General features: G+C 60.1%; 55 protein-coding genes (2 of these 55 running past the window's edge). 26 read left to right on the plus strand and 29 right to left on the minus strand.

From position 1 onward, the window contains the following. The 6 genes from AB4048_RS16105 to AB4048_RS16130 all read left to right on the plus strand — a co-directional run. A protein-coding gene (locus tag AB4048_RS16105) for an amino acid ABC transporter permease/ATP-binding protein (protein ID WP_442202979.1) crosses the window boundary here: on the plus strand, positions 1-717 show its end. 1,062 nt of this gene lie to the left of the window's left edge; the window shows 717 of its 1,779 coding nt (coding positions 1,063-1,779); the start codon falls outside the window, past its left edge; it ends in the stop codon at positions 715-717. An 89-nt stretch (positions 718-806) separates the two neighbouring features. Beyond that, positions 807-1,748, plus strand: coding sequence for an ABC transporter substrate-binding protein (locus tag AB4048_RS16110; protein WP_442202980.1), 942 nt, complete (start codon positions 807-809; stop codon positions 1,746-1,748). Positions 1,749-1,853: 105 nt separating this feature from the next. Then, positions 1,854-2,948: an LLM class flavin-dependent oxidoreductase gene (locus AB4048_RS16115; RefSeq protein WP_442202981.1), complete on the plus strand. Its 1,095-nt coding sequence runs from the start codon at positions 1,854-1,856 to the stop codon at positions 2,946-2,948. After that, positions 2,932-3,888, plus strand: a complete 957-nt coding sequence (locus AB4048_RS16120) for a PLP-dependent cysteine synthase family protein (RefSeq protein ID WP_442202982.1) — start codon at positions 2,932-2,934, stop codon at positions 3,886-3,888. The genes AB4048_RS16115 and AB4048_RS16120 overlap by 17 nt, the downstream gene beginning before the upstream one ends. A gap of 41 nt (positions 3,889-3,929) precedes the next feature. Next, complete coding sequence (locus AB4048_RS16125) at positions 3,930-4,526, plus strand: 2-hydroxychromene-2-carboxylate isomerase (RefSeq protein WP_442202983.1); 597 nt, start codon at positions 3,930-3,932, stop codon at positions 4,524-4,526. A gap of 305 nt (positions 4,527-4,831) precedes the next feature. Beyond that, entirely contained in the window at positions 4,832-6,235 is a 1,404-nt protein-coding gene (locus tag AB4048_RS16130) for an FAD/NAD(P)-binding protein (protein ID WP_442202984.1), read from the plus strand. A gap of 103 nt (positions 6,236-6,338) precedes the next feature. Here the strand turns inward: AB4048_RS16130 and AB4048_RS16135 are convergent, their stop codons facing one another. Continuing rightward, a complete protein-coding gene (locus AB4048_RS16135) occupies positions 6,339-8,222 on the minus strand; it encodes an HAD-IIIC family phosphatase (protein ID WP_442202985.1) in 1,884 nt (627 codons plus the stop codon). 230 nt (positions 8,223-8,452) lie between these two features. Here AB4048_RS16135 and AB4048_RS16140 point away from each other — a divergent pair, with 230 nt between their 5' ends. Next, the gene (locus AB4048_RS16140; RefSeq protein ID WP_442202986.1) at positions 8,453-9,256 is read left to right on the plus strand and encodes an SDR family oxidoreductase; all 804 of its coding nucleotides are present in this window, start codon (positions 8,453-8,455) and stop codon (positions 9,254-9,256) included. Positions 9,257-9,527: 271 nt separating this feature from the next. Here the strand turns inward: AB4048_RS16140 and dhaL are convergent, their stop codons facing one another. The 13 genes from dhaL to oiaX form a co-directional block, all read right to left on the minus strand. Beyond that, positions 9,528-10,169, minus strand: coding sequence for a dihydroxyacetone kinase subunit DhaL (gene dhaL / locus AB4048_RS16145; RefSeq protein WP_442202987.1), 642 nt, complete (start codon positions 10,167-10,169; stop codon positions 9,528-9,530). Positions 10,170-10,175: 6 nt separating this feature from the next. Beyond that, on the minus strand, positions 10,176-11,180 hold the full coding sequence (locus AB4048_RS16150; RefSeq protein ID WP_442202988.1) for a dihydroxyacetone kinase subunit DhaK: 1,005 nt from the start codon (positions 11,178-11,180) through the stop codon (positions 10,176-10,178). Positions 11,181-11,236: 56 nt separating this feature from the next. Continuing rightward, a complete protein-coding gene (gene apnL / locus AB4048_RS16155; protein WP_442202989.1) occupies positions 11,237-13,096 on the minus strand; it encodes a D-apionate lactonase in 1,860 nt (619 codons plus the stop codon). Further along, on the minus strand, positions 13,093-14,127 hold the full coding sequence (locus tag AB4048_RS16160) for a Gfo/Idh/MocA family protein (RefSeq protein WP_442202990.1): 1,035 nt from the start codon (positions 14,125-14,127) through the stop codon (positions 13,093-13,095). Before AB4048_RS16160 ends, apnL begins: the two co-directional genes overlap by 4 nt. A 1-nt stretch (position 14,128) precedes the next feature. Next, the gene (locus AB4048_RS16165; RefSeq protein WP_442202991.1) at positions 14,129-15,193 is read right to left on the minus strand and encodes an ABC transporter permease; all 1,065 of its coding nucleotides are present in this window, start codon (positions 15,191-15,193) and stop codon (positions 14,129-14,131) included. Further along, a complete protein-coding gene (locus AB4048_RS16170) occupies positions 15,190-16,734 on the minus strand; it encodes a sugar ABC transporter ATP-binding protein (RefSeq protein WP_442202992.1) in 1,545 nt (514 codons plus the stop codon). Before AB4048_RS16170 ends, AB4048_RS16165 begins: the two co-directional genes overlap by 4 nt. Positions 16,735-16,736: 2 nt before the next feature. Further along, on the minus strand, positions 16,737-17,381 hold the full coding sequence (locus tag AB4048_RS16175) for a DUF2291 family protein (RefSeq protein WP_442202993.1): 645 nt from the start codon (positions 17,379-17,381) through the stop codon (positions 16,737-16,739). A gap of 75 nt (positions 17,382-17,456) precedes the next feature. Then, positions 17,457-18,398 (minus strand): D-ribose ABC transporter substrate-binding protein, encoded by a 942-nt coding sequence (locus AB4048_RS16180; RefSeq protein ID WP_442202994.1) that lies wholly within the window; start codon positions 18,396-18,398, stop codon positions 17,457-17,459. A gap of 76 nt (positions 18,399-18,474) precedes the next feature. Next, the gene (locus AB4048_RS16185) at positions 18,475-19,302 is read right to left on the minus strand and encodes a phosphogluconate dehydrogenase C-terminal domain-containing protein (RefSeq protein WP_442202995.1); all 828 of its coding nucleotides are present in this window, start codon (positions 19,300-19,302) and stop codon (positions 18,475-18,477) included. 77 nt (positions 19,303-19,379) lie between these two features. Further along, complete coding sequence (gene derI, locus AB4048_RS16190; RefSeq protein WP_442202996.1) at positions 19,380-19,826, minus strand: D-erythrulose-4-phosphate isomerase; 447 nt, start codon at positions 19,824-19,826, stop codon at positions 19,380-19,382. 41 nt (positions 19,827-19,867) lie between these two features. Beyond that, positions 19,868-20,626: a triose-phosphate isomerase gene (locus AB4048_RS16195; RefSeq protein WP_442203045.1), complete on the minus strand. Its 759-nt coding sequence runs from the start codon at positions 20,624-20,626 to the stop codon at positions 19,868-19,870. A 1-nt stretch (position 20,627) separates the two neighbouring features. Next, a complete protein-coding gene (locus tag AB4048_RS16200) occupies positions 20,628-21,962 on the minus strand; it encodes a four-carbon acid sugar kinase family protein (RefSeq protein ID WP_442202997.1) in 1,335 nt (444 codons plus the stop codon). A 4-nt stretch (positions 21,963-21,966) separates the two neighbouring features. Next, complete coding sequence (gene oiaX / locus AB4048_RS16205; protein ID WP_442202998.1) at positions 21,967-23,223, minus strand: 3-oxo-isoapionate-4-phosphate decarboxylase OiaX; 1,257 nt, start codon at positions 23,221-23,223, stop codon at positions 21,967-21,969. Positions 23,224-23,400: 177 nt separating this feature from the next. On the opposite strand from oiaX, the gene AB4048_RS16210 reads away from it, so the two are divergent. Then, positions 23,401-24,105 (plus strand): transcriptional regulator NanR, encoded by a 705-nt coding sequence (locus tag AB4048_RS16210; protein WP_442202999.1) that lies wholly within the window; start codon positions 23,401-23,403, stop codon positions 24,103-24,105. 139 nt (positions 24,106-24,244) lie between these two features. Here AB4048_RS16210 and AB4048_RS16215 read toward each other — a convergent pair whose 3' ends face one another. After that, the gene (locus AB4048_RS16215; protein WP_442203000.1) at positions 24,245-25,036 is read right to left on the minus strand and encodes a phenylalanine 4-monooxygenase; all 792 of its coding nucleotides are present in this window, start codon (positions 25,034-25,036) and stop codon (positions 24,245-24,247) included. Between the two features lie 123 nt (positions 25,037-25,159). Between AB4048_RS16215 and AB4048_RS16220 the strand changes: the two genes are divergently transcribed. Next, complete coding sequence (locus AB4048_RS16220; protein WP_442203001.1) at positions 25,160-25,621, plus strand: Lrp/AsnC family transcriptional regulator; 462 nt, start codon at positions 25,160-25,162, stop codon at positions 25,619-25,621. A 27-nt stretch (positions 25,622-25,648) separates the two neighbouring features. On the opposite strand, the gene AB4048_RS16225 is transcribed toward AB4048_RS16220, so the two are convergent. Next, complete coding sequence (locus AB4048_RS16225; RefSeq protein ID WP_442203002.1) at positions 25,649-26,149, minus strand: Lrp/AsnC family transcriptional regulator; 501 nt, start codon at positions 26,147-26,149, stop codon at positions 25,649-25,651. Between the two features lie 130 nt (positions 26,150-26,279). Between AB4048_RS16225 and hppD the strand changes: the two genes are divergently transcribed. Genes hppD through maiA form a run of 4 tightly spaced genes read left to right on the plus strand, consistent with a single transcriptional unit; the run spans position 26,280 to position 30,481 of the window. Then, positions 26,280-27,389 (plus strand): 4-hydroxyphenylpyruvate dioxygenase, encoded by a 1,110-nt coding sequence (gene hppD / locus AB4048_RS16230; protein ID WP_442203003.1) that lies wholly within the window; start codon positions 26,280-26,282, stop codon positions 27,387-27,389. A gap of 39 nt (positions 27,390-27,428) precedes the next feature. Continuing rightward, positions 27,429-28,790 (plus strand): homogentisate 1,2-dioxygenase, encoded by a 1,362-nt coding sequence (gene hmgA / locus AB4048_RS16235; RefSeq protein ID WP_442203004.1) that lies wholly within the window; start codon positions 27,429-27,431, stop codon positions 28,788-28,790. Positions 28,791-28,826: 36 nt separating this feature from the next. After that, a complete protein-coding gene (locus AB4048_RS16240) occupies positions 28,827-29,852 on the plus strand; it encodes a fumarylacetoacetate hydrolase family protein (RefSeq protein ID WP_442203005.1) in 1,026 nt (341 codons plus the stop codon). After that, positions 29,849-30,481: a maleylacetoacetate isomerase gene (maiA, locus tag AB4048_RS16245; protein WP_442203006.1), complete on the plus strand. Its 633-nt coding sequence runs from the start codon at positions 29,849-29,851 to the stop codon at positions 30,479-30,481. The genes AB4048_RS16240 and maiA overlap by 4 nt, the downstream gene beginning before the upstream one ends. 163 nt (positions 30,482-30,644) lie before the next feature. Here the strand turns inward: maiA and AB4048_RS16250 are convergent, their stop codons facing one another. Next, the gene (locus AB4048_RS16250) at positions 30,645-30,938 is read right to left on the minus strand and encodes a hypothetical protein (protein ID WP_442203007.1); all 294 of its coding nucleotides are present in this window, start codon (positions 30,936-30,938) and stop codon (positions 30,645-30,647) included. A gap of 805 nt (positions 30,939-31,743) precedes the next feature. Between AB4048_RS16250 and AB4048_RS16255 the strand changes: the two genes are divergently transcribed. After that, a complete protein-coding gene (locus AB4048_RS16255; protein ID WP_442203008.1) occupies positions 31,744-33,759 on the plus strand; it encodes an ABC transporter ATP-binding protein/permease in 2,016 nt (671 codons plus the stop codon). A gap of 155 nt (positions 33,760-33,914) precedes the next feature. After that, positions 33,915-34,658: a hypothetical protein gene (locus tag AB4048_RS16260; protein WP_442203009.1), complete on the plus strand. Its 744-nt coding sequence runs from the start codon at positions 33,915-33,917 to the stop codon at positions 34,656-34,658. Positions 34,659-34,698: 40 nt separating this feature from the next. On the opposite strand, the gene AB4048_RS16265 is transcribed toward AB4048_RS16260, so the two are convergent. From AB4048_RS16265 to AB4048_RS16315, 11 genes are all read right to left on the minus strand, one after another. Beyond that, positions 34,699-36,537 carry a hypothetical protein gene (locus AB4048_RS16265; protein WP_442203010.1) on the minus strand — a complete coding sequence of 613 codons (1,839 nt, stop codon included), beginning with the start codon at positions 36,535-36,537 and terminating at the stop codon, positions 34,699-34,701. After that, positions 36,534-36,881, minus strand: a complete 348-nt coding sequence (locus AB4048_RS16270; RefSeq protein ID WP_442203011.1) for a putative quinol monooxygenase — start codon at positions 36,879-36,881, stop codon at positions 36,534-36,536. Before AB4048_RS16270 ends, AB4048_RS16265 begins: the two co-directional genes overlap by 4 nt. Before the next feature lie 16 nt (positions 36,882-36,897). Further along, the gene (locus AB4048_RS16275) at positions 36,898-37,953 is read right to left on the minus strand and encodes a Gfo/Idh/MocA family protein (protein ID WP_442203012.1); all 1,056 of its coding nucleotides are present in this window, start codon (positions 37,951-37,953) and stop codon (positions 36,898-36,900) included. 3 nt (positions 37,954-37,956) lie between these two features. Continuing rightward, positions 37,957-38,802, minus strand: a complete 846-nt coding sequence (locus tag AB4048_RS16280; RefSeq protein ID WP_442203013.1) for a fumarylacetoacetate hydrolase family protein — start codon at positions 38,800-38,802, stop codon at positions 37,957-37,959. Then, a complete protein-coding gene (locus AB4048_RS16285) occupies positions 38,799-39,818 on the minus strand; it encodes a zinc-binding alcohol dehydrogenase family protein (RefSeq protein WP_442203014.1) in 1,020 nt (339 codons plus the stop codon). The genes AB4048_RS16280 and AB4048_RS16285 overlap by 4 nt, the downstream gene beginning before the upstream one ends. 2 nt (positions 39,819-39,820) lie before the next feature. After that, entirely contained in the window at positions 39,821-40,642 is an 822-nt protein-coding gene (locus tag AB4048_RS16290) for an MBL fold metallo-hydrolase (RefSeq protein WP_442203015.1), read from the minus strand. Positions 40,643-40,723: 81 nt separating this feature from the next. Beyond that, positions 40,724-41,743, minus strand: a complete 1,020-nt coding sequence (locus tag AB4048_RS16295; protein WP_442203016.1) for a substrate-binding domain-containing protein — start codon at positions 41,741-41,743, stop codon at positions 40,724-40,726. Between the two features lie 77 nt (positions 41,744-41,820). After that, positions 41,821-42,831, minus strand: coding sequence for an ABC transporter permease (locus AB4048_RS16300; protein ID WP_442203017.1), 1,011 nt, complete (start codon positions 42,829-42,831; stop codon positions 41,821-41,823). A 3-nt stretch (positions 42,832-42,834) separates the two neighbouring features. Beyond that, positions 42,835-44,400 (minus strand): sugar ABC transporter ATP-binding protein, encoded by a 1,566-nt coding sequence (locus AB4048_RS16305; RefSeq protein WP_442203018.1) that lies wholly within the window; start codon positions 44,398-44,400, stop codon positions 42,835-42,837. Continuing rightward, positions 44,378-44,560, minus strand: a complete 183-nt coding sequence (locus tag AB4048_RS16310; protein ID WP_442203019.1) for a hypothetical protein — start codon at positions 44,558-44,560, stop codon at positions 44,378-44,380. Before AB4048_RS16310 ends, AB4048_RS16305 begins: the two co-directional genes overlap by 23 nt. A gap of 4 nt (positions 44,561-44,564) precedes the next feature. Then, the gene (locus tag AB4048_RS16315; protein WP_442203020.1) at positions 44,565-45,500 is read right to left on the minus strand and encodes a ketopantoate reductase family protein; all 936 of its coding nucleotides are present in this window, start codon (positions 45,498-45,500) and stop codon (positions 44,565-44,567) included. Positions 45,501-45,645: 145 nt separating this feature from the next. On the opposite strand from AB4048_RS16315, the gene AB4048_RS16320 reads away from it, so the two are divergent. The 6 genes from AB4048_RS16320 to AB4048_RS16345 all read left to right on the plus strand — a co-directional run bounded on the left by AB4048_RS16320 (position 45,646) and on the right by AB4048_RS16345 (position 51,251). Continuing rightward, positions 45,646-46,368, plus strand: coding sequence for an FCD domain-containing protein (locus AB4048_RS16320; RefSeq protein WP_442203021.1), 723 nt, complete (start codon positions 45,646-45,648; stop codon positions 46,366-46,368). Beyond that, positions 46,365-47,609: a 3-oxo-tetronate kinase gene (otnK, locus tag AB4048_RS16325; RefSeq protein ID WP_442203022.1), complete on the plus strand. Its 1,245-nt coding sequence runs from the start codon at positions 46,365-46,367 to the stop codon at positions 47,607-47,609. The genes AB4048_RS16320 and otnK overlap by 4 nt, the downstream gene beginning before the upstream one ends. Further along, on the plus strand, positions 47,606-48,247 hold the full coding sequence (otnC, locus tag AB4048_RS16330) for a 3-oxo-tetronate 4-phosphate decarboxylase (RefSeq protein ID WP_442203023.1): 642 nt from the start codon (positions 47,606-47,608) through the stop codon (positions 48,245-48,247). Before otnK ends, otnC begins: the two co-directional genes overlap by 4 nt. 332 nt (positions 48,248-48,579) lie before the next feature. Next, on the plus strand, positions 48,580-49,677 hold the full coding sequence (locus AB4048_RS16335; protein ID WP_442203024.1) for a porin: 1,098 nt from the start codon (positions 48,580-48,582) through the stop codon (positions 49,675-49,677). 165 nt (positions 49,678-49,842) lie between these two features. Then, entirely contained in the window at positions 49,843-50,529 is a 687-nt protein-coding gene (locus tag AB4048_RS16340) for a GntR family transcriptional regulator (RefSeq protein ID WP_442203025.1), read from the plus strand. Positions 50,530-50,576: 47 nt separating this feature from the next. Then, positions 50,577-51,251 (plus strand): GntR family transcriptional regulator, encoded by a 675-nt coding sequence (locus tag AB4048_RS16345; RefSeq protein WP_442203026.1) that lies wholly within the window; start codon positions 50,577-50,579, stop codon positions 51,249-51,251. 10 nt (positions 51,252-51,261) lie between these two features. Here AB4048_RS16345 and AB4048_RS16350 read toward each other — a convergent pair whose 3' ends face one another. Then, positions 51,262-53,151, minus strand: coding sequence for a bifunctional sugar phosphate isomerase/epimerase/4-hydroxyphenylpyruvate dioxygenase family protein (locus AB4048_RS16350; RefSeq protein WP_442203027.1), 1,890 nt, complete (start codon positions 53,149-53,151; stop codon positions 51,262-51,264). 248 nt (positions 53,152-53,399) lie between these two features. On the opposite strand from AB4048_RS16350, the gene AB4048_RS16355 reads away from it, so the two are divergent. The 5 genes from AB4048_RS16355 to AB4048_RS16375 form a co-directional block, all read left to right on the plus strand. Next, a complete protein-coding gene (locus tag AB4048_RS16355; protein ID WP_442203028.1) occupies positions 53,400-54,230 on the plus strand; it encodes a transporter substrate-binding domain-containing protein in 831 nt (276 codons plus the stop codon). 101 nt (positions 54,231-54,331) lie between these two features. Next, complete coding sequence (gene aroQ / locus AB4048_RS16360) at positions 54,332-54,784, plus strand: type II 3-dehydroquinate dehydratase (protein WP_442203029.1); 453 nt, start codon at positions 54,332-54,334, stop codon at positions 54,782-54,784. Beyond that, complete coding sequence (locus AB4048_RS16365) at positions 54,781-55,449, plus strand: amino acid ABC transporter permease (protein ID WP_442203030.1); 669 nt, start codon at positions 54,781-54,783, stop codon at positions 55,447-55,449. The genes aroQ and AB4048_RS16365 overlap by 4 nt, the downstream gene beginning before the upstream one ends. Before the next feature lie 11 nt (positions 55,450-55,460). Next, complete coding sequence (locus AB4048_RS16370) at positions 55,461-56,102, plus strand: amino acid ABC transporter permease (protein ID WP_442203031.1); 642 nt, start codon at positions 55,461-55,463, stop codon at positions 56,100-56,102. Between the two features lie 36 nt (positions 56,103-56,138). Next, positions 56,139-56,582, plus strand: partial view of an amino acid ABC transporter ATP-binding protein gene (locus AB4048_RS16375; protein ID WP_442203032.1) — the 5' portion only. The gene runs 318 nt beyond the window's last position; only the first 444 of its 762 coding nucleotides appear in the window; its start codon is at positions 56,139-56,141; its stop codon lies beyond the right edge, outside the window.

Genomic DNA, 56,582 nt, shown 5'->3' on the forward strand with positions numbered 1-56,582 from the left:
GCACTGAAGGTGCTGGACAATGTCGAGCTCAACCTACCGGCGGGCAGCGTCACCGCCATACTCGGCCCCTCAGGTTCCGGCAAGTCGACGCTGCTGCGCACCATCAATCATCTGGAACGGGTCGATAGCGGTTTTATCTCCGTCGACGGCGAATTCGTCGGCTATGCGCAGAAGGGCGACACGCTCTTTGAACTGAAGGAGAAAGATGTTCTGAAACGCCGCGCCGATATCGGCATGGTTTTTCAGAACTTCAATCTCTTCCCGCATCTGACTGTGCTCGAAAATCTCATTGAGGCGCCGATCCAGGTGCGCGGAACAAACCGCGACGAGGCCGTGCGGCTCAGCCAGGAATTGCTGGCGCGCGTCGGGCTTAGCGACAAGATCAACGCTTATCCGCGCCAGCTCTCGGGCGGCCAGCAGCAGCGCGTGGCGATTGCGCGCGCGCTGGCGCTTCGCCCCAAGGTCCTGCTTTTCGACGAGCCGACCTCGGCGCTCGATCCTGAATTGGTCGGCGAGGTTCTCGACGTCATCAAGGATCTGGCGCGCACCGGTACGACGCTGGTGATCGTCACGCACGAGATCGGATTTGCCCGCGAAGTTGCCGATACCGTCGTCTTCATGGAGGGCGGCCACATTCTGGAGATCGGGGCGCCCGCGCTCATTTTCAACGAGGCAAGGCACCCGCGAACACGCGAATTCCTGGCCAAGGTTCTCTAACGACAAGCTTACACGGAAAGCCAGCCGCGATGTGCGGATGGATGGGACTGAATACGACCACAACCAGAGGCTGAAAAGGAGAGAGAATAATGACATTTTACTCTGAAACAAAACTTATGGTGGCAGGCGCGGTGCTCGCGTTGCTAAGCTTCAACGCTGCCCAGGCGGCTGAGAAATTCAACCTTAGCCCCGACACGTCCAACCGGGTGCGCGCCGAAAAGGATGAGACGGCCATCAAGGCGGTCTCGCCGAACTTCAAATTCGTAACGCCCGGCAAGCTCACCGTAGCAGTTAACGCGTGGGATCCGCCGATCGCCACCTATGCCACCGACACGGCGACCGTGGTGGGCGCTGATCCGGATCTTGCTCAGTTGCTGGCCGATTCCTTCGGTCTCGAACTGAACCTCGTCTCCGTCGCATGGGCCGACTGGCCGCTCGGCGTTTCCTCCGGCAAGTATGATGCCGTCATCAGCAACGTGACCGTCACCGAGGAACGCAAGGAGAAGTTCGATTTCTCCACCTATCGCAGGGACGTACTCGGCTTCTACGTCAAGTCCGACAGCAAGATTGCCTCGATCAAGGAACCAAAGGACGTGGCCGGCCTGAAGGTCATCACCGGCGCTGGCACCAATCAGGAAAAGATCATTCTGGAATGGGATCGCCAGAACGTTGCCGCCGGACTGAAGCCGATCGAGGTGCAATATTACGATGACCGCGCGGCGAGCGATCTGGCGTTGCAGTCCGGCCGCGCGGATGTCGAGTTCAATCCGAATGCGACGCAGGCCTACAGTGCTTCGATCAAGGGCAACACCAAGCTCGTCGGCGTCGTTTCCGGCGGCTGGCCGCTGACGGCCGATATCGCCGTAACCACGAAGAAGGGTGCCGGCCTTGCCGATGCGATCACCGTCGCTCTCAATGATCTTATCAAGAGCGGCAAGTATGGTGAGGTTCTGAAGCGCTGGAGCGTCGAGGCAGAGGCCGTCGACCAGGCAAAGACCAACCCGGCCGGTCTGCCGAAGAGCGGCTCGTAGCTGACGTCGACGGGGTCGGCGCGCCACCGTGCCGCCGGCCCGTTTTCCTGCCGAAGTCGGAGACCAATCCGCCCGGCCTCCCGAAATATTGAAGGTGGTGAGACAATGAGCGGCAGACCCGTTGCCATCGGCCATATCGGCTTCCTTACACCCGGCAATTATTCAGCCGATGATCCGCTTTCCGGGCTGGAAAAGACGCTGCGGCTGCTGGCCTATGGCGAGCAGCTCGGCTTCAACAGTGCCTGGGCGCGGCAGCGGCATCTGGAGCCGGGCATCTCGTCGGCGACTGCCTTTCTCGCAGCCGCAACCCAACGAACAAGCCGCATTCAACTCGGCACCGCCGTCATTCCTATCGGCTACGAAAGCCCTTATCGGCTGGCGGAAGACCTTTCGACGGTCGATGTGCTGTCGCGCGGCCGATTGAATGTGGGCTTGAGTGCCGGCCGTCCGCTGCATGCCGATCTGATCGGCCCGCTCGCCTTCGACGGCGATTGGGAGGCGCTCGACTTCTCGCACGAGCGCGTGCTTCGTTTTGCCGACAATCTCCGCGGCACCTTTCTCGGTGACGAGGACACCTTCATCAAGACGCCGTTCGGGCCCCGGCGCCCGCGTCTGCAGCCCTACGCGAAGGGCCTGATCGATCGCATCTGGTATGGCGGCGGCTCGTTGCGTTCCGCCGGATGGGCAGGACGCAACGGCTTCAATCTCTTGATCGGAAACGTTACGACGGGCGAGGGGACTGACGATTTCTTCATCGCGCAATCCCGCCAGCTTGAGACCTATCGTCAAAGCGGCGGGGCGGAGCGGCGGGTGGCACTTGGTCGCGTCATCGTGCCGTTCGACAGCGCCGACGCGACTACCCGTAAACGCTATGCCGAATACGCTGCCGGTCGCCATGAGCGCACGCTCTCGCCGCAAGGCGAGCGCCGCACTCTCTTTGCCCGAGATATCGTCGGCACCTCGGACGATATTCTGGAGCAGCTCTTCGCGGATCCGATTCTTCCTGATGTCAGCGAGTTGCGCCTGGAGCTTCCCTATGAGTTCGAGGACGAGGAGTATCGCCAGATCATCCACGATTTCGTGACCAAGATTGCCCCGGAATTGGGATGGAGCCTGCCGTCCGCGACGTCGTTGGCGGGCTTTCAGCCGAGGTTTCATGGTATTGAAGAGCAGGAGCGCCACAGTGGCCAGAATATATGACAGCCTTTCGGAGCTGATCGGCAACACGCCGCTTCTCGAACTCCATAACTACAGAAGAAACAGGAACCTCAACGCTCGCATCCTCGCCAAGATTGAATATTTCAACCCAGCCGGCAGCATCAAGGACCGCATCGCCTGGGGCATCATCAAGCGCGCCGAGGAGGACGGAAAGATCCGACGCGGCGATCTGCTGGTCGATGTCACGAGCGGCAACACCGGCATCGGGCTCGCGGCGGTTGCCGCCGCCAGGGGCTATCGCACGAAATTCTACCTCAGCGACAATATCAGCCAGGACAAGATCAAACTTCTCAGTCTTTACGGCGCTGAGGTCGTCAAGGTGAAGAACGAGTTCTTCCTCGATCCGGAGGCGCTGGAAAAAATAACGGCCCGCGTCCAACAGGAAAACCCGACTGCCTTTTTCACCGATCAGCTCGCCAACCCGGCAAATCCGCGGACCCATTTCGAAACCACGGGTCCGGAGATCTGGCGCGACACCGATGGCGCGATCGATATATTCGTAGGGGCGGTCGGAACGGGTGGGACGATATCGGGTGCCGGCCGGTTTCTGAAATCGCAGAAGGCCGGTCTCAAGGTGGTGATCGCCGAGCCGGCGGCGGAATCCCTGCCGACCGAGGAAAAACCCTACCCGGACGAGATCGACGGAGTTCATAAGGTCACCGATGTCGCGCCCGAGCAACTGCCGCGAAACTTCGATACGACAATCGCCGATGAGGTGATTGCCCTCAACACCGCCGAGGCACGGAAAACGGCGGAGGCGTTGGTGCGGGAGGAGGGGATATTCGCAGGCACGTCATCGGGTGCGGTACTTTGGGCTGCGACCGCGCTTGCTGGCCGACCGGAGAACGCCGGCAAGGTTATCGTTGCCGTTCTGCCGGATACGGGCGAGCGTTATCTGACGGCGCCGACAGGGCAAACGTGATAGCACCATCGATCGTAACCATCTCAAGGGGATCTTCGTCTGTGACAAAACTGGTAGAATACTTCTTTTCGATCGGTTCGCCCTGGTCGTATATCGGCCTCGACGCCTTTGCCGAACTCGCGGCGAACAATGATGTTGTCATCAAGCCTTACCTGACGACGGTCGTCGAAGAGAACGGCGGTATCTTCTCGCGCAACCGTCCGGAAATTCGCCGCGCCTACTGGACCCGGGATCTCAAACGCTGGGCGCGCGTGCGGGGCAAGGAACTCCTGCTCGACAATCGCCCTGCGCTCAGCGATCCGACGCCGGCGTCGCTCTTCTCGATTGCGGCCTATCTCGACAATCAGGACTGGATCGGCGTCACTCGCGTCCTTCAGCACGCCTTCTGGAGTGAAGGAGAGGACATCGGGAAGCCCGAGGTACGTAGTGCGATCGTCAACGCCGCGGGTTTCGATGGCGCGGCGCTTCTGAGGCGGCAGGCCGACGAAGACGTTCAAAGCAAATGGTCCGCGGACCGCGTCCATGCGCGTGAAAGCGGCGTTTTCGGATTTCCCACTTATGTCTACGACGGCGAGGTTTATTGGGGGCAGGATAATCTGCCTTTCCTCGAGCGCCATCTTCGCGGCGACAGACCGTAGCGCCGGATCAACGACCCCGTCTCGAAATGCAGGGCCGATCGACAACCAAGACGCCTCCAGGACGCTCGGGCCGAAGACAATTCGCGCGGGCGCGATAGCCGCCTAGACGGGGGCGAACGCGGGATCGGCGCAATGTGCGATGTGCCGCCGTTCGTGTCTGCGCCCACAGGCTAGCAACAGTTAGAAAAAAAAGTGCCTTGCCTTCGAGAGGGTATTCTATAACTTTAGTAGGGAATAAAGCTGCCGAGAGAATGATGGCGGGCCGATCGCGATGCGCCTGGCCAACCCAGAAAAGGAGCTGATGCATGACGCTTAACTCCCCTCTTTCTTCCGACCGATCTCGGGCACAGGTGCGAGACGAACTTCCAAAGATCGCAATCGTCGGCCGCGGCTTTACAGGGATTGTGACGGCGATTGCGCTATTGAAAGGGATAACACGGCCCTTTCATTTGGTGATGTTTGATCCGCGGCCGAAGATCGATGTCAGCGAAGGCCTCAGGCATTCGGCAACGACCTTGCTCAACAGCCGCGTTCGGGATCTTTCGGTCGATCCTGCCGTTAAGGAGGATTTCAGACTATGGCTCGAGGGGGAAGATTTCTGGCGCCAGGATCCGGCCGCCGTCGACCTCGACGACGCCTTCGTCCCAGGGGAAGTGTTCAGTGACTACGTGTATCAGCGGTTTTCAGCGGCGCTCAGCGGCCGGACCGACGTGGTCGTGCAAATGTGCCCTCGGGGCGTGACGGCCGTGGATAAGCATCCGTCCGGCGGCATTTCTGTCTTTTTCGGCTCGGAGGAGAACCTGCGGTTCGACGCTGTGTTTCTCGCGACCGGTTTTGGTCTCGGTGAGCGGACCGATGTTACGTCGGCGCCCAGACCCGTTCAGAATGCGATCGTGGCGGGCGGCGGTGTTCGCGCCGTTAACCGCGCTCTCAAGTTGCTGACGGATGGCGAGGCCACTCATGTGACCCTGATCTCCTCATCCCGATTTCTGCCGCAACCGCATACGCGTGCCGCTGCCGGCTCGCGCACGCCCGACGGTCCCTTGCCGGCGACCCTTCTTGGCGCGTTTCGATCGCTTCGTGCCGCGGCCAATCTAGCCGAAGTCGAAGGGACTGGTTGGCAGGGCATCATGAACGGCTTTCGTCTGCGTGCGCATGATTTGTGGCAAGGCCTGAGCCCCGAGGAGCGCAGCCGCTTCAAACGTCATCTCAGGCCGATCTATGAGAGCCACCACCGCAATCGTCTGCCCCCCGAACACCATCAGCGGCTGCACGCAGCGATAAGCGAAGGTGCCATTACCGTGCGAAAGGCCAAGGTGGAACGCATCGCAACGAATGGTGTGCTGATTTCAACGCTCACCGGCTTTGAGGTCCTGCCAGCAGACCTCACGATCGACTGCCGGTTCCGTTCGACTGACATCGACTCCCCGGTCTTGCGCTCAACTATTCTCGCGGGACTCGCAAGACGTGACGAGCTCGATGTCGGCATCGTTGTCGACCGGTCAGGCCGGGCGACCGGCGCTCAGGGCTTTCAAGGGTTGTTCGCCATGGGGCCGCTCGGCCTCGGCAGCTTGCCCGATATCGACATGGTGCCGGTGATCGTCAAGCAAACCTGTGCTGCCGCATCAAGTCTCGATGCATGGCTCGATGCTGTGCCTGAGGAGCGGGCAACGACCCAAAGAAGCAGTACCCGGTCGGCGACCGGATGAACGTTGGAGCACGTGCCGGCGAGCAGGCCATGGGCCTGCCAGCTTCCCGGTACTGACCAATGCTAGCGGTCGAGAACTACCTTAGACTGGCCTCGCCGCCACGTCAGGCGACGAGCGAGTTCTTTTTCTGCTTGAAGAATGTTCTGCGGTAGACGCCGGACAGCGGCGTGAGCTTGATGACGCGCTTCAGATGCGACAGCGCGCCTTTCTTGGTGCCGAAGAGATGGAGGCGGCTCACCATCCGGCCCGAGCGGATCATGTCCACGAGGTTCGTGCCGACCGGTTCCGCCGACTTTCGCTGCTGCGCCACCATTTCGGCACCACGAATTTTCTCGTTGATGTAGTTGGCGATATCGAAGTAACCGATCCGCGTATAGTGGCGGTCGTCGATCAATTTGTCGTAGGCAACCACGTCGTTGATCGAAACGAACCGCCAATTGGCATTCGCCTCGCAAAACGCGGCGCAGGCCTCGTTGTAGAGGGTCAAGAGTTCGTAATTTTCCCGCGATAGCGCCCCGTTGACGTCGCGCGTGTTGGCGCCGAGCAGGAACTTGTGCTTGGCTTCTCCCGCGGAGGCTTCCAGGAAATCCAGCGATCGCTTCAGCAGATCCGCCCGCTGCCGCGCGCTGGCTTCGTACAACTTGGTGCCCTTGAGAAAATCGGCCCAGGGATTGGCGTCCATATAGCTGCCGAGCCCTTCCGGGTGCACGCGCACCACGACGCCGTCGTCGGTCAACAGGTGTGCCCCTTTCATCGCCGCCGACAATGAGACGATCAATATATCGCTGGCGGCGAGCCGTTCATGGAAGGATTCGAAGTCCGCCTTATCCCAGCTCGGGATCTTCTCCAGCGCCTCCGAGGCCTTGACCTTTGCGCCGTCGCCAAGGATGAAGCCGAAATCGTCGTAGCGGGTCATGATGCCGTTCTTGACGCCATTGACATACTCGACGCGGTTCGGGCTGCAGTAGCTGGCGACGGCTGTGAGATCGCAACTGCCGATCAGCAGCAGCCGAGGCGCGTCAGCCGCCGTCGCATCCTCCTCGCTGGCCTGAATTTCCTTCACCCAGTCGATCTTGTCGAAAGTCTTGATCGGGTTCGAGACCGGTCCGACGACCTCGATGCTGGGCTCGCCCAATCGCTCGTAGACATATTGCTCCAGCCCGGCATTCATCATCCGACACGACCAGACGTAGTGCAGTAGCTTGTTAACGCGCTCGGTCTTGCGCTGCATATAGAAGCCGACGAGGCCGTGATTGCCGTAGCGGTCGCTCGCGAAGATGGCCGCCGAAAAGACGTCATGGCGTTGCAGATTCCGCTTGAACTTCGCGACAGCTTCGCTGGTCTCGACCCGAACCTTGGTGAAATTCAACTGATTCGACCGGTTTATGAGTTCGATGATCCGGTCGGCATGTTGATCGACGTCGAACTCTAACCTGACCTTGATGTCGCATTGACGAAGGAAGTCCTCGTTGCTCAGCGCTGTTTGGCTTTGGTCGGAAACCTTCTTCTCTAGTTGCTGGTATTGTTTCAGGCGGGAATGGGCGCGGTCATCCTTGCCGGCAGTCTGCTTCAACTCCAAGAGCACCGGCAGAACGTCCCAGGGATAGGCGACCATCATCGTCGGGAAGCGAAAGCGAATCTCCTCGATATTGATGGAATTGTCGTCGATGAACAGCACGTTCTCCGGCCGCAGATTGGCTTGCTCGACGATGCTGGCGATCGACCCACCCTTGGGGTTCCACGAAATATGCGGGAAGATGAAATAGTCCCAGAGCCCGGCGCCGGCGAGCACCTGCTTGACGGGCTCGAACTCGTTCTTCGAGGCGATCGACGACATAATGCCGCGATCGGCCAAGGTTTTCACGATTTCGATGTTTCGGTCGACGAGCGTGACGCTGCCTTCGGATAAGGTTCCGTTCCAGAACGTGTCGTCCATATCCCATACGACTAGCTTGATTGGCGCAGTCGGGGCAAAATTAGCAAGCATATTTAAGTCTCGGCAACAATCTGGAATTCCCCACTGACTTATGCGTGGGGCTCGTCTCAAACAAGGTTACATGCCACAGCTACCTGACAGATGCCTGAAGCCCGATCAAGAAGCCCTGCTATGTCAAAGGCAGCTTCAGGTGTCTTTACGCCGTTCCTACCGCTACGCATAATCTAGGATGAGGCCAGTCTCGCTGCGCCACCGCCGACAGAATCTCAGGGAAACTGAAAATGATTGAACTAAGCTTGGCGGGTAAAACCGCATTTATCACCGGATCCGGGCAGGGCATAGGCGCGACCATCGCCAAAATCTTCGCAGCCGCGGGTGCCAGCGTCGTCATCGCCGAGCGAAACGAAAGTCACGGAAGTGCCGTTCGTGACGAGATCCTGGCCACGGGAGGCAACGCGGCCCTTCGGGTTGTGGATGTCGGCCACGCCGATCAAATCAGCGACGCCATCGCTGCGACCGTCGCGCGCTCCGGGCGGCTCGATATCATCGTCCACAATGCGGCGTCTTTCGTCGGCGGGCTGGTCGAGGATCTCGACGAGAAGCAACTGGAGGAATCCCTGAGCGTCAACCTGAAGGCCGCTTTCCGCCTCTCGAAGGCCGCCATTCCGCATATGCGCCAACAGGGCGGCGGGCGGCTGCTTTTCACCTCTTCGGTTACGGGGCCGAGGGTTGCGATGCCGGGCACGTCCTACTACGCGGCGGGCAAGAGCGGGCTCAACGGCTTTATTCGCACCGCCGCCATCGAACTGGCGCGCGACGACATCACGGTGAACGGCGTTGAGCCCGGGTTTATCAGGACCCCGGCCATGGACCTTCTTGCCGATGAAGCGGGGCAGAAGATGATGGCGAAGTATGTGCCGATGGGACGGCTCGGGGCACCGCAAGACATTGCCCACGCCATGCTCTTTTTGGCCAGCGATCTCGCGGGCTACATCACCGGTCAGACGATTGTTGTCGATGGTGGCAGCACGCTCCCGGAAAGCCCGATCTTTGCTGAAGAGGACGCGGTCGCGGCAAAGGCCTAGATAGGGCGCGAGCGCTGGCAACAGTTCTCTTTGCCAGTGCTGCGCCCAACAAAAAATGCCTCGCAGAGCGAGGCTAAAGAATGAGCCGCTCCGGGGAAATCAGGGAGCGGCTTTCGTTGCGTAACGGCGTTGCTGCGCGGCTAAAAGGTCAACCTCGGTCATTTCGGTACGGTTGGATCGAAATATTCTCGCTTGTTCTTCGCTGGCGTCGCAATCCCGGCGCACCCGTATTCACCGTGGATTGGATCACCGGGATTTTCGGCTCCGCGGTTCAGCGATGCCGACAGAACCGTTCGATCGCATCGATCATGAGGGTCGTAGAGACAGCACCGGGATCTAGGTGCCCCAAAGCCCGGTATCCCAGACGCGAAGCGCGGCCCTTGGCGGCGATCATGTTGCTCGTTGCTTCGCACCCTAGACGGGCCGCCGCGGCGGCGGCGGCCATGGTTGAAGCGAGGGAGGCACCGTTTCGTCTGGCCGCTTCAGCCGCGTCGGCGGCGGGCTTCCATGCGTCCAGCATCGTCTTTTCGCCGAGCTCGGCCTTGCCGCGAGCCTCTATTCCCTGGGCCATCGCCTTGAAGATATCGACAAAGTCGTCGTCGCTCAGTTCTCGCCTGCCTTTGGCCACTGCGCCGGCGCGCATGAAGGCGGTCGCGTAGAGCGGGCCGGACGAGGCGCCGACGGCGTTTAGAAACGCCTTTGCCGCAGTGTTGAACACCGTCGTTGGTTCCGCGAGCGATGCATCCAGGGCTGCAACCGAGGCGGCGGCTGCCTGGCATCCGGTATCCATGGCGATGCCATGGTCTCCATCTCCGATCGCGCCGTCCAGCTCGCAAAGATAATCGCGGTTCTTCGTCATTTCCTCGGCAATGATTGCAAACAGACGCTGCAGGTCATTGGTGGTTATGGCCATTGGTGGTTACCTATGAAACATCGCGCAATCGCAGGGGTGATCGACCAGTTGCTGTAGCTCCTCGTCTAGGTGCATGATGCTCACCGACGCGCCGGCCATTTCCAGCGACGTGCAGTAGTTACCGACGAGCGAGGTGTGGATGACAAGCCCGGCGTCGTCCAGCCGCGATTTCACGCGGCGCATCATGATGTAGAGTTCCATCAAGGGCGTTGAACCGAGCGAGTTGACGAGCACCGCTACGCGATCGCCGCGACCAGCGTTCATTTCGAGGAGGATTCTGTCCATCAGGTCGTCGGTGACCTCATCGGCTGTCTTAAGCGGACCACGGGCGACGCCGGGTTCGCCGTGGATTCCCATCCCGATCTCCATTTCGCCATCGCCGATCTCGAAATTCGGCCGCAACGTCTGGGGCAGCGAGCAAGGCGATAGCGCGACACCCATGGTGTAGGTTCGCGCATTGGCACGACGCGCGACGCGTTCGACATCGTTGAAGGAATACATGAGATCGCAGGCAGCACCTGCCGCCTTGAAGATGAAGACGTTGCCGGCGACGCCCCGACGTTTGCCGATCTGGTCGGCTGGCGCCGAGGCGACATCGTCCGTCGTCAGGACGGTGCGGACCTCGATGTCGTCCATGGCGAGGATCTCGGCCGCCATGTCGAAGTTCATCACGTCGCCGGCATAGTTGCCGTACATGAACAGCACGCCGGTTCCACCATCCACCGCCTTGGCGCAAGCGACGATCGGATCGGGCGGCGGCGAGGCGAAGACGTTGCCGATCGCCGCTGCATCGGCCAAGCCTTTGCCGACGTAGCCCAGGAAGGTTGGTTCGTGACCGGAGCCGCCGCCGATAACAAGGCCCACCTTGCCCTCGCGGGGGCCGTTGCGCGCGACGATCGCGCGGGGCATGCCGTCTACGGCGTAGAGATGGTCCGGATGGGCCGCGAGCACTCCCTGAAGCATTTCATCTACGGCATCAGCACCGGCATTAATCAGTTTCTTGGTTTTCACGCCAATCCTCCCGTCGTCCTGTACCGATGAATTAGATGCAGACCGCAGCCTTGATATCAATCCGCCAGAGAAAGGACTTTCGTGGCGAATGGCTCGAGCGTGATGGCCTTGTCGGATACCAGCGAGAACGCGCCGAGGTCGACGGCCTTCTCCTCTGGGCCAAGGTTCACCATGCAGAGCTTGGCTCCCGAGTTGGGTTCGGCAAGGAATGCCAGCACGCCGGAGGGAGACGAGGAGCGACACGCTCTCCACGGCGCGCCGGCTAGCGCCGCCAGCGTCCTTACGCTGTTGAAGAGCGGCCGCGTGCTGCCCACCACGCTGGGCTCTCGGCCGCCTGCGACAAGTCCGAACGGCCCTGTCAATGCGGACAACGTCAGGCATTCGAGATCGGCATCCAGCACTTGGATCGCGTAACCGAGCACAAAGGCCTCGGCGAAGCGGCCATTGTGGCGCGGATCACGATTGGCCATGGGAACGCGGCCGCCGGACGGGTTCTCCATCGTGCGGCTGCCGTAGGGGTTTTGCCGCATGGCAATGGTCGACGGCCCGATGCGGTAAGGCTTGTTGCCGTATCTTGCGCGAACCGATCGGGTGATGAAGGGTAGGGCTTCCAGGGTCTGCATGACGCTCAGATCGTCCGCTGCATGGACGATCGGGTTGGTGCAGTGGCTGACGAAGGCCAGTCGCTCGGCGGGGACGGGCTTGCGGTTGAGTTCGGTGAAGTAGCTCAGCATGCCGCCACCGATCCGAACACTTGGGAATGCCGCATGGGCAGCGGCATAAACCTCTTCGAGCGGGGGGCAGTCCGGCCATTTGCTGCCGGGCGGCGTGGATTGCCGATCCACCGACGGCGAAACCATGATCGCATCCGGCCGAAATCCCGCGATCTGCATTTGTCGTGCGATCTCGGCGGTTTCGCTCGCCGGGGCGTGCTTGCAGGGCAGCGCGATCTCCAACGTCGTTCGCCCGGTATGGACGGCAGCAACGGCTGCAAAATGCGTAAGCGCTTCGATCACATCATGGTCGCGACTGGGATCAAGGTGAAAAAGCAGTTCCTGAGGAGCGATATCGGCAAGCAGCTCCTGAGCCGCGAGCGTCGCCTCCGCCTCCTCGGGCGTGACGATCAAGCCGATTGCCGGCATGACGCCGCTGCGGGTGCCGGGCTCGAGTTTTACGGCTCCGGCCGAGGTGCGCACAGGCGATGAGCCGAGTGCGCGGCTGTCGCCTATGATCAACGTGGTCTTCTGCCGGACGGGCTCGTTAGCGGCGATCCGATAAGGCCAGGGCAAGGCGAGGGGGCGCACGTAAGTCTTGTATGACGCGTCCGACCAATTGCGCTGGTCTTCCATCTCGAAGGTGTCACCTTCCATGCGGCATTCCGCCGAAACGCCCGGCTGTACCGTGTGAGTGATGGCTCGCATGTCCTTGAAGGGCTGCCAGGGCTCGATGAGGTCGGGGAACGTCGTTTCCTCGATGCTGCCGTCAACGTGCTCGACGACAACAGAGGTTCCGGCCATACCGACGATCGGGTGCAGGATGCAGAAGCCGCAGCGATTGGTCTCGAAGCCCCTTTCGGCAACGGCTTCCGCTGCGAACTCGAGCCGCTCGCCAGTGCCGCCGATGCGAACGTCGATCAGAAGCCTCTCACTCTGCGGTCCATCGCAGCGGGCCTGGTAGGAGACCTCGAAACAATTATCCCGCTGATCGATCTTCAGGCCGGTGATCGCGGGGCTGTAGGTTCCCCAGTCGCGATCGCGGACAAGATAGGAAATCGCCCTCAGCACTTCGGTGCCGTCGTAACGGATGGTGCGGAGGTTGCCGTTCGCAAGGTCCGCCTCCAGCTTTCCCGCTTTGAGCCGAACGGGGCGCGTTTCGACGTCGTCGGTGCCATAGAGGAGGAAGGGGACAGCCGTCATCGCAACGCCGCTTCGATGTCTACCGTCCGTCCCGTGGCGGCACTCTCGTAGGCTGCCTCGACGAGCGCGAAGGTCTTCAGATTGTCTTCGCCGGAGGTCGAATGCTTGGCGCCCCGCTTCAGTTGGTCCACCCAATGCTGCTGGATTGCGTGGACGCTCTCTTGAACGTTATGCCAGGGCCGCGATGCCCAGGAGAGAAGCTTCGGTGAAACGTCCGCGCTCGTGGATCCCAGCGAATTGGTCACCTCAAGGCGGTAGCCTTGGAAGAGACGAAGAGACCCGTCTGATCCATCCAGTTCGACCAGCGTTTCCGGGAAAGGTTCCGTCGGCAGCTTCGTCGCGTAGCTGACGTCCACGACCGAGGTTACACCGCTTTCATGGTCGAGGAGAATGGTGGCGACATCTTCGCCTTTGATCCGGGGATTGACGCGCTTGGTGCGGGCCGTCACCGCGGACACGTCGCCAAGGATGTAGCGTGCGATGTCGAGCGTGTGGATGCCGAGATCTTCGATGATGAAGCGTTCGCCCTCGGCCAGATACGGCTGGCCGGAAAAGACATCGTAGCCCGACCGGAAGGAAAAGCGGCCCCAGAACGGCGTGCCGATTGCCCCGTCATCCAAAGCCTTTCGCACCGCTTGGATCGGCGCCTGCCAGCGGAAGTTCTCATGTACCATCAGCGGCACGCCTGCATCCCGGCAAGCCTCAACCATTGCTTTCGCGTCGGCCAGGGTCTTCGCGAATGGTTTTTGGCAGATAGCCGGCACCTTGTGCTTGGCCGCAATTTCCACGAGCTCGCGGTGGCTCTGGACGGTGGTGGCGATATCGACGAAGTCGATGCCGCCGTCGGCAAAAAGCTCGGCAGCGTCAGAATAGCGGCGCGCGATGGCGAACTGTTCGCCGACGACCTTCAAGCGCTCTGGGTCGCGGTCGCAGATCGCCACTATGCGGGCGCCTTCGACGTCGTTCCATGCGTGCATTTGGTTAATCGCGAAGAAGCCGCAACCGATCAACGCACCCTTCAATTCCGTCATCTCAACCCGCCTTTGCCATCTGCATGAGGGTAACGCGCTGCTGCAGGCGGCGTTGCGCCTGGTCGACGACGACAGCGATGATGATCACCAGGCCCTTAATGACCATCTGCCAGAAAGACGAGACGCCCATCATCACCAGTCCATCCGAAAGTATGCCGATGACGAAGGCGCCGATGATCGTCCCGCCGATCGTGCCGCGTCCGCCCGACATCGAGGTGCCGCCGAGAACGGCCGCGGCAATGGCGTTCAACTCGAAGCTCTCGCCCGTTGCCGGGTGCGCTGCCATGAGCTCGGAGGAGATGACGACGCCGACGATCGCCGCGCAAAGGCCGGAGAACATGTAGACGAAAATCTTCACGACATCGACCCGGATGCCGGACATGCGCGCGGCGCGTTCATTGCCGCCGACCGCGAAGATATGCCGGCCGATCGGCGTGGATCGCGCGACGTAGGCGGCCAGCAGCGCGAGGAAGATCAGGATCCAGATAGAGACCGGCAGTCCGAAGATGCGTCCCGCACCGAAGAAGTCGAACCCGGTCGTTGCATATTCCGGCCGGCCGACGAGGTTCGGAAAGGTTTGACCGTCCGAGGAAAGAAGCGCCAGGCCGCGCGCGATGTAGAGCGTCCCGAGCGTTGCGATGAAAGGCGCAACGTTGAGTTTGGTGATCAGCAGGCCGTTGATGAGGCCGATCAGGAGCCCGACCGCCAGCGTGATCAGTACGATTTCGAAGAGGTTGAAGTAGATCGTGTAGCCGATCGGCAATTCCACGCCGTAGAGGATCAGGCCGCCGGCCACCATGCCGCACAGCCCGACGATCGATCCGACGGAGAGGTCGATGCCGCCGGTGATGATGACAAAGGTCATGCCCATCGCCAGGAAGGCGTTCAACGCCACATGCTTCGACATCAGGATCATGTTCGCCGTCGAGGTGAAGTTCGGGGCGAAGATCGCGAAGAAGATGATGACGGCGAAGAGCGCGATGAAGGTTCTGAGCTTCATCAGTGTCAGAAGCGCAGATCCGTTCGCACTTTTCGGCGCGTTGGTTGAAGAAGCAGCCGCCGTCATGACGCAAGTTTCCCTTGATGTCCGTGTCCCTTGGCCGAAGCCGCGATGATGGCGTCTTCCGTCGCATCGTCGCGATCGAAGACGGCCACGAGCTGGCCGTTACTCAAAACCGCGATACGATCGGAGAGCGCCATGACCTCTTCGAGGTCGGAAGTCGAAAATAGAATGGCAAGCCCGCTTGCCGCTAGCCGGCGCATGGTGCGGAACACATCCGCCTTGGCGCCGACATCGATACCGCGGCTCGGTTCGTCCATCAGAAGAACCTTCGGATTGGTCATGAGCGCCTTGCCGATAACGACTTTCTGCTGGTTGCCGCCGGACATGGAGGTGACCTCGAAGTCCGGGTTCGGGGCCTTGATCGACAGATCCTGGATCGCATCGCGAATGGCGTTCTTTTCCGCAGTGCTGTCGATATGAAAGAGGCGGGTGAAACGGCCGAGGCTCGCCAGCGTCAGGTTCGACGCGATCGAGAGCACCTGAACCAGTCCCTCCCGCTGACGGTCTTCCGGTATCAATGCAAGGCCGCGTCGGATGCGCCTTGTCGTGTCGCGGGCGCGCACCTCCTCGCCGTCGATAAAGATCTTGCCGGTCGAGTGCCCGTGGCGCCCGATGACGCATTCGAAGAACTCGCTGCGCCCGGCTCCCATCAGACCATATATGCCGAGAATTTCACCCGCCTTGACCGCCAGCGAGACGTCGTCCACGGCAAGTCCGCCTGTTGGTCGAGGCAGGCTGATATTTTCGGCGCGAAATACCTCACGGCCGACGGTATGGCCCACCGACTTTGCGAAATCCTTGGCGTCGGAGCCGATCATCGAACGCACGATCCAGCGCATGTCGATGTCGCGCACCATCGCGTGACCGGTAATCTGGCCGTCACGCAGCACGGTGATGTAGTCGCCAATGCGCATGAGTTCTTCAAGGCGGTGCGAGATATAGACGATCGCAACGCCCTGCGCCTTCAGTTCGGCGATGACCTTGAAGAGGATGTCGACCTCGGCAGCCGAAAGCGCCGAAGTCGGTTCGTCCATGATCAGGATGCGCGCATTCAACGACATCGCCTTGGCGATCTCGACGAGCTGCTGCTGGCCGATCGGCAGATCCTCGACCATCGTTTCGGCGTCAATGCCGGCGTCCAGTCGTTTCAGGAGTTCGTTGGCTTTCTCGACCTGCGCTTTGTGATCGATCCCGAGCAGACCGCGCTTGATTTCGCGGGTGGCGAAAATGTTCTCCGCCACGGACATGTTCGCGAAGAGATTGAGTTCCTGAAAGATCATGCCGATGCCGTGTGCCTGCGCATTGGCCGGACTGTCGAAGAAGACCGGTTCCCCGTCCAGGATGATGCGGCCGACGGTCGGCCGTTCGACGCCTGCGATGATCTTCATCAGGGTCGATTTTCCAGCGCCATTCTCGCCTACGAGGACGTTGACCGCGCCGCGGTGCAGCTCAAGATTGGCGCGCTTGACCGCGACGATACCAGAGTAAACCTTCGACACCTCCTCGAGGCGCAGGATGATGTCGTTCGCTTGTGGCGCGCTCATCGTCAGCCTCCCACCGTCAATTCGGAAGGGGTCACGAGCGGAAGCTGCCCGCCTGAGGGCAATGGAAAGGCGCCCGTCACGGTGACTGTCTTGCCGACCAGGCCGTCGCGCGGGATCGCCGACAGGAAGGCGGCATCGGCCTTCTCGTTGAAAGCCTTGCCGAACTGGGCCCACTCGATCTGGTTTTTGAACTCATTGAAATTGACGAAATCGAGCGTATCGCGCAACGCCGTTCCGCGCAGGGCAGGGCCGATCTGCACCTTGGCGTCGGCTTTGCCATCGCCGTCGGCGTCGATATCCAGCGTTGCCGCGCGCGAGGCCGTGTCCGCCGCTACCACCTTGCCGGTGAACTTCACGGCATAGGTCCAGGGTGCGCTGCTTTGCTTGCCTGGATTGCCGTATTTTTCTCCCGCCTGGTCGGGGCTCGACGCGGCAAGTTGCGCGACATCCTTGAGCCCGCCTGCGCGCTTCTGGAAATAGGGTACCACCTGCGGCTGCCAGATCGCCTCGACCTTTGCATTCGGGTCGAAGGCGCTCTTGGTCGCTGCCGCCGCTTTTTCCTCCGCTGTCGGAGTCTTGATGATTTTGCAACCGGGCAAAGCCGCCGCCACCAAAGCGGCAAGCAGGGCGCCCTTCATCCTCGACATGCACCAAACCTCGACATCATACGAAACGAACTGCGGAGGGCGCCGTCGGGCGCCCTCCGCAAGCGAAGTCTGCCATCAGTTCTTCAGCGCGAAGGTCTCGAGCTTGCCAGCGTTGTCGGCGTTGATGAGAACGCAGTCCATCAACTGCTTCTCTTCCTTCGGAGTCGTCTTGTTCTTGATGTAGGCGTCGGCCTGCTCGACGGCCAACTGTGCCTGCGCGTAGGCGGGCTGCAGAACGGTCGCCTTGATGCCGCTAGCCTTGATGGAATCGCGCACGTCGTTGGAGCCGTCGAAGCCGACCACGATCACGTCCTTGCGGCCGGCGGCCTGAAGCGCTGCGATTGCGCCCATCGCCATCGTGTCGTTGCCGGAGATGACGCCCTTGATGTCCGGATTTGCCTGGAGGATCGTCTCCATCTTGGAATAGGCTTCCGTCTGGCTCCAGTTCGCCGACTGCTTGGCGACCGACTTCAGGTCCGGATAGTCGTCGATGACGTCATGGTAGCCTTGCGAGCGGATGCCGGCATTGGTGTCGGATTCCTTGCCCACGAGTTCCACGTAGTTACCTTTTTCGCCCATCAGCTTGACGAACTCCTGGGCGCCAAGCTGTGCACCCTGGTAGTTGTTTGAAACGATCTGAGCGACGGCGACGCCGGTTGCGTTGATTTCGCGGTCGATCAGAAATGCCGGGATGCCGGCATCCTTGGCCTTCTTGACGGCTGCGACCGATGCGTCGGCGCCGGCATTGTCGAGGATAATGGCTTTTGCGCCGCGACCGATCGCCGTGTCGACCATCTGCGACTGCTTGTTGGCGTCGTCGTCATGGGTCATGACGAGAGCTTCGTAACCGAGTTCCTTCGCCTTGGCTTCGGCGCCAACGGCTTCAGCCTTGAAGAAGGGGTTGTCGTGGGCCGGAGTGATGATGGCAATCAGGTCGGCGGAATAGGCCGGGATGGCCGTTCCGAGCGCCAGTGCGCCGGCAAAAGCCGCAAGCGTCAATCTACGTGTCAGTTTCATTTATTCCTCCCGAGTGTGAATGAAGCCCCGTCTCCCTTGGGGCGATTGAGGGGAGTGCCATGCCTCCCCGGCAGGATCAGGTGATGCGCCGGATGCTCTCGGCGATCTCCTGGGGTTCGAATACCTTCTTCCAGTCGTCGCGCATCAGCGCGGGAATGCCGAATTCGATTGCCTTGTTGCAGGCATCCGAGAACACACCGTCGACTTCCTTGAAGATCACCGCGCCGAGCACGTTCATATGACCGAGCAGGAAGTCACGGGCAGCTTCGGCCGGCACGCCACGGGCAACGCATTCGTCCATGGCCTGGCGCATGACGACGAGAAGCGAGGCGCAAACGGTTTCCGACAGGCCCGGCTCCAGCATTGCCATCTGATCGACGGTGACGCGGTGCGACCGCATGACGGGAGCCCAGATCACCTTGGCGATCTCCTCGCCCAGCGCGTAGGCGCTCTCGGGGCCTTGCATCAGCGCGGACACGATGTGCTGTTTGGCGAACAGGCCACCGAAGTGGTCTTTCTTCGCCTGCATGTCGGTCTCGTCGTTGAAGATCGGCGGATGGCAGGGATGGGTCACGAAATAGGTGAGATCGTCCCGCTTCGGCAGGTGGTCTGCAAACGGTGCGGCGGCATCGAGCGCGATGACCATGGTGCCCGGCTTGAGCTTGTCGACGATGCTGGCGGCAACCTTGCCGATGGCGGTATCAGGTACCGCGAGGATCACCACGTCGGCGCTATCGAGCGCGGCATCCGCCGGCACGCAGTCGAAACCGAGATCGTTCTTCAGGCGCGCCTTGCCGGCGTCGCTGACTTCGACATGGTGGACGTCGAAGCGCGAGCCTTTCAGATTCTTGGCAAGCCGGTAACCCATTTTTCCGCCGGCGCCGAAGAGTGCAATTGTCGTCATGTTCCTCACCTTTTCAATTCCAGAATAGGAGCACAAACTGGTATGATGAGTCAATCACCATATCACTTTGCAGACTGTTATGAGGCGTGTTTTGCCGCGTCCAGGCGATCGATCGCCTGGACGTTGCCGGCCGACGGGCCCTGCGGGTCAAAATCGGATGCAAGCCACACGTCCACGATCGATTTCGCCAGCTCCGGTCCGATGACACGCGAACCCATTGTGATGATCTGGGCGTTGTTCGACTTGGCGGCGCGCTCGGCCGAATAGGTGTCGTGGGTGTGGGCGGCGCGAATGCCGGGCACCTTGTTGGCGGAAATGCAGACGCCGATGCCGGTCCCGCAGATGAGAATGCCGCGCTCGTGCTCGCCGTCGATGATCGTCTGGGCCAGAGTTTGCGCCAGATCGGCATAGAAGCCCGATTGACTGAGGTCATGGACTTCGAGATCTGCCTTTCCGGCAAGGTGGGCGGCAATGACATCAAGCAGCGGCTTGCCGGCGCTATCTGCTCCAATCGCGATTTTCATGGCATTTCCTCTCAAGCGCTCAGGGTGCGAAACTGTCACCGTTAGATCGCCGCGCAGACGCGGCCGAGAATGTCGAGATACCCGTCGGCCGCCCATGCGGAGCGGCCGATGAACAGCCCGTCGATATGTTCCTGGGAGATTAGTTCCTCACAGTTTTGCGGGTTGACGCTGCCGCCGTAGAGGACAGGCACGGCGCGTCCGAGCATGGCGCTTGCCACCTCCGCAATCCTGCCGTGGCGCTCTGAGGCGTAGTCGGCCCTTGCCGGAATGCCGTTGACGCCGATCGCCCAAACGGGCTCGTAGGCAAACAGGATGGTGGCTTCCAAGGCAATTCCGTCAAGCCGCGCCAGCGCACCCTCGACCTGCTGCCTCAGAACGGCGTCAGCCTGACCGGCCCGGCGCTGCTGGAGGGTTTCGCCGATGCAGATCAGGGGAACGAGGCCGTGACGAACGGCGGCGGCGACCTTGAGGCCGACCGTTTCATTCGTTTCGCCAAAATGTTCACGCCGCTCGGAATGCCCAAGTTCGACGATATCGAGATTGCAGTCCTTCAGCATTAGCGGTGAAACTTCGCCGGTCCAGGCTCCCGCATCGTCCCAATGCATATTCTGTGCGCCGACCTTGACCGAGCTTGCGGCAAGGGTCTGCTTGACCTCGCGAACGGCGGTGAAGGGCGGGATGACAAAGCGCTGGACGCGGGCGTCGCGTTCGTCGTCGACCGCTGCCAGACGCCGCGCGAAGGCGAGCGCCTCGTCGAGCGTCTTGTTCATCTTGAAACTGGTGCCGACCCAAAAGACCATCTCAGCCCCGCCTTCCGTCACGGATCTGGGAGAAATAGCCATCAGTCCCCACCTGCCCGCCCTTGAGAGCGATCTGCAGTCCATTGGTCGGCGGATAGCTGCCATGGGCGATGCAGAGCGGCGAGCCGGGGGTCTGGGGAAGCGGCAGCAGTGTGGTCAGCGCGTCGATGCGCAGTTCTTTGAGGGCGTGGCTCGATGTATCGCCGCCGGCGATCACCGCGCGCGAAAGGCCTTCGCTCTCCACAAGCCGGCGCAAGATCCGGCCGAGCGCCCGCCCGAGTTCGTGGCGTGCACCGGGGATCTGGTCGATGTACGCACCGCGGTTCGCCGAGGGGCCAAGTGCCGTATGCAGGATGACGCTCTTGCCTGTCCTCAGCTTTTCGACGCCCGCAGTCACTGCAAGCTCCAACGTGCGGTTACCATCTTCCGACACAAGCGCGACAGGATCGAGAGCGATCTCCTCGAAACCATCGGTAAGGGCGGTGCGGATCTGCCGTTCGGTGGTCGGCGAGACGCTACCGGAGACGACGGCGAGCCGCTCCACTGCTCCGACCTCGGGAAAGTGGACGCCCTCCGTCAGTACGCCCTCGGACTGCAAGGCCGCGAGCAGCGCGTATTCGATGCCCGAGGAGCCGACAACGAAGGGCCCGATCTTCAGGGTATGCCGCAGAAGCTGGCGGCCGGCGGCTTGCTGGGTTGCGTGCGAGTCCACATCGACGAGCAGAATGCCGCTCTCGCCTTCGATCAATTCATCGAGGCGCCGATCGACATCGGCCGCACCGAGCATCGCCAGATCGGCAACTGCAACGGGGATTTCCGTCTGCTTTCCGAGATGAAGCGCAAGATCCGCCTCGTCCATCGGCGTGACCGGATGCCGGCTCATGACCGGATGCCGGTCGATGCGGTAGACGCGGCCTTGATAGGCCGCAAATAGATGGCCGAAAGCGGTGTAGCGCTTTAGCTGCGGCGCCCCGACGATGACCGGCACCTGAGGCTGGCCGAACACCGTCTTTCCGATCTCGATCGCCTTTCCGATGCTGCCGATGGCAGGGCTGGAATCGAAGGTCGAGCAGACCTTGTAATGACAGATCGCAGCGCCGAGCGATTTCATCCATTCGAACGCCGGCGTCAGATGTTGCGCCATCCAGTCAGGGCTCTCGCTGCGGCTCGTTCCGGCGATGCCGATTGCGCGGCAGTGCTTGAAGCGTTCGCGCATTTCGCTCGAGGGAATGCCGAGGAAAAGCACGGTCGGGACTCCGTTCGACGCGAGCGCCTCCATCACGTCGGTGGAGCCCGTGAAATCATCGCCGTAATAGCTGACGAGAAGGTTTTCCATGCCGTCACGCCACCTTGCCGTCACTGAATTTGGCAATCGAGGCAGCAAGCTCCGGATGGGTCCTGGCATACTCATCGAGTGGTATATCGGCGACTGCGGCCTGCCATGCCTGCTGCACGGCGCGAACGCCGGCTGCCGGTCCTTGCGGATGGCTGACGATGCCGCCGCCGCAGAGATAGAGGAGGTCCGCCGTCCGTCCCGTCCGCTGGTAGGTTTCCGGCGCCTGGCCGCCCCATTGGCCGGACCCGGCTACGGGAAGCGGGCAATCGGACGGGTCGAAAAGCGGCGTCGTTAACGCCTTGAAGGATGAAACGAAGCTTTCGTCGGGCTCCCAGTATTTGACCCTGATGCCGTTGATCTGGAACTGGTCGACGCCGAGCAGCCGCCAGAACTGCTGGTAGACCTTGAAATCCATCCCAGCGCCGGGGTGGCGCGTCAGCACATCCCAGCCGTTGCGATGGGCATGCAGCACGAGGCTTGAGCGCTTCCTGAGAAAGCTCATGCCGCCGAAGCCGATGGAATTGATATTGATGACGGCGCAGTTGCCGCCGGCCTTGGCGACGATGTCGTGATTTCGCATCATCTCGTCAGGATCGGCATGGGAGATGCCGAAGGCGTACATTACCTTTTTGCCGGTCTTCTGCTCATGATCGAGGATGCGCGGCATGATCGCCGCGACACGCTCCTTGAGCGGCGAATAGGCGGGGCTCATCAGTTTCTCGTCGTCCTTGATGAAGTCCACCCCGGACGCGATCAGTTCGCCGACGAGTTCCGCCGTCTCGTGCGGGCGCAGGCCGAGTGCCGGCTTGACAATCGTGCCGATGATCGGGCGTCCCATGACGCCAGTGAGGCGTTTGGAGCCGGCAATTCCGAACTGCGGTCCCGGATAAGCGCGCCCGAATTCGTCCGGCAGCTTCATATCGACGACGCGGATACCGGTCATGCCCTTGATCGAATAGACGCCGCCGATCGCGATGGTCATGAGCGCAGCGAGATCGGTACCTATAGCGTCGAGGGGGAAGGCGATATCGACATCGGCGCGGGCAAGCCGCGTGCTGGGGCGCGCTTCCGGCCAAGTCGGCTGGCTTGCATCGTCGAGCGGTCGAATGGCAACGACGCGTGCCGCGACGCGCGACTTCAGTTCCTCCGTCTCTCCCGGAACCTGCACGAAGGTGCCCGTCGACTGGTCGCTGGCGATCTTATCGGCCATCGCCTCGACACTTCCTGGCGTCTCGATGCGGTATGTTACTGTGATCGTCATGGAACGGCGGATGCTCCTCACGCCATGTCAGTTTGCCATGGCGTCACCTTGTGATCTGGTATAATGAGTATTCCAATTTCTGCAAGATGAAATTTCAGGCACGCCGTCTTTCAACCGCGCTTTGCCGGCGAACGCGCGAAATGCTAGGGGAGAAGAGATTTGAGCCAGCGAGCCGCCATGACCCAACCAGCAGAGCAAATTGTCCGTCGGAAATTGTCTGACGAAGTCTTTGACCGCCTCGAACGAATGATCACGTCGGGGGAACTGAAGCCCGGGGATGAAATGCCTTCCGAGCGCGTGCTGATGGAGCGGTTCGGCGTCGGCCGGCCAGCGATCAGAGAAGCGATGCAATCGCTAGCTGGCATGGGCTTAGTCAACATTTCCCACGGTGAACGCGCCAAGGTCTTGAAACTGACCGCCCAGTCTATCTTTCGCCAAGTGGATCTTACGGCGAAGATCATGCTCTCCCAATCCGCCGATTCCCTGGAGCATCTGAAGAGCGCCCGGATCTTCTTCGAGCGCGGCATGGCGCGCGAGGCGGCACAGCGCGCCACAACGAGCGATATCGATGATCTGCGGGCAATCATCGAGCAACAGCGCCAATCCCTCGGACAGTCGGAAGAATTCATTGCGGCGGATATGGAGTTCCATACGCGGATTGCGCAAATATCCGGCAATCCTATCTTCGCTGCGGTGAGCGAAGCGATGCTCGCCTGGCTAAAAGCCTATCACACCGAAATGTTGATCTGGACCGGCAAGGAAAACTTCACGCTGGTCGAGCACGAGGAGATCGTCGACCGTTTGGCTGCCAACGATCCAGACGGCTCGGAAATGGCGATCCTCAAGCATCTCGAACGGTCGAGGGCGCTCTACACGAAATAGGCAATGCCTGGGTGAAAGCGACCTTCAATCAACAGACTAGCGCGTCAAGCTCACGCCGTACTTCAGGCCGCAGCAATTTCAGCCCGGGCCGATAGGATCGCAATTGAGGCCTGAGCTGCTTCCTTGCCCTTGGTCGGATTCACGAAGCTTTGGCTTCGAAAGTCGGGGCGAAATCACCAAGGGATTTCGCCTTGAGTATGGTGCCCTCGATATCTTGCGTCACGATCGCTTCGAGATCGGCGAAGCTGTCGATGACATAGTAGATCGGCTGGAGGATATCGATTCGATACGGCGTCCTGAGCACGCTCAGCAGATCGAACGGCCGAAATTCGCACGCCTTGCCTTCCATTGCCGCCTTCGCTTCGCTTGGCGATGAGACGATCCCTGCGCCGAAGCAGCGTCGGCCTTGCGGCGTATTGATAAGGCCGAATTCGACGGTGAACCAGAAGATGCGGAACAGATGCCATGAATAGCCCTTGCCGAGGCGGACGGCGGTTTCACCGAAGTGCCGTACGAAATTGGCATAGCTCTGGTTGGTCAGCAGCGGGCAGTGGCCGAAAACCTCGTGGAACAGATCCGGCTCCTCGATATAGTCGATATGCTCGCGACGGCGCAGAAAGGTCGCGAGCGGGAATTTGCCTTGCGACAGAAGTTCATAAAAGCGCGAGGGCGGAATGAGCGCCGGCACGCCTTCGACGCCGAAGCCGGTGGTCTCGTTCAGCCGTCTGTTCACATCGAGAAGCTGAGGCACCTTGTCCGGCCGGAGCCCCAGTATTTTGACGCCGTCCAGATATTCGCGGCAAGCGGTATCGGCGAGCAGCTTCATCTGACGCCGGTAGAGTTCGCCCCATATCGCATCTTCATCCGGGGTGTAGTCATATAAACCATCGGGGCCAGGCAGTTTGGCGGTGTAGCTGCTTTCCTTGGTCACAGGCTGATCCTCCCAGACACTGCTTTCGTGCTGCCATTATGATCCGAGTTTGAAGGTTTTTCTTTTCATTCATGCTGATTATCGGCATGGTGTTGGCAAATCCTCCCGAATATGGCGCAGAAAATGAAAGAATCTGGGAATCTTCGCCGCAAACTTCTTCAACTCATCCAGGCCGACGGCAGCCTTTCGCTGGCGGACCTGGCTGAAAAGGCCGGCATGTCGCAGAGTTCGGCCTGGCGCAAAATCCAGGAACTGGAAGCCGACGGCATCATCCGCAAGCGTGTGACATTGCTCGATCCTGGAAAACTCGATCTCAAGCTCTGCGTCATCGCGCATGTGACGCTGGAGGATCACCACGAAGAGGCGGTCGCGTCGTTCGCTTCGGTGGTGCTGGAGCGGCCGGAGATCATGGAGTGCTACGCCTTGTCCGGCGCCTTCGACTACATGCTGAAGATCCGGGCGAGGGACGTTGAACACTACGAAGCCTTCATGACCCGCTACCTCATGCGCAATCCGCATGTGCGCACTGTCGTTTCGAGCTTTGTGCTGCGCGAGCTTAAATTCTCGACCGAGTTGCCGCTCTGACGCTTATCGCCAAAGGAGGCAGCGAAATCATCGCGGGCCGTCGCCATGCCAGCCACCCGGTATCAGCACGGGAAAACCCTCGAATGTCTTCAGCGTGTCGAGGACGATCGACGTCTTCACATGCTGCACCGACTCGTGGGGCAACAGAACGTCGTTGACGAATTTAGAGAGGTCGGCGAGCCCGCGGGTCGCGACCGTCAGGTGATAATCCATTTCGCCGGTCAGCGCATAGGCTTCGAGAACTTCCGGCAGTCCGTTGATCAGTTGGGAAAATCTGCGGGCATTGTCTCTGTTGTGGGTCGCCAGCGTCACGGAAATGACCACCAGCATATCCAGACCTAGCTTTTGCCGATCGAGGTGGGCCTGGTAGCTGCGAATATATCCCTCGGATTCCAATCTCGTCCGCCGGCGCGAGCATTGCGAGGGTGAAAGCGCGATCCGCTCCCCGATCTCGTTGTTCGTCAACCTACCGTCCTTTTGAAGTTCCTGGAGGAGACGCAAATCCAGCTTGTCGAGTTGCTCATCCATTGCGCTAGATCTCCAAAATGCTCACGAACCGTGCATAGAATGTTCTTCCGCCATGAAGAATGCAAGAACTTTGCACGCGTTTTGGGTCACACTTTGCACAGTCGAAGTCCAATCTTCTGAGGAGGAGAAAATGGGTCCTTTCCCACATGATGCAGCGCCGTCGGAGATCTCCGCCGACAATCCGGCCGGCACCGACGGCTTCGAATTCGTTGAGTTCGCTCATCCAGAGCCTGAGAAGCTACGTGAGCTCTTCACACGCATGGGCTACGTCGCGGTCGGCAGGCACAAGACGAAAGACATCACCATCTGGCGCCAGGGCGACATCAACTATGTCCTGAACGCCGAACCCGGCAGTCATGCCGCGCGTTTCGTCGCAGCTCACGGCCCCTGTGCCCCGTCGATGGCATGGCGCGTCGTCGACGCCAGGCACGCCTTCGATCATGCGGTGTCGAAAGGTGCTATTCCCTATGAAGGGGACGACAAGGCTCTCGACGTCCCGGCGATCGTCGGCATTGGCGGCTCGCTGCTCTATTTCGTCGAGACCTATGGTGCAAAGGGATCGGCTTACGATGCCGAGTTCGATTGGCTCGGCGAGCGCGACCCGCACCCCAAGACGATCGGTTTCTTCTATCTCGATCATCTCACGCACAACGTCTTTCGCGGTAACATGGACAAGTGGTGGAATTTCTACCGCAATCTATTCAATTTCAAGCAGATCCACTACTTCGATATCGATGGGCGTATCACCGGTCTGGTGAGCCGCGCCATCACGTCGCCCTGTGGCAAAATCCGCATTCCGCTGAATGAATCGAAGGACGATACGAGCCAGATCGAGGAATATCTGAAGAAGTACAGGGGCGAGGGCATCCAGCACATCGCCGTTGGAACCGAGGATATATACGAAGCGACCGACAGGCTTGCCGACAACGGCCTGCGCTTCATGCCGGGTCCTCCGGAGACCTATTACGACATGTCCTATGAACGTGTGAACGGCCATAGTGAACCTGTCGAGCACATGAAGAAGCACGGCATCCTGATCGACGGCGAAGGTGTGGTGAACGGCGGCATGACGAAAATCCTGCTGCAGATTTTCTCCAAAACCGTCATCGGGCCGATCTTCTTCGAATTCATCCAGCGCAAGGGCGACGAGGGCTTCGGCGAAGGCAATTTCCGTGCTCTTTTCGAGTCGATCGAGGCCGATCAGATCAAGCGTGGTGTCATCGGTGCTGCAGCGGAGTAATCTCTCGGCGGCGTAGAGTCTTCGGGGAGGAGTTGAGCAATGGACCAGACATCAATCCAGGCTTCCGACGCGGAAGCCTCGACGGCAGATAAGCTGAAATATATGCCGGGCTTCGGCAATGACTTCGAAACGGAGTCGCTTCCCGGCGCCTTGCCGCAGGGCCAGAACAGTCCCCAGAAATGCAACTACGGTCTTTATGCGGAGCAGCTTTCCGGCTCGCCATTCACCGCTCCCCGCGGCACGAACGAAAGGTCCTGGCTTTATCGCATTCGCCCGAGCGTGCGTCACACCCGCCGCTTCTCCAACGCTTCCTATCCGCTTTGGAAAACCGCGCCCTGCCTGGACGAGCATTCGCTGCCTCTGGGCCAGCTTCGCTGGGATCCGATCCCCGCACCCACCGAGAAGCTGACGTTCCTCGAGGGCGTGCGCACCATCACGACAGCCGGCGACGCCGCAACTCAGGTGGGCATGTCAGCACATGCCTACGTCTTCAATGAGGACATGGTGGATGATTACTTCTTCAACGCCGATGGTGAGCTGCTGATCGTGCCGCAGCTCGGTGCCGTCAGAGTGTTCACCGAAATGGGCGCTATGGACGTCGAGCCCCTGGAGATATGCCTCATCCCCCGCGGCATGATGTTCAAGGTTCTCGGCAATGGCGAGGAGACGGTCTGGCGTGGATATATATGCGAGAACTACGGCGCGAAATTCACGCTGCCGGACCGCGGACCCATCGGCGCGAACTGCTTGGCAAACCCGCGCGACTTCAAGACACCCGTCGCCGCTTTCGAGGACAAGGAAAAGCCTTGCCGCGTCCATGTGAAGTGGTGCGGAAAATTCTATGTCACGGAAATCGGCCACTCGCCCCTTGATGTGGTCGCCTGGCACGGCAACTACGCCCCCTTCAAATACGACTTGCGGACGTTTTCCCCGGTCGGGGCGATCCGCTTCGATCATCCCGATCCGTCGATTTTTTCGGTGCTGACCGCCCCGACCGAAGATGCGGGCACGGCGAACGTCGATTTCGTGATCTTTCCGCCGCGCTGGCTGGTCGCCGAGCACACTTTCCGTCCGCCTTGGTACCACCGCAACATCATGAGCGAGTTCATGGGCCTGATCCATGGCCAGTATGACGCCAAGGAGGAGGGCTTCGTGCCGGGCGGCATGAGCCTGCACAACATGATGCTTCCCCACGGCCCGGACGCGCTCGCCTTCGAAAAAGCGTCCAATTCCGAGCTGAAACCGGTGAAGCTCGATCACACCATGGCCTTCATGTTCGAAACCCGGTACCCGCAGCAATTGACGAAGTACGCAGCCGAGCTTGAAACGCTGCAGGAAAACTACCTGGAGTGCTGGGACGGCCTGGAACGCAAGTTCGACGGAACCCCGGGTATCAAATGAAGATCGGCTAGGCATCCTCTGGCACTGGAATGGAACATGAAGCTTGCGACGTTAAAAGACTCCACGAGAGACGGCCGGCTCGTTGTCGTTTCTCGCGACCTTACTCGGTGCTCCGAAGTCGGTCACGTCGCCCGCACGTTGCAGGCGGCTCTCGATGACTGGGAGCACGTGGCTCCGAGACTGGCGCAGATTGCTGAAGGCATCGAAACAGGAGCCCAGCCGACGATCAGGTTTCACGAACACGACGCCACATCGCCTTTGCCGCGCGCCTACCAATGGGCCGACGGTTCGGCCTATCTCAACCATGTCGAACTGGTGCGCAAGGCGCGGGGCGCGGAGATGCCGGCGAGCTTCTGGACTGATCCGCTAATGTATCAAGGCGGTTCGGACGGGTTCCTTGCGCCACGAGACCCGATCTTGGTGGCGGACGAGGCTTATGGGATCGACATGGAGGGCGAGGTCGCCGTCATCGTCGGCGACGTTGCCATGGGTTCGAGCCCGGAGGCTGCGCGCGAAGCCATCCGTCTGGTGATGCTCGTCAACGACGTGTCGCTGCGAGGGCTGATACCGAACGAACTGGCAAAGGGATTCGGCTTCTTCCAATCCAAGCCGGCATCGGCATTTTCTCCGGTCGCGGTGGCGCCGGACGAACTCGGAGCGTATTGGGAAGGCGGCAAGGTGCATCTCCCGTTGCTTGTTAGCTTGAACGGCAAGGCATTCGGCAAGGCGAACGCCGGCATCGACATGACGTTTAATTTTGGCCAGCTGATCGCCCATGCCGCCAAAACCCGCAATCTGGTGGCCGGAACGATTATCGGCTCGGGAACGGTTTCCAACAAGCTGGCCGGCGAAGCGGGAAGGCCGGTCGAAGACGGAGGGGACGGTTACTCATGCATCGCCGAGATGCGTATGATCGAGACCATCGAAACTGGATCGCCGAAAACGCCATTCATGAAGTTCGGGGACCAGGTCCGCATCGAGATGAAGGATCATGCCGGCCATTCGATCTTCGGGGCGATCGAGCAGACGGTCGAACGGTATAGAGGAACCAAGCCGCAATGACCGAGGTCGTTCTTTACGACTACTGGCGATCGTCCGCGAGCTATCGCGTTCGTATCGCACTCAACATGCTGGGAACCGACTATAGAACAGTGATGATCGATTTGCTGGAGGGAGCGCATGGGAAGCCGGAATATCTGGCGCTCAACCCGCAGGGGCTTGTTCCGGCATTGGTGATCGACGGGAGAACTCTGACACAGTCGCTGGCAATCATCGAGTATCTGGCCGAGGCTCGGCCGGAATGCGGATTGCTGCCACTGGATATTGCCGATCGCCAGAGAGTGCGCGCGTTCGCATACGCGGTCGCCATGGACATCCATCCGATATGCAACATGCATGTCGTGGCGCATCTCATGACCGTGACGGACCAGCCTGACGCCCGCGAGGAATGGATGAAGCATTTCATCACGGACGGACTTCGCAAACTGGAAGCGATGATCGGCGAAGTCGATGGAGAGTTCAGCTTTGGGGATACGCCGACGATGGCGGACCTCTGTCTCGTTCCGCAGGTCTACAACGCCCGCCGCTGGGGAGTTGATATGACCGATTTCAAGCGCATCGTCGATATCGACGGCAAATGCGCCAAGCTGCCAGCCTTCCAGGCTGCCCATCCTGACCGTGTAAGACCTTGACCGAAGACCAAAACCGCGACGATAGCCAAAGCCGCGCGCCCGGCGTGATAATAATCACGTACAGGCTGCGGCCCTGCTGGCGTCGACCACTGCTCCCACAAAGCCGCGCTGCTCTACGGCGAAGAGTTTGCGCGCATGAGCGCAATTCGCCGAGAATCGCAGATCATTGTTTGACGAGCGTGATCACGCGGGGAGCGGGCGGAGTGTCAAGCCAATCGACCCAATCTTTCAGATCTTCTCTGCTCGTGAAGAAATGCCAACTTCTTTCCCCGTGTTCATCGGTCGTCAGCATGTCCTCGAGGGGAACGAGTTCCTGCGGCGATTTCACTTCGACGCCGTCGTATAGAACCAAGTAGACGCCATCCGTTACCTCAGCGAGAATTTCTCCAGTGCAATAGCGATCACCGTCGCTATCGGTGAAGAACATTCCGGCGAGGCTAGTAAAGTTCTTGGTCATTGGGCGGCTCCTTCACTTCGGTCTATGAACGAACATTCAACCGAGTCTCGCTGCAAAGCAAGGACCCGTCAGTCGCAGGCGGGGATAACCCGAACAGCCTTCCTGGCGGCCCATCTGGGATAGGAGGCGTAATCCCGAGCAAATCGTCGTGGCGAAATTCCCGCACGCGTTCGCGGGCCAGTACATTCAGCCCCCGGGGCGTCGGGTGGCCTGACGCGGATGGGTAGCGCTCGAGAGGCCACCATCAGTGCGGTGATTCGAAGATCTCGCAACGTTTCAGGCGGCATTGGCCGTCTTTGGCCGGAACCCAGTCGTCCTCTGTGACGTAGCCTGGACCGCAAAGGCCCTGCCAGCTCACGTAACGATCGTATAGGGTGCCTGCGCCTCCCGTGCTCGGATGGGTCACGAGAATGGCGCCCTGCTGACTTATGATGCTGCGTATCGCGGCGCATGTGCGACCAGTCGAACTGACGCGATAAATTGCGCCCGCAGGCGACGCTGCCACCAAGAGCAACGACGTCGCTCCAGACGCGAGAAGCAGCAGGGATGCAATACGATTCATCTGAGAGTTCCGTCACCGTCTGAAAAGCTATTTGGCGGACGGCACACGCTTTTCAAGCCTGGCGAAGATGGCCGATCACCGGCGGCGCGCAAAACAGAAGGCCACTTCGCAGCACCCCCGTGCCGTTTGCGCCGTCAACGACCCGACGGATTAAATCCTCATTTTCTCGACGGCCGAGCGCCCGATAGCAATTTTCGATGTCGGCAACATGAAACCTTTTGATTCCGAAGCCGTTGTCGCGACATGTCTGACATTAAATTTAATCCGAAACCGGTCGACAGTAACAAACCGAGCGATGTCGAGAAATCGCGTCAGGAGGATGCATCGACCGTCGAGGTCGAAGGCATGGTCGTGCCGCCGCCGGATGTCATCGAGCCCGATCCGGAGCTGACGCCCGAGGAGGTGGAGCAGGCACGAAAGAAATATCTGCTAAAGCGTTTCTGGATCAGCGCGCGCGCTTACTGGAGCCGCGGCGGCGATAGGCTCGCCTGGCCATGCTCGATCGGGCTATTGGCCCTGATCTGCATCAACGTTGGCTTCCAGTATGGGATCAATCTCTGGAACCGCGCTATTTTCGATGCGATCGAGCAACACAATGCGCGCACCGTCTATTTCCTGAGCGCTGTATTCCTGCCGCTCGTGCTCGGAAGTGTGATCCTTGTCGCGGCACAAGTCTCGGTTCGAATGGCGATCCAGCGCCGCTGGCGTTCCTGGCTCTCCACGGCAGTCATCGCGCGCTGGCTCGCAAACGGCCGTTACTATCAATTGAACCTCATCGATGGCGACCACAAGAATCCCGAAGCCCGCATCGCGGAAGATTTGCGGATTGCCACCGAGTCACCTGTTGATTTCATCGCTGGCGTCGTTTCCGCATTTCTGGCGGCCTCCACCTTCATCGTGGTCCTATGGACGATCGGCGGCGCCCTCACTCTAACGGTCGCGGGTTCGACCATCACCGTTCCCGGCTTCCTCGTCGTCACCGCAGTGGTCTATTCCGCGATCACGTCAGGCTCGATGACGCTCATCGGCCGGTACTTCGTCCAGGTCTCCGAGGCGAAGAACCAGGCGGAAGCCGAATTCCGGTACACCCTGACGCACGTCAGGGAAAACGGCGAGAGCATCGCCTTGCTCGGCGGCGAGGAGGAGGAGCGCAACGACCTCGACAAGACCTTCGCGAACGTGATCGGGCAATGGGCGCTTCTCGCCGGCCAACACATGCGCACCGCGCTGATATCGCAGGGGTCTAGCCTGATTGCGCCTGTTGTTCCAATTTTGCTCTGCGCTCCGAAATTTCTCGAAGGCAGCATGACCCTCGGACAGATAATGCAGGCGGCCTCCGCCTTCGCCATCGTGCAGGGCGCGTTTGGATGGCTGGTCGACAACTATCCCCGTCTCGCCGATTGGAACGCCTGTGCACGCCGGATCGCTTCGCTGATGATGTCGCTCGACGGGCTCGAGCGTGCGGAACAGAGCGACGCCCTTGGGCGCATCAAGCGCGGCGAAACGGAAGGCGACGCTATGCTCAGCCTGGATAACCTCTCCGTTTCGCTCGACGACGGCACCGCCGTGGTCAAGGAAACTCAGGTTGTCATCGAACCTGGCGAACGGGTGCTGGTGGCCGGCGCATCCGGTTCCGGCAAGAGTACGCTGGTGCGGGCCATCGCAGGTCTGTGGCCTTGGGGCGGCGGCAGCGTCAATTTCCACGCCGACAGGCGACTGTTCATGTTGCCGCAACGACCATATATCCCTTCCGGGACGCTCCGCCGTGCGGTCGCCTATCCCGGCGCAGCAGACAGTTGGACACTGGATGAGATCGGCGCTGCCCTCGACAAGGTGGGGCTCGGTCACCTGAACGATAAGGTTGAGGAAGACGCGCCATGGGACCAGACCTTGTCGGGTGGCGAAAAGCAACGCCTCGCGTTTGGGCGTCTCCTTCTCCACAATCCCGATATCGTCGTGCTGGATGAAGCAACGTCAGCACTCGATGAGAAGAGCCAGGACAAGATGATGGAGACAGTCATCCAGGAATTGCCGAAGGTCACTATCGTTAGCGTGGCGCATCGTGCTGAACTGGAGGCGTTCCATAGCCGCAAGATCACATTGGAGCGGCGGGAGGGCGGCGCAAAGCTTGTCAGTGATATCGACCTTATCCAGCGCAAGAGAAAACGGAACTTGGTTTCACGCCTTTTGGAACAGAGGCGCTCCCGACCGGGCAGCAGCAGGACACCCAGCAAAACGCCGCCCCGGACTAACAATTGAACCCCTGTGGTCGGCTACCGACGGGCGACCATGCATAGGAGGGAAACTTGGGTGATTTGCGCTTGCCGGGAAAGGGCACTGGTCATCCTGTCGCGCGAGAGAAGTCTCTCTACATAGTGAGGTAGCCAGGAACCAGACGCTATTAGGAGAAGGGCATGCTGACGCGACGGGCGGTGATGATAGGGATGGCTTTCTCTATGAGTGCCCGACCATCGCGTGCCAAGCGTAGGGAGGCAATCACCTTCCTTCAAATACCCCCTCTTCGTGTTGTCTCGCCTTCCATCATTCGGGCCGATGGTGGCGTCACCTACAGCGAGCCTACCAGGCGGCAAGTTGCCCGAACGCGAGAAATCCTGGAATCGATGCCACGAGGGCCCCGCCCGGTTGATATCGCCCAGGCGTTCGTTGATCGCTACTATAGGCAGGATCCCTCAGCTATCACCCAATTGCCGCCGCCCGGACCTCGCAATCCACTCATATCTGAGTTTCTGAAAATTACCGGCGCCGCCGCCAATGATATTGTTCCATGGTGCGCCGCTTTTGCGAACTTCTGCATTGTTCGAAGCGGTCTTGCCGGCAGCGCGAGTGCCTCCTCCCAGTCGTTTCTTTCGCCCCCGTTTCAACAGCGAACCGTCCCCAGAGAGGGCGATCTCGCCGTCTTTACCTGCTTTGATCTGGCGGGACGAAGCATTGGCCTGGGACATGTCGGCTTTTTCAAGGAGCCGGTGGATGAAAACCACATTCGCATCGTCGGCGGCAATCAGTCAGCCGATGGACACTCGAGCATAATCTGTGAATCCACAGCGACGACGACGAGCAATCGCGTGAAGCGACGGACGCCGGCCGGCGCGGCGATAGAGGCCACAATGAGATTGAGCGCATACGTACGGATCGATTGATGCCGCTCTCATCCATGGCGACCGGCGCGAGCATCAGGAACTATGCAGTCAAAAGGACTGAACGGTAGGGAGCGATCGTAACCCTGCCCGGCTCAAGGTTCAGCGGTTCCATGGCCCCGTCGGTTCCGACGATCGACGCGTCCTTAAATATCGGCGGAATAGAGATCTCAACCGCCTTGTCGGAAAGGTTCGCAAGAAGGGCACGGATCCCTCCCTCGCTGCGATATGCCACAACCGAGACATTGCTACCAGTGCATTTGGCCTCAAGCCGTTCACAGCCTGCGGCCGCGGAACTCACCGATTGTATCGCGGCCAGCGGTCGCGATCGTCCGGTCTCTGAAACAAGGCCAAACGATCCGTATGGCGATGCAAGCGTCAAATGCTCGACGGGCTGGCCGGCAGTGCCGGCCAAGATGCTCACCGCGAACGCTGCGCCGAAGAGGGCGCTGTGGCGCGGGTCGTCTTGCGCGCCGGGTATGCGCTGCCGATTGGGATTGGCGGAGGTGGCGCGTCCGTAGGGATTGTGCCGCACGCCGATGGTGCAGGGTCCGAGCCAGATCGGCTTGCCGGGACACAGCGCCGCAGCGCTTTCCAGCACGACCGGATAGACACTGAGCGTCTCGATCACCGAGGTGTCATCGGCCGCGTGTCCGATCGCCGAAACGCCGAAGAAGATGAAATCGTAATCGGCCGTCGGGGGATTGCGATTGAACTCCGTGAAATTCGATGGCGAGCCAGCGCCAATCGGCCCGTCGTAACCCGCGTCTCGTAAAGCACGAACAAGTTCACCGATCGGGCGTTGTCCAGCGGGAAGGCTCCCGCTCGGCCTGGTCTTGAAATCGCGCCTTGGCGAGACGAGCAAAGCGCTCGGCTCGATACCGGCATGGCTGATCAGCCGGAGAGCCTTTGCGGACTCCGCCGAAGGATCGACCGCATCCATCACGAGCTCGACCGCCAACGAGGTCCCGTCGGCCGCCATCCGCCGCGCCGCGGCCAAGCGCTCAGGGCCTTCGGACAGGTCCTGCCTGACGACGAGCGTTTGCATCAAGCCACGGGGCAGGGGAGCGTTCGCGCTTCGAACCGTCTCGTCGCAAAACAGTGCCATCGCCGGCATCCGTCCGATGGGCTCACCGATAGCCAACGTCGCGTCCACCGCTTTCAGAGCCTTTGCGACGTGTTCTCCGCCGTGCAGATTTAGCGAGACGCGCTGCACGTCGCTGCTTCCTTTCTTCACCCAGTAGGGCCGTGGCTTCGAAAGCGGCCTGACATAAGTCTTGAACGATGCGTCGGTCCAGTTTCGCTGATCCTCCATTTCAAACGCGTCGCCTTCCATGTCGATCGCACACCAAAGGCCAGGTGCCGCCTCATGTGTCAGACCGCCGATGTCGAAGGCGGGTTGGTCGGCGCTGATCAGTTTCGGAAAGCGTGTGGTTTCGGATTGTCCGTCGGTATGACGTATTGTGAGATGCGCGCCAGCGGCGTCAGCCGGATGAAGGACGACAAAGCCAATTCTGTTGGTGTGAAAATCGGTTAGCGCCAATGCCGCAGCCTCGAGTACCAAGCCTCCCTCGGCCTTACCCGTGATACCCATTCTGTAGCTGAGGCTATTGGCCTCGTTGCCGCAGATCGCCGCGTATGAGACCCGGAAGCTGTCGCTGTCCTCGACGATTTCGAGGTCGCTGATTTCAGCCTTGAACGTCCCCCACGCCATGTCGCGGACAAGGTAGTTGATCGCCCGAACCACCTCGATCCCGAAATAGCGGATATCGCGAAGGTTTCCGTCTTCCAGCACTGCGCTCAGCGGACCAGCCTTGAGAAGATGGCGGTGGGGGGCAGGCTCATCTGTCCCGAAGGTATCCACCGAACTGGCTAGGATCATATTCGAGCATCCATTTTGGCATGCTGGGCGATCTCATACTGAACCACCGTTTTCTTCCTCACCATGGTCCGGGTTGTTTCGTCGAAAATCTTGAAATGCTCGGATTCAAGGTGGACATCAAAGGCCGCGCGATCGGTGTAGATTTCATAGAGCAACACACGGTCTATCGCCCCCGCCGCGCTCGGGGTGAGCACGTCAAACCGCAGGCAGTGCGCCTCCAATCGAACCGACGTGGCTGCATTTTCAGTGACTTGCCGCAGGAATTCCGGAAAGACATCGTTCTCAAGCTCGAACTCGACGGTGATGACGAAAGGTCTCGCGGTGACGGTTTTTCCAGTGCTCACACAGTTTCCCCCGATGTCAGTTGGGCCGAAAGGGCATGTAGACCATAGGTTGAACGGCTTGTGCCTCCGTCGCCGCCCGATAGGCGGCTTCGACCAGCGCATAGGTCTTCAGATTGTCGATCCCGCTTGTTTCGGCAGGCAGGCCATTCTGAATGCAATGCAGAAAATGCCGGCACGCCGCATAAGCGCCCTCCTGGCTGACATGCCAGGGATGGGCCGTCCATGACAGCAAAGGCGCGCCGACGGATTCCTTGTGCGAGCTTCCCTGGCTTGTCAGCGTCAGCGTGCAATCGGGGTCCATGATTATCGAGCCCTGGGGGCCTTCGATCTCCAGAAGCGTTTCCGGGAAAGGATCATGTGCGCGGTGAGCTTCGTATGTGCATTCAATCACACTGACCCCGCCGGAGGCATGCCGCGCAAGCATCGTGGCCGTATCCTCGGCCTTCGGTCTGGTCCCCCGCCGCTGAGTCTCGCACGAGATGCGTATGATGTCGCCGAGCAGATACCGGGCAAGATCGAGCATGTGAACGCCGACATCGGCAATGACCAGGCGGTCTTCCTCGGCGAAATAGGGTTGGGCCTGGTAAACGTCGAAGTCCGTTCGAAAGCGGATCCGTCCCCAATCGGGTTTTCCGATCGCGCCGCTGTCGATGATCTCGCGAACGCGTCGCATCGGTGCCTGGAAGCGGAAATTCTCGTGGACGGCGAGCCAGACGCCCGCCTCTTCGGCAGCGCGCACGATCGCTACGCAATCCTCCCAGCTCGGCGCGAAGGGCTTCTGGACGATGGTCGCTATTTTCCGCGCGATGGCGGCCTCTGCAAGTGCACGATGAGAGTCTTGCCGGGTCACGATGTCGACCACGTCAAGACCCGCTTCCCGCAGGAAGACGGAGGCGTCCGTGTAGTGCGGGACACCGAAGTCTTTGCCGGCTGCCGCGGCCTTGGCTCCATCAAGGTCGCAGACCGCGGCGAGCACAGCCCCTTTCGCTCTCAAGTCACGCCATGAATTGAGATGGTTCTGGGCGTAGAAGCCGCAACCGAGCACTCCGATCCTGATCTCGCGCGCGCCCATGTGTCACCCTGCGACAATGGGCGTTCTGAGCACGCCGATACCATCCGCCTCGATCTCCACCACGTCTCCCGCCTGCATGAAGATCGGGGGTTTCTGGAAGATACCGACGCCGGCGGGCGTGCCGGTCGTTACGATGTCGCCAGGTTCGAGCGGCATGAAATTTGACAGGAACGAAATCAGCAAGGGCAGCGAAAACAACCAGTCGGACGTGTTTCCGTCTTGCAGCGTGCGGCCATTGAGCCGCGTTTGAAGTCGCACGTTGTCTGGCTTTGACATCGCGTCGGCGGTCAGAATGCAAGGCCCAATTGGCGCAAACCCGGCAAGGTTCTTTCCGAGCGTGATCTGGTTGTCCTTGAATTGGACGTCACGAGCCGAAATATCGTTGAGGAGCGTGTAGCCGAAAATTGCTTCCATCACCTCGCTCTCCTTGGCCCTGTAGAGGCGCCTGCCGATGACGGCTGAGAACTCGACCTCATAGTCCATCTGCTCGGTGCGGGACGATTTCTCAACGGGAGCGTCATGGCCGGTCACAGAACTTGGCAGCTTTGCGAAGAAGAACGGCTCCGTCGGCATTTTCGCGTTCGGGTTCTCCAATGCGTGCCCCTTGTAGTTTATGCCGGAGCAGAGGACCTTGCCCGGCCGTATGGGCGCTTCCAGTTTGATCTCTTCCAGCGAATAACGTGGTGCCGCCGCGTGACCTGCCCTTACGCGTTGAAGCGCGGCGGCACCGCCTTCGACGATCTGGAGAACGCTGTCGGCGAGCCCCGCTTCCGTCAAAGACACTACCTGGTCGCCCTCAAGGACGCCGGCGTGGCGGGAGCCGTGGCGGGAAAAGGTTACGAGTTTCATGAAGCCTCCGGTATGAAGACGGCCTTGTGAATGGCCATGGGGTCTTTCGCGAGCCGGTCAAACACGATTGGTGCCTCGCGTAGCGCGAACCGGCTGGCGATTTTGGGATAGTGAATTTTGCCGGATGCCAGCAGCTCGAGTGCTTCGGGAAAGCAGTCGACGGACGCGCGGGAACCGTGAAGCGTGATCTCCTTGCGGGTCAAGTCCAGGCCGGGAAGCGTCACTCCGGTTCCCTGTTTGACCAGCCCCAGAATGACGATGCGACCGCCGGAGGCGACCAGTTCTGTCGTCTGCTCCATCACGGCGGCCACGCCCGTCGCTTCCATGACGACAGGCATGCCTTCGTTGTCGGTAACCTCGAGCACCCGTTCTTTAAGTCCGGGTCCGCCTTCGACGGGAATCGCTCCGAGATCACGGGCGATCGCCAGTCGCTCGGCGGAGAGATCGGATGCATAGACCTTTGCTCCGCGAGATCTGGCGACCTCGACGATCGCAAGGCCGATGGGTCCAGCACCGAGCACGAGAACGATGTCATCGGCGGCCACTTCTCCACGGCGACATCCCTGCACGCCGATGGCGACCGGTTCGGCAAACGAGGCCTCGAAATCGCTGAGATTGTCCGGAACCGCTACGAGGTTCGTCGCTGGGACGGCCACAAAATCGGCGAACCCGCCGTCGCGGTGGACGCCGACGATCGTGAGGTTGGCGCAGCAGTTGCGCTTGCCGATCCTGCACGGATAGCACTTGCCGCAGCCGATGAAGGGATCGACGACCACTCGGGTACCGATTGCCGGACCCATTGTGTTCGCGCCATAGCCGGCAACCGTCCCCGCAATTTCATGGCAGCCGATCCGCGGATAGCTGACATAGGGGTTCTTGCCTGTGTAGATATAGAGATCTCCCGCGCAAAGCCCCGCGGCCTTGACCGCGATCAGAGCCTCTCCGGGCTTGGGCTCCGGCCGGGGAGGGTCGGTCATCCGGAGCTGGAATGCGGCGTCGAAAAGAGCAGCTTGCATGGTCAGGCCGCCTTCTTCGGGGTGACAACCCGACCCTCGGCATCGAACTCGACCCAGTCGCCTGCCTTGAGCAGATAGGCGTCGGCAATCTTCTCGCCCCGATCCCGGGCCTCCTTGTGGTGACGCATGTATTCCGCAACGTCCGCATCGCCGTCCAACGTGATGTAATGGCAGGGGAAAACCGTGTCGAGGCCGAGCCACTGCGTGGCCAGCACACCCTCGTAGGGGCTCATTTCGCCGGTCAGCATTTCGCCGGGCATGGGGTTGAGGTGCAGCACCTCCTGGGGATTTGCGATGCCGATGCAGCCGATGTTGGGCCGGTAGAGCTCCGCCTGCAGCTTGAGATCGCTGAAGATCGCGGTATCGCCGTAGTGGTAAAAGCGCGCGTTGTCGTCGGCATAAACGATGAAGGCCATCGGCACGCCGGAAATGAAGCTGCCGTCTTTCAGGCGGATCTGCGACCAGTGATGGCATTCGAGCGGCTGGATTTCGACGCCCGCCACCTTGACGCGGATGCCCCACGTCGTGGCGCGGATCTGCGATGCCGGGATGCCGCGATCCATCAGCCAGGCCTTAACCTCTCCGCCACAGACGACCGGGCATCCATATTTTGCGGCGATCTTGTCAGTGTCGCCGAGATGATCGAAGGCCGCGTGACTGACGACGACCAGATCCACCCTGTCGAAATCGGTCGACTTCGACGCCGCGCCTGGGTTTTGGTCAAGAAACGGATCGCAGAGGATACGCAGCCCGCTGCGGGTCAGGATCTCGTAGGCCGCCACTCCGTGAAATCGGATACGTGTGTATTCTGAAGCGTCTGTCATGGTTTTTCTCACCAAAACGCGAGGCGATTTGAAAGGGAGCGGGAAGGGCAAGCGGCGTATGCGCTCTTGCCCTTCCTGACGTCACTTGACGTTCAGCGCCGAGAGCACCTTTTCCACGTTGTCTTTCGTCACCAGAAGGACGCCTGTGTCGACGGTATCCGGTATCGGACGACCGCCCTGCGCAGCGGCAAGACCGGCCGACTTCAGCGTATTTGTGTTGAAGTCGTGGAGAAGCTTGACGGCATAGTAAATGAACAGCTCGCGGTTCTGAACCACGATCCCGTCAACCCAACCGTCCTTGGCCGTCTTGAAGAAATCAGGCGTCTGCTCCATCGCAGTGACCTTGATGTCTCCCGGATTCTTGCCTGCTTCACGAAGGGCGGTCACGATGCCCGCGCCGGACTCGGAATCAAATCCGGCAATGCCGGCGATATCCGGATGCGCTGCAAGCAATGCCGCGGTGACCTGCGCGGCCTTTTGCGCGTCGCCGTTATCGTCTTCGTTGGCAACGATCTGGAATTTATCGCCGCCGTTCGCCTTCACATAAGCCTGGAAGCCGGCGACCGCTTCGCGCATGTTGCCGGCGTTGATGATCGACATCATTCCGATTTTGCCGCCCTTGGGCAGCAGTTCCATGAGCTTCTTCGCCTGGGAAACGCCAACCTGCGTCCAGTTGGTGCCGATGTAGGCAAGACGTCCGGAATCCGGCAGATCGCCGTCGTCGACGACGGTCGGTACGCCTTGTTCGATGCAGCGCTTGACGGGCTCGGTCAGCGAGGGATCCCACCCGCCGACAACCGAAACACCGCTCGGCTTCTGAGCGCAAACCTGGTCGACAGCCGCGATGAACCCCGGCACGTCAAAATCGGTCGGACCGGCGACCACGACCTTGACGCCCAGTTCGTCGGCAATCCGTTTCATGCCCACATAGTCGTACTGGACGAAGAGCGGCAGGTTCGCTTTGTTGGAAATCCAGTAATAGGTGTATTTGGCGTCGGCCGGGCCGAAGCTGGATTCCTGCGCGGCGGCCTCACCCGCAAAGACGAACGCGGAAGCAGCCACTGCCATCCCCGCAAGGAATGATTTTGTAATGGTTTTCATTAGGTCTTCCTCCTCATTGGTTGCGGACGCGCCCAGCCTCCTGACCTGCGGTTCCGCTCCTCCTCCTTAAACGTGCATCAGTGCCGGCCCGCGCTCTTGAAGCGGTCCAGCGATACCGCAAACAAAAGCACGAAGCCGACCACCAACCCCTGCCAAAATACGCCTATCGCGTTGATAATCATCGCGTTTTCGATGAGAGCGATAAACAGTACCCCAAGGATCCCTCCGAGAATGGTGCCTTCTCCTCCCTTGAGACTCGCGCCGCCAAGCACGGTCGCCGTGATCACCTTGAGCTCGATACCGACGCCTGCGTTCACCACGGCGCTGTTGAGACGAGCCGCGCCCAGTACGCCGGCAAGCCCGGCAAGCCCGCCCATGATCACGAACGCAATCAACGTCAAATGATCGACACGGATACCGGAAAGCTGAGCAGCACGCGCATTGCCGCCGACGAAATAGAACTGACGGAAGAACCGCGTCCGCCCTATGAGCCAAGCCCCGACGACGACGACCGCCAGCATTGCCCAGAATGGCGACTGAACGCGGAAAAACGGATCGGCAGCCCGACCATATGCGGCGAATGCATCGGAAATCGGCGTAACGCCGGTACCGGCCGTGACGTAGGTGAGGCTTCTGTAAATTGTCAGCGTGCCGAGGGTCGCGATCAGCGCGTTGATGCCGATCCGTGTGACGATAAGGCCGTTGATCAGGCCCGCTACGAGACCAACCAGGATGCCGACGAGAAGAGCGATTTCTGCCGGCCAGCTCCACCAACCCGCGACGACGCCCGCCCAAACGCCTGATAGCGCCAGGGTTGATCCGCAGGAAAGATCGAAACTTCCGGCAATCATCAGCAGCATCATGCCGCAGACCAGGATGCCGACTGGTGCAAGGTTGAGCAGAACCGCTCGAATGTTGGCGGCCGTCGCGAAATTGTTGGGATAGGCAATCGTCATCGCTACCGCGAGAAGCAGGACCAGCATGAAGAGCGTAAGTTCCCGCGAGTCCGCCAGCTTGCGGACAATTCTCAGGATGGCGGATTCTCTGTGTTGCGGTGTCTCGGTAATCATTTCATGCACCTGCGCCATTCTTCAAATCTCCGCCATTGCCGCGTCGCGACGGGCCTCGGCTACCGAGGCGGTATATTTCGTCGCAAGGCGCAGAACCTGTTCTTCGGTCGCACCGTCCCCTGGCAGCTCACCGACGGTGTTGCCTTCGGCCATCACGATGATGCGATCCGCCAGGGCCAATACCTCCGGCAGATCCGACGAGACCACGATGAGCGCCACGCCTTTGTCGGCCAAACCTCGCAGCAGCCTGTAGATTTCGGCGCGCGCACCAACGTCGACGCCACGCGTCGGCTCATCGACGATCAAGACACGCGGCTCGACCGCGAGCCACTTCGCCAACAACACCTTTTGTTGATTGCCGCCCGAGAGATTGCCGACCAGCTGAGACACGCCCGGGGTGACGATGCGCAGTTCATCGACGAAGCGTTGGGCCATGGCGCTGGCTTTAGCCTCCGAAAAGCGGAGGCCGTCGGAGACCTTGTCGAGGATGGTCACCGCGATATTGGCGGTGATGTTCATCGGCAGGAACAGGCCAGCAAGTTTGCGATCCTCCGGTACCATGCCTATGCCCGCGGCCTTCGCATCCCACGGTCCGGCCGGGTTGACCAATTTGCCGCCGATGCGGATTTCACCGGAGCGGCGTCGCCGCGCCCCGAATATCGCCTCGCAAAACTCGCTGCGTCCCGAACCGATCAGGCCGGCGAGACAGACGATTTCGCCTGCCCGGACCTGAAGCGAAGCCGATTTGACCAGAGGCGGCGCGCTGACGTTCCGCGCATCGAGGACCAGATCGCCGGGAACGCGATGCGAGATTTCGCGATCCAGGTGCACATCCCTTCCGACCATCATGCGGATGAGTTCGTCGGGCGAAGTGTCCGCGACGGCGCGCGTTCCGACGAGCTTGCCGTCTTTAAGCACGGTCACCGTATGGCAAAGCGTGTAGATTTCCGCGAGCCGGTGGGACACATAGATGACCGATACGCCGTTCGAGGCGAGCCGACGCACGACACCGAACATTTTCTCGGTCTCGGTGAGTGTCAGCGCAGCAGTCGGCTCGTCGAGGATGAGTATCCTCAGGTCACGCGACAGAGCCTTGGCGATCTCGACGATTTGGGCCTGCGCCGTCGACAGGCTGGCAACCTTCTGCGCCGGATCGAGCGCCACGCCGAGCTCCGCTATAAGCTTTGCGGCCCGTACTCGCATCGCTCGGACGTTGACCTGTCCGAGCCAACCGGTGGGTTGGCGTCCAGCAAAGATATTCTCGGCAATCGAAAGGTGAGGGACCAGCGAGCCCTCCTGGTAGACGATCCCAATGCCGCGCTCGCCGGCCGACTTTTCGTCGAGGTCGGCAATTTCAACTCCGTCGATCGCCAGTATGCCTTCGCTTGGCGGGTAGACGCCGGCAACGATCTTGCCGAGCGTTGACTTGCCCGCCCCGTTTTCGCCGAGCAAAGCGCGGATTTCGCCCGGTTCGACGGTCATGGATACTGCGTCTAGAGCGCGAACTCCGGGAAACATCTTCGATAGGTTTGTGACCTGCAAGCGCGGAGCCATTGCCATTTCCTCAAATTGCCGTTGCTCCGCCATCGATCAGGAATGGCGTACCTGTTGCCTCGAGCGCCTTTGCTCCACGATTGACAACTGCCGTCTTCTGACCCTCACGCGGGAACCCCTCGGCAATTGCCAAGCCGATCCCGCTCGCGCGCCGGGTGACCAATGCAGTCTTTTCCGCAAGGCAGCCGGACATTGGATTATGCCTTTGCTGCGAGATATTTGGATTGCAAAGCTTCCACGAGCCAAACCATTGCCTGGTTGTACGGCGTCGCGACGCCGACTTCCTTGCCGGCTTCGACGATTGCCCCGTTGATGACCTCTATCTCAGTCTGACGCCTGGCTTCGACATCCTGCAACATCGAGGCCTTGCCACCGATCGCCTTCTCGAGAAGGCTTGTGATCGCCGACCAGCGCTCGTCGTAGTCAAGTGCAATTCCCTTTGCCTTCGCGACATCGGCGACCTCGCGGAGAATTGCGGCCATGAGTTTGGTGGCACTTTCATGCGCAACAAGCTCGTGCGAAAGGAAGCCGAGGAGGCCGGAGGTGGGCAGCGTGCAGCAATTCAGCGCGAGCTTCTTCCAGACCTCGTTCAGGATGTGATCCGACAGCGTTGTTTCAAGGCCTGCGGCCCGCAGGGTGTCGGCGATCGTTTCCAATCGTTTTGTCGGCTTGCCCGAAAGTTCGCCGACGAATGTCATGCCGACGCCCGGATGTTTCACGCGACCAGGACCAAGCAGGGTTCCCCCGTGGTAGGTCAGCCCGACGACTACCTTGTCTTCGCCGACGATGCGAGCAATCCGGGGCGCGTTTCCCCAACCGTTCTGAAGGCTGAGGATCGCAGTATCGGCTGCTATCATCGGCTTCGCGGCCCGAATAGCCGCCTCGGTGTGATAGCACTTCACGAAATTGACGATGAGGTCGACGGGACCGACAGAGGAGGGGTCGTCGCTGGCTGCCACCTTGATCACGGGCTGCGAGCCGTCCTTTTCCTCGATCGTCAGGCCGTTCTCGTTAATGGCCGAGATCGCGGCGGTCGAGACATCGATCAGGGTGACGTCGTTGCCGGCGCGGGCGAGGTATCCGCCAAAGATCCCGCCCATGGCTCCGCCGCCGCCGAGAATAGCGATACGCATGCAGTCTCCTCCCGAAATTCTTTTTATCGGCGCGGGCCTCCCGAACCCTGCCGGATCGGCCTGAAGAAGGAACTTGCGCTACGCCGATTTACGGTTAAACTTACAGTCTGCATTATAGTTGTCAAGCATGATGGTATGATAGGTTATGATTCAACCGATAAATATTGAACGGAAGAAGTTGTTCGAGCAGGTGGCGGCGCACATTGAGGCCCAAATCGTCGATGGCCACCTCAAGCCCGGCGATCTATTGCCGCCGGAAAGGGACCTGCAGATTGCCTTCGGCGTCGGCCGTCCGGCCATACGAGAGGCTCTGATCACGCTTCAGAAAGCCGGCCTCGTCGAGATTGCGAACGGCGCGCGCGCACGGGTGCAAAGGGCGACCGCCAGCCATATCTTCAGCGGAATGGCACCCGCGGTGCGACAGATGCTGTCCACTCCGGAAGGGCAGCGGGAATTTCAAGGTGCTCGACTGTTCTTCGAATGCGGATTGGCTCGCAACGCCGCGCGCAATGCAACGCCGGAAGAGATTTCCGGGCTGAAAGCCGCCCTCGACAAGAACGAGGCGGCCATTGGAGATACGCCGGCATTTATCGCGACTGATATCGCCTTCCATCTCGAGCTCGCCAAGATCGGGCACAACTCGATATTCCTTGCTCTGCACGACCAGATTTCGGAATGGCTGCGCGAGCAGCGCGTCGTGACATTGGCGGCAAACAACCAGGAGCAAATTGCCTACGCTGCCCACAAGGCGATCTACGAGGCAATTGCGAAACGCGATCCAGATGGAGCCGAGGGCGCAATGCTCGCGCATATGCAGCAGCTCTCCCAAACCTTCTGGCGTCAGGTGTCGCATGAAGGTGTCGCATGAAGATCGGCGTGATCGCCGACGATTTTACGGGGGCGAGTGATGTAGCCAACTCGCTTTCGAAAGCCGGCGCTCGCACGGTCCAGTATATTGGAATTCCGCCCACCGAGATGTCGCATCCGTTCGATGCTGCGGTCATTTCGCTGAAGACGAGGTCTGCTCCCGTCGAGGAGGCAGTATCTCATTCGCTCGCGGCGTGCCGCTGGCTGGTCGCAAACGGCGCGGAGCAGATTGTTTTCAAGTATTGCTCGACCTTCGACTCTACCCCGGAGGGCAATATTGGACCGGTCGCCGGTGCCCTGATGTCGATGCTGGACGTCGGCTCGACCCTCGTATGTCCCGCGTTTCCGGCCAACGGGCGAACGGTCTACAACGGCCACCTCTTCGTCAATGATCGCCTGCTCAATGAATCCGGAATGGAGAAGCATCCGCTAACGCCGATGATCGATCCGGACATCCGCCGCTGGCTTCAACGCCAGACTGACGTTCGAGTGGGACACATCAGCCTAGCTGAGGTTCGTAAAGACGCGAGCGAGGCATTGACGGCGGCACGGGGACGCGGCGAACAACTCATCGTCGCGGATGCGATAGAGGAGGGTGATCTCGCGCTGCTCGGTGCGGCCATGAAGGGATGGAGGCTCGTCACCGGGGGCTCGGCGATCGCAAAGCCTTTGCCAGCCAATTTCGGCATCCGACCTCGTGAAGAGGAAATCCGCTTTGCGGGCAGCCACGGACCGGCTGTCGTGCTTTCGGGTAGTTGTTCGGCCGCGACGCGCCAGCAGATTTCGCACTACAAGCAGTCCCATCCCGCACTTCGGATCGAGGCCGCCGACCTCGTTGATCGCGAAGCTACCCTTGAGCGCGTGGTGCACTTCATCGAAACAAACCTTGGGGCTGCGCCGCTCGTCTACTCCTCGAGCGATCCGTCCACTGTCGCGCAAGCTCAAACAATGTACGGCCGCGACCGGTTGGCCGCTTCCTTCGATGCTTTCTTTGCCGAACTGGCACGCAAGTCCATTGCGCTCGGCGCTCGGCGGCTTGTCGCGGCAGGTGGCGAGACGTCGGGCGCTGTCGCAGCAGCGTTGGGACGCGTGGCATTCGAGATCGGACCGGAAATCGCGATTGGAGTACCTGCACTGATTGCTGGGGGCGGGGATCGCCCACGAATTGCGCTGGCGCTCAAGTCAGGCAACTTTGGCCAGGATGATTTCTTTCAACGTGCATTGGAAATATTGGGCCAATGAATTCCAGTGAACTCAAACTGCGCGAAGAAATGTGCCGTTGGGGGGCGTCGCTCTTTCAGCGCGGACTGAGCGCCGGCTCGTCCGGCAATCTATCAGCGCGCCTGGATGACGGTTTCCTCGTCACGCCGACGAACGCCTGTCTCGGCTTTCTCGATCCCGCGCATTTGAGCAAACTCGACCCGGCGGGCAACCTTGTCTCCGGCGACCCGCCGACGAAGGAGTCTCCTCTGCATTTGGCCTTCTATGCGGCCCGCGATGGGGCCGGTGGCGTGGTCCATCTCCACTCCAGCCATGCGACGGCGCTTTCGTGCCTGGATGCGTCCGATATACATAACTGCGTGCCGGCGCTCACACCCTACATGGTGATGCGCGTCGGGGAGGTCGCTCTAGTTCCATATGTCAGGCCGGGGTCATCGGCGATCTCCGAGCATATCCGTGCCCTTGCTCCCAGGCACTCCGCGCTACTGCTCGCGAATCACGGTCCCGTCGTATCGGCAGCGACCTTCCGCGATGCCGTATTCGCCGCCGAAGAGCTGGAGGAGGCGGCGAAACTTGTCCTGCTGACGAGAGGACTGGCTGCAAGAAGGCTAACTTCATCAGAGATAGATGAGCTGAGAACCGCCTTTTCGTTGCGCTGACCACCAGCTGCCGAAACGCAGGTCATAAGGCGCGCCAACCGAGCGAGATCGCCTGCTGAATGATTTCGAGCGTTCTGCGAGGTCCGACGTTCGATGTGGACCAAATGGCCCGCATTCGGGGCGTTCGTCCCCGCCGATCGTGACAATTGTACAACGCCTTTTCTCCATTCTTTGCGCGAACTGTCACGGATGTGTCGTCTTTTACTAAATCATCATATTACGTTCGTAGCGTCCATGAGGGGACGGAGGCCATCGATTCACGCGCCCAGACGCAGGGATGATCTGCGTGGATGTCCGGTCGTTGCGAGCCTTTTTGCGAATGGGGGGTGACCATGATCTTCAAGAGTTTTCTCATCGTTTCCGCTGCGGTGCTCACCGCAACGTCCGGTGCGCGCGCCGCGGACGCCATTGTCGCCGCCGAGCCGGAACCTCTGGAATACGTCCGCATCTGTGACGCGTACGGCGACAGCTATTTCTTCATCCCGGGCACTGAGACCTGTCTGAGGATTGGCGGCAAGGTCCGCACAGAGGCTTATTGGCATGATGCCGAAAACCCCGACGCTAACGATGGCACATTCTGGCATACCCGCGCCGAGGTCGGTCTCGACACTGCGACCGAGACCGAATTCGGCGCGTTGAAGACCAATACGGTCATCCGGTGGGACTGGCAGGAAGGCGAAAACACGTCGTCAAAGCTGCTATGGGCCAACATCAGTCTCGGTGGCTTCGTTGTCGGCAAGCTCGACTCCCAATACACGAGCTACCTGGGCTATACGACCAGCGCCATCAACGACGAGGTCATTTATGAAGGTCCCAAGGAACTCAACCAGCTGACCTACAAATACGAGGGCAACGGCTTTACGGCCCTCATTTCGCTGGAAGACTCCAATTCCTCGTCTGACAGCTTTGACTATGACGGTGCCTGGCAGAAGGCGGAGCAGGATCACTACGCCCCGGATGTCGTGGTCGCCGGCGGTTACAAGGGAGATATCTGGCAGTTCCGGATCGCCGGCGGCTACGATTCGATCGTCGAGCAAGGTGCCGTCAAGGCACGTGTCGATGCCGATTTCGGCGCCTTCAGCGCGTTCCTGATGGGCGGCTGGAACACCGATGGCGACAAGCTCAACAAGTATGCCGGCTCGAACCAAGACGTATCGGCTTGCACCGACCCCGAAGGTACGGTCCATGGCGCCGATTGCGGCTGGGGCGACTGGGCGGTTTGGACCGGCTTCAGCTACGAGTTCTCCCCGATGCTCAAGACGAACACCCTATTCGCCTATACCGACAGCAAGATGCTGCAAGCGACGGCCAATCTTACCTGGAGCCCGGTCAAGCACCTGCTGATCATGCCGGAAATAACGTACATGAAGTGGGACGTCGCGGACACTGACCAGTGGGTCGGGGCGCTTCGTTTCGAGCGGAAGTTCTAAGCGATAATTTCGTGTCACCCGTAGAGGTTTAGGCTCTCTTTCAAACTCGAAAGAGAGCCTTTTTTGTCTGGAAGCCTCCGCAACGTGTGGCTTCGAGATGCAAACATTGAATCGCGGTAGGTTTCAGCGTTATATATGATGAAATGGGAAATATCGGAGATAAGCTTGCCGCGCGATAATCCTGACGAATCCGTCGCCGAAAACAGCTATCGGCAGATCCGGAGTGATATCATATTCGGGCGACTTTCGCCGGGCCAAAAACTCAGATTGGAAAATCTGAAGGGAACCTACGCCACCAGCATCAGCACGCTCAGGGAAATCCTCAGTCGTTTGACCTCTGAGGGCCTTGTGGTGGCGGAGGACCGGCGGGGCTTTGAGGTAACGCAGGTTTCGACTGCGGATCTAAAAGAGATCGCCGCGCTGCGGCTACTGCTTGAAGGGCATGCGCTCGAGCAGTCGTTCGAGCAAGCTGACCTGGAGTGGGAGGCGAGGCTTGTGTCCGCTCACTATAAACTGGCGCGCATGGAAGCGGTCATGGCTTCGGGCGACACCAGCAAGGCGGAAGACTGGAAGCGCTATGACTGGGAGTTTCACCAGGCTTTGATTTCCGCCTGCGGATCGCGCCTGCTAATGGAGGCGCATTCAGCCGTTTTCGACAAATATTTGCGATACCAGATGGTTGCGCTTTCCTATCGTGGAGCTGTTGCCGAGCAAGAGCATCGAGAGCTTCTTCAAGCTGCTCTGCAACGCGACAGTAAAACCGCGAAAACCATCTTGTACCGTCACATTCAGGGAGGGGTCGAGCATGCGCTTGCCAGAGGGCCGTTATCAAACCGTCCCCTCCAGACGTAATGGCATCCCGACTACTTTCTTCAGGCTTGCGCAACGCAGAGGATTTCATGCTCAAAATCGTTGGTGAACACTCCGAGACCGTGAGCGATATCGTTTTCCGACAAATTCGTCAGGATATCATTTCCGGAGCATTGGCACCCGGCACGAGGATCAAGCTCGAGCAGGCCAAGGAGCGCTATTCGATCAGCGTTTCGTCGTTGCGCGAGATACTCAGCCGCCTTACCACCGAGAACCTGGTGCGTGCGGAGGGGCAACGCGGCTTCGAGGTCAGCCCCGCGTCCCAAAAGGAACTCGAGGAACTCGCCGACCTTCGCGTCGTCCTGGAGACCCATGCCATTGGCCTGTCGTTCGCCGCTGGCAATCTTGAATGGGAAGGGCGCATCGTCGCCGCGCATCACAAACTCGCCGCAGCGGAAAAGAAGCTGCTGGCCGGTGACACGTCGCGCACCGTCGATTGGGTTCGTTATGACTGGGAATTTCATCAAGCGATCGTCTCGGCCTGCAACTCCTCATCACTGATGGCTGCACTCTCGTCGGTGTTCGACAGGTTTTTGCGCTATCACATGCTGGCCCAGAGCTTTCGCGGCAAGGCCGTCGTCGATGATCACAAGCTGCTGTTCGACCTAGCCTTGAAACGCGACGTCGAGGGGGCCCGAGCCGTCATTCGCAAACACATAAGGAGCGGTGTCGAGCACGTGCTGAAAAGCGGACGCGTTTCCTGAGCGTTGGCTATCAGACGGCATCCTTGGGGATGCCCTCCGGCCGCATCTGCTTCTTTAGCGCCGCGATGCGGAAAATGGCGTTCGGCGCGCCGTAGCCGCGATAGCCGCGGCGCTCGACAATCTCAAAGAAGAAGCCTTCGCCAAAGGTACCGCTATAGAGCTGGAAAAATTCGCCATGCTCGTCGCGATCATAAAGAATATTCTCTCGCTTCAGGCGTTCGGTAAGTTCCGGATCAAGACCGAAGCGGGCTTCGACATCGTCGTAGTAGTTGGGCGAGATATGAAGTGGCTTGAAGCCTCGCTCGCGTAGCGATGCCGCGGTGGCGAAAATATCGCCCGTCGAGAAGGCCATGTGCTGGATGCCCGAACCGAATTGCTCGGCGATGAAGTGACCCGCCAGAGTGCGCCGGTTTTCGGCGCCGTTCATGGTCATGCGCAGCGTACCGGTTTCACTTTCGACGACCTGGCTGCGGACGATGCCGCTCGGATCGATGATATCGACCATGGGCGTCTTCCTGGTCTCGAAGATCGACGTGTAGAAAAGAAGCCAAGTGAGCATCTCGTCATAGGGAACGGTCTGCGCAATGTGGTCGATGCTCAGCAGGCCGGCGCCTGCGGCAACGTCTTCTTCCGCAGCGGGCTCGAAGTCTATCTCCGAGAAGTGCCCGAGCTGGCTCTTGTCGTCGATAAGGTAGATAAGGCCGCCGCCGACGCCGCGAATGGTGGGAAACTCCAGTTCGCCGCTCGCCACGGCTTGGCGGAAGGGTTCCGCGCCGAGCGCCAGCGCACGGGCGTAGGCATCGTTGGCATCCTCGACGGTCAGTGCCAATGCGTAGGCGGAGGTGCCATGGACCGCATAGGAGGCATTGGCGAAACCTGCGGTGTCGACGTTGACGAGGATGCGGATGCTGCCCTGTTCGAAAAGGGTCACCTCCTTGGAGCGATGGACGGCCGTCTTGCGGAAGCCGAGGGCATGCAGGACAGCAATCAACTTGCCTGCATCGTCCTCGTCCGCTGCGAATTCGACGAACCCCACCCCTTTGACTTTGGCCCGGTTCGGCATGGAAACGCCGATAGACGTCTTGACGGTGCGGCGAACCTGGTCGGCCAAATAGATCAGTGAGCGATGACCATCCGCGGCGATCGCTCGCGCCGAGCCGCCCCTGAACTGGTCGTTGAAGATTTCCAGCGAGAAGTAACCTTCATAACCCGTTGACGCGACGGCTTCCGTAAACGCGGTTACCGGCAGATCGCCTTCACCCGGCATATTACGGAAATGGCGGCTCCAATAAAGCAGGTCCATGTTGATCAGCGGCGCATCCGCCAGTTGGACGATGAAGATTTTTTCCTTGGGTATCGAGCGGATGGAATTGATGTCGATCTTTCGCGACAGCGAATGAAAGCTGTCGAGGATAAGCCCGACATTGGGATGATCCGCCCGGCGAACAACTTCCCAGGCGTCGCGATGATCATTGACATATCGCCCCCAGGCAAGCGCCTCATAGCCAATCTTGAGCCCCCGTTTGGCCGCACGCTCACCCAGTTCATGAAAATCGGCCGCGGCGCGATCGATACCGCCGAGAGCTGCCTGCGACACGTTCGAGCAGACAAGCACCATGTCCGTCCCGAGTTCCTGCATGACGTCGAACTTGCGCTCGGCCCGGTCGAACGTCCTCTTCCGAAGCCCATCCGGCATGCCCTCGAAATCACGAAAGGGCTGAAAGAGGGTGATTTCCAGACCGAGGTCGCGCGCCATTCTGCCGACATCGGCGGGGCTTCCGTCAAAAGCCAGGAAGTCGTTCTCAAAAATCTCCACGCCGTCAAAACCCGCCCGCGCAATCGCTTCGAGTTTCTCCGGCAGTTCGCCGCTCAGCGTTACCGTCGCAATCGAGGTCTTCATGTTCCAAGGCCCTTTCCATCAGCGGGACCAGAGCCATCCACCGGCAGGTTTGCTTGGGGTGAAAAAGCTCCTCACGGCATTATGTCAAATATCAGCGATATTTCAATTCAATTGAGCAAACAGAAAATCTCATATGTTTTGTAATAGCTATGTTGATTTTCAGTCAACCCTGTGACAATGATCTGCGGGTACAGTCGGGAGAGGTTGGCTGTTGAGGTCGGGAGCAACCTCAAAAGGAGGAGGAACCAATGTTGAAGTCGATGCTGACGCGCCGAAACGCGATACTTAGTGCTGCCGTCCTGATGGCGGCCGTAGGGATCGCAAGGCCTGCCGCCGCCATTACGCCGGAAGAAATCAAGTCCAAGGGAAAGCTTGTTGTCGGCATTCAGGGAGACAACCCGCCCTGGGGATTCGTCACCAGCGCCGGCAAGCAGGACGGTCTCGATGCGGACATCGCGACGCTCTATGCCAAGGAGCTCGGCGTGCCGGTGGAATTCGTGCCGCTCGAAGTCAACAATCGTATTCCCGCCCTGACGACTGGGCGCGTCGACGTCCTCTTCGCGACGATGGCGATGCTGCCGGAACGCGCCAAGGCCGTCCAATTCAGCCAGCCCTATGTCGCCAATGCCATCGTGTTGATCGCGCCTAAATCCATGCCGATCAAGACGAACGCCGACATGGCCAATCTTACCATCGGCGTTGCCAAGGGCGGCGCGCAGGATACGCAGGTCACGAAGAACGCGCCTGAGAGCGCGACCATCAGGCGCTTCGACGGTGACGCCCCGAGCGTTCAGGCGTTGGTATCCGGCCAGGTGCAGGCGCTTGGCGGCAACATTTTCTATATGGACCGCGTCGAAAAGGCACGTCCGGGCGAGTTCGAAAACAAGCTTGAATTCCAGAAGCTCTACAACGGCGCGTGCACGCGCCTGGGCGAGAAGGAAATCAACGCCTCGATCAACACGTTCATCGACAAGATCAAGGCCAACGGCGAGCTAAAGGCAATCTACGACAAGTGGATGAAAGTGCCGGTGCCGGAATTCCCCGCGAGCCTCGACGGCATTTCTTTCAGCGTCAACTGAGCATTTCATCGATCTGAGACAACCAGGCAGGCGGCCATGAGGATGGCCGCCGGTGCTTCCCGCATGCACAATACTCTGCTCACTTTTCAAGGAGCGCGTTAATGACGAAGAAAATATTTGTGCTCAACGGGCCGAACCTGAACCTGCTCGGCCAGCGAGAGCCCGCAATCTATGGAACGACGACGCTCGCCGACATCAAGGAAATGTGCGCCGCAAAGGCCAAGGCTGTGGGGTTCGAAATCGATTTCCGCCAGACAAATTTCGAAGGTGAACTGGTAGAAAGCGTACATCAGGCGCGCAATGAGGCCTGCGGCATCATCATTAATCCTGCCGGCTACACCTTCACGTCTATCGCTTTGCTCGATGCGCTCAAAACCTTTGATCCGCCGAAGATCGAGCTGCACATCTCAAACGTCCACGCTCGGGAAAGCATCTATCACAATTCGCTGGTCTCACGCGTCGCGACGGCAATCATGATCGGTTTCGGAGCCAGCGGGTACGAGCTGGCAATCCAGGCGATGGCCGATATGGTCGGGCGTGAGGATCGGCGATGAATTACACGCTGGACTTCACCCCCGTCATCGACGGCCTGCCAAGTCTTCTTCTTGGCTGCCTCGGCACTTTCTTGCTTGCCATCTGCGGCATGCTGCTGGCAGTTGTCATCGGTATCGGCGGCGTGGCGTTGCGCGACTCTCGCTTCAAGCCGGTGCGCTGGCTGGTGATCGGCTTTGTCGAACTCATCCGCAACACACCGTTCCTGGTGCAGATTTTCTTCCTCTATTTTGCCCTGCCCCTGGCCGGTATCCGGCTCGATCCGACCCCGACGGCGATTATTGCTCTCGGCATCAACGGCGGGGCTTATGCCATCGAGATCATCCGCGGCGGCGTACAGTCGATCGCGAAGGGCCAGATGGAGGCGGGCCTGGCGCTTGGCCTGCATAAGGCGCAGGTTTTCCGTCTGATCATATTGAAGCCGGCTCTCAGGGCAATCTATCCGTCGCTGACCAGTCAATTCGTCCTCTTGACGCTTTCGACAAGCATCGCCTCGGCCATCTCCGCCTATGAGCTGACGTCGGTGTCTCAGCGCATCGAATCCGAGAGCTTCAGAAGCTTTGAGGTCTATTTGACCGTCACGTTCTTCTATCTCGTGATTTCGTGGCTGATGATGCGCATCTTCGCGCTCTTTTCCGCGCGTTACTTCACCTATCCAGTCAAGTAGGGGACGATTCCATGGGCAGCGAAGAATTCGTATTCCTTCTGATAGGCCTGAAATGGACCGTTTTCCTATCGGCGGTCGGCTTCGTTTGCGGATGCATATCCGGGCTTGGCGTGGCACTGGCGCGCACCTGCGGGCTCTCGCTCCTGGAACGCGTCACGGCGGGTTATATCGCCGTGTTTCAGGGCACGCCGCTGCTTATGCAGCTTTTCGTGGTCTACTACGGCCTGGCGCTTATCGGCTTGAAGCTCGACGCCTGGATTGCGGTCGCCCTCGGATTGACCCTGCATGCAAGCGCCTATCTCGGCGAGATATGGCGCGGCGCCATCGAAGCCGTTCCACGCGGCCAGACCGAGGCGGCCAAAGCGCTTAGTCTCAGATATGTCTCGCGCATGAAGGACGTCATCCTGCCGCAGGCGCTGCGGATCTCGTTGCCGGCGACGATCGGTTTCCTCGTGCAGCTGATCAAGGGAACGTCGCTTGCTTCGATCGTCGGCTTCACGGAACTCACCCGTGCCGGCAACATCATATCCAACCAGATCTTTCAACCGCTGACAGTCTTCGGCGTCGTGGGTGCGCTGTACTTCCTGATGTGCTGCCCACTGACGATCGCGGGCGCGCGTCTTGAACGACGGTTTGCCCTGTCCCAGCGCTGAGATCCGCGCGACCAAGAGATCGATGGAATTCGAACCATGGCCAATATTTCCGCATCGACAGCAGAAACGGTGATCACGCTCAGCCGGGTGGAAAAGTGGTACGGCGCCTTTCAGGCACTGCACGACATCACGATGTCGGTCCGCAGGGGTGAGCGGATCGTTCTCTGCGGCCCCTCGGGCAGCGGAAAATCGACGCTCATCCGCTGCATCAACCGTCTCGAGACCTACCAGAAGGGCGAGATTCGCGTCGGCGGCATATTGCTCGACAATCAGGCCAAGGCGGTCGATGCCATTCGCCGCGAGGTCGGCATGGTTTTCCAGCAGTTCAACCTCTTTCCGCATCTGACCGTCCTGCAGAACTGCATGCTCGCGCCGATGCGCGCGCTCGGGCTCAGCAAGGAGGATGCGGAAGAGCGTGCGCGCTCGCTTCTCGGCCGGGTGAAAATTCTCGAGCAAGCCCAGAAATATCCGCTGCAGCTT

This window comes from Rhizobium sp. RAF56, assembly GCF_052113965.1.
Classification (GTDB): Bacteria; Pseudomonadota; Alphaproteobacteria; order Rhizobiales; family Rhizobiaceae; genus Rhizobium.

Excerpts from the sequence above, each read along its gene's own strand:
- AB4048_RS16110 (WP_442202980.1), top strand. The coding sequence starts at position 807 with ATGACATTTTACTCTGAAACAAAACTTATGGTGGCAGGCGCGGTGCTC.
- AB4048_RS16115 (WP_442202981.1), top strand. The coding sequence starts at position 1,854 with ATGAGCGGCAGACCCGTTGCCATCGGCCATATCGGCTTCCTTACACCC.
- AB4048_RS16130 (WP_442202984.1), top strand. The coding sequence starts at position 4,832 with ATGACGCTTAACTCCCCTCTTTCTTCCGACCGATCTCGGGCACAGGTG.
- AB4048_RS16135 (WP_442202985.1), bottom strand. The coding sequence starts at position 8,222 with ATGCTTGCTAATTTTGCCCCGACTGCGCCAATCAAGCTAGTCGTATGG.
- AB4048_RS16140 (WP_442202986.1), top strand. The coding sequence starts at position 8,453 with ATGATTGAACTAAGCTTGGCGGGTAAAACCGCATTTATCACCGGATCC.
- dhaL (WP_442202987.1), bottom strand. The coding sequence starts at position 10,169 with ATGGCCATAACCACCAATGACCTGCAGCGTCTGTTTGCAATCATTGCC.
- apnL (WP_442202989.1), bottom strand. The coding sequence starts at position 13,096 with ATGACGGCTGTCCCCTTCCTCCTCTATGGCACCGACGACGTCGAAACG.
- AB4048_RS16160 (WP_442202990.1), bottom strand. The coding sequence starts at position 14,127 with ATGACGGAATTGAAGGGTGCGTTGATCGGTTGCGGCTTCTTCGCGATT.
- AB4048_RS16165 (WP_442202991.1), bottom strand. The coding sequence starts at position 15,193 with ATGACGGCGGCTGCTTCTTCAACCAACGCGCCGAAAAGTGCGAACGGA.
- AB4048_RS16170 (WP_442202992.1), bottom strand. The coding sequence starts at position 16,734 with ATGAGCGCGCCACAAGCGAACGACATCATCCTGCGCCTCGAGGAGGTG.
- AB4048_RS16175 (WP_442202993.1), bottom strand. The coding sequence starts at position 17,381 with ATGTCGAGGATGAAGGGCGCCCTGCTTGCCGCTTTGGTGGCGGCGGCT.
- AB4048_RS16180 (WP_442202994.1), bottom strand. The coding sequence starts at position 18,398 with ATGAAACTGACACGTAGATTGACGCTTGCGGCTTTTGCCGGCGCACTG.
- AB4048_RS16185 (WP_442202995.1), bottom strand. The coding sequence starts at position 19,302 with ATGACGACAATTGCACTCTTCGGCGCCGGCGGAAAAATGGGTTACCGG.
- derI (WP_442202996.1), bottom strand. The coding sequence starts at position 19,826 with ATGAAAATCGCGATTGGAGCAGATAGCGCCGGCAAGCCGCTGCTTGAT.
- AB4048_RS16195 (WP_442203045.1), bottom strand. The coding sequence starts at position 20,626 with ATGGTCTTTTGGGTCGGCACCAGTTTCAAGATGAACAAGACGCTCGAC.
- AB4048_RS16200 (WP_442202997.1), bottom strand. The coding sequence starts at position 21,962 with ATGGAAAACCTTCTCGTCAGCTATTACGGCGATGATTTCACGGGCTCC.
- oiaX (WP_442202998.1), bottom strand. The coding sequence starts at position 23,223 with ATGACGATCACAGTAACATACCGCATCGAGACGCCAGGAAGTGTCGAG.
- AB4048_RS16210 (WP_442202999.1), top strand. The coding sequence starts at position 23,401 with ATGACCCAACCAGCAGAGCAAATTGTCCGTCGGAAATTGTCTGACGAA.
- AB4048_RS16220 (WP_442203001.1), top strand. The coding sequence starts at position 25,160 with ATGAAAGAATCTGGGAATCTTCGCCGCAAACTTCTTCAACTCATCCAG.
- AB4048_RS16225 (WP_442203002.1), bottom strand. The coding sequence starts at position 26,149 with ATGGATGAGCAACTCGACAAGCTGGATTTGCGTCTCCTCCAGGAACTT.
- hppD (WP_442203003.1), top strand. The coding sequence starts at position 26,280 with ATGGGTCCTTTCCCACATGATGCAGCGCCGTCGGAGATCTCCGCCGAC.
- hmgA (WP_442203004.1), top strand. The coding sequence starts at position 27,429 with ATGGACCAGACATCAATCCAGGCTTCCGACGCGGAAGCCTCGACGGCA.
- AB4048_RS16240 (WP_442203005.1), top strand. The coding sequence starts at position 28,827 with ATGAAGCTTGCGACGTTAAAAGACTCCACGAGAGACGGCCGGCTCGTT.
- maiA (WP_442203006.1), top strand. The coding sequence starts at position 29,849 with ATGACCGAGGTCGTTCTTTACGACTACTGGCGATCGTCCGCGAGCTAT.
- AB4048_RS16250 (WP_442203007.1), bottom strand. The coding sequence starts at position 30,938 with ATGACCAAGAACTTTACTAGCCTCGCCGGAATGTTCTTCACCGATAGC.
- AB4048_RS16255 (WP_442203008.1), top strand. The coding sequence starts at position 31,744 with ATGTCTGACATTAAATTTAATCCGAAACCGGTCGACAGTAACAAACCG.
- AB4048_RS16260 (WP_442203009.1), top strand. The coding sequence starts at position 33,915 with ATGCTGACGCGACGGGCGGTGATGATAGGGATGGCTTTCTCTATGAGT.
- AB4048_RS16265 (WP_442203010.1), bottom strand. The coding sequence starts at position 36,537 with ATGATCCTAGCCAGTTCGGTGGATACCTTCGGGACAGATGAGCCTGCC.
- AB4048_RS16275 (WP_442203012.1), bottom strand. The coding sequence starts at position 37,953 with ATGGGCGCGCGCGAGATCAGGATCGGAGTGCTCGGTTGCGGCTTCTAC.
- AB4048_RS16280 (WP_442203013.1), bottom strand. The coding sequence starts at position 38,802 with ATGAAACTCGTAACCTTTTCCCGCCACGGCTCCCGCCACGCCGGCGTC.
- AB4048_RS16285 (WP_442203014.1), bottom strand. The coding sequence starts at position 39,818 with ATGCAAGCTGCTCTTTTCGACGCCGCATTCCAGCTCCGGATGACCGAC.
- AB4048_RS16290 (WP_442203015.1), bottom strand. The coding sequence starts at position 40,642 with ATGACAGACGCTTCAGAATACACACGTATCCGATTTCACGGAGTGGCG.
- AB4048_RS16295 (WP_442203016.1), bottom strand. The coding sequence starts at position 41,743 with ATGAAAACCATTACAAAATCATTCCTTGCGGGGATGGCAGTGGCTGCT.
- AB4048_RS16300 (WP_442203017.1), bottom strand. The coding sequence starts at position 42,831 with ATGGCGCAGGTGCATGAAATGATTACCGAGACACCGCAACACAGAGAA.
- AB4048_RS16305 (WP_442203018.1), bottom strand. The coding sequence starts at position 44,400 with ATGGCGGAGCAACGGCAATTTGAGGAAATGGCAATGGCTCCGCGCTTG.
- AB4048_RS16310 (WP_442203019.1), bottom strand. The coding sequence starts at position 44,560 with ATGTCCGGCTGCCTTGCGGAAAAGACTGCATTGGTCACCCGGCGCGCG.
- AB4048_RS16315 (WP_442203020.1), bottom strand. The coding sequence starts at position 45,500 with ATGCGTATCGCTATTCTCGGCGGCGGCGGAGCCATGGGCGGGATCTTT.
- AB4048_RS16320 (WP_442203021.1), top strand. The coding sequence starts at position 45,646 with ATGATTCAACCGATAAATATTGAACGGAAGAAGTTGTTCGAGCAGGTG.
- otnK (WP_442203022.1), top strand. The coding sequence starts at position 46,365 with ATGAAGATCGGCGTGATCGCCGACGATTTTACGGGGGCGAGTGATGTA.
- otnC (WP_442203023.1), top strand. The coding sequence starts at position 47,606 with ATGAATTCCAGTGAACTCAAACTGCGCGAAGAAATGTGCCGTTGGGGG.
- AB4048_RS16335 (WP_442203024.1), top strand. The coding sequence starts at position 48,580 with ATGATCTTCAAGAGTTTTCTCATCGTTTCCGCTGCGGTGCTCACCGCA.
- AB4048_RS16345 (WP_442203026.1), top strand. The coding sequence starts at position 50,577 with ATGCTCAAAATCGTTGGTGAACACTCCGAGACCGTGAGCGATATCGTT.
- AB4048_RS16350 (WP_442203027.1), bottom strand. The coding sequence starts at position 53,151 with ATGAAGACCTCGATTGCGACGGTAACGCTGAGCGGCGAACTGCCGGAG.
- AB4048_RS16355 (WP_442203028.1), top strand. The coding sequence starts at position 53,400 with ATGTTGAAGTCGATGCTGACGCGCCGAAACGCGATACTTAGTGCTGCC.
- aroQ (WP_442203029.1), top strand. The coding sequence starts at position 54,332 with ATGACGAAGAAAATATTTGTGCTCAACGGGCCGAACCTGAACCTGCTC.
- AB4048_RS16365 (WP_442203030.1), top strand. The coding sequence starts at position 54,781 with ATGAATTACACGCTGGACTTCACCCCCGTCATCGACGGCCTGCCAAGT.
- AB4048_RS16370 (WP_442203031.1), top strand. The coding sequence starts at position 55,461 with ATGGGCAGCGAAGAATTCGTATTCCTTCTGATAGGCCTGAAATGGACC.